The sequence below is a fragment of the Pseudomonas sp. NPDC096950 genome (assembly GCF_044762525.1).
GTDB lineage: Bacteria > Pseudomonadota > Gammaproteobacteria > Pseudomonadales > Pseudomonadaceae > Aquipseudomonas.
Map to the genome: position 1 here is coordinate 8,273 of NZ_JBIWEL010000024.1, position 55,173 is coordinate 63,445.

A 55,173-nucleotide genomic window follows, 5' to 3' on the forward strand; every position below is an offset into this window, starting at 1 on the left:
AGTTACGCACGTGCCCCATGTGTAGCTTGCCGCTGGGGTAAGGGAACATCGACAGGCAGTAGAAAGTCTCCTTGCCTGGCTGTTCACTGACTTCAAAGGACTTTTGCTCGTCCCAGAACGACTGGGCGGCGGCTTCGATTTCACGGGGCTGATATTGTTCGTGCATGGCTACTTTTGAACTGAATAGGGGTGGCCTAATCCTCTTCAATGCAACGCCGGACGATGATCACGCCAAATTGGCGTTTCGGTGTCCAGGCGAGCTGGAAGTGGAGTTACAGGAAGCGCCGTAGCATACATGACCGCACTCTATCGAGGGAAACCCTGATTACAGGCGCAAGGTCCCTCAAAACCCGCCGCGAGGGCCGTTGGTCGCTGGGTTCAGCCGGTTTGTTCATGGAAGCTAAGCTCCTAATTGGGGAGTGAGTCTTATCTTCAATGAGGTGAGGGATGGTTGAGTCACAACGTAAAGTTACAAAACCGGAGCTGTATGAACGACTGATCGATCGTCTGGGGATGGCCCTGGACGCGGCGAAAACCGCTGGTCGGTTGCGTGATGAACGTCCCCTGGAGCTGGAATTGCGTGGCCTGAGCCCCGCAGAGTTTGCACTGGTCAAGGCGTATCTGGATCGCAGTGAACGTGAAACACACGGATGCTTGTCAGAAGCAGTGAAGCAACTCGACGCACCACGTTCGGCCAAGATCATCTGGCTCAAGGACAAAACACCCGGCAGGGACGCGGTAAAGGTCCGGTCTCTGCAATTCAAGTAAGGGCACTTGAAGCCATGACACATGGTTTTTTGAAGCATAGTCCTTCCGTATTAGTTGTCGCATTGCGTCAACCCACTTAGGCTTCGGGCATCTCTGGAGATGCTCGATGCCTTTTCGTTACTTCGTAAAACAACTTCTGTTGCCACCCGGCATTCTTCTGCTGTTGCTGGCGCTTGCCTGGTGGTTGCGCCGCTCACGGCCGCGACTGGCCGGACTGTGCTTTGCACTGGGGCTTGGCGGGTTCTGGCTGATGAGCCTGCCAGTGGTGGTGCAATGGAGCGCCAAGGCGCTGGAGCGAGAGCCGCCGCTGGCTCTGGATGAATGGGCGACCCTGAGCCAGCGCGCGGATGCGATCGTGGTGCTGGGGTCGGGACGTGAGCGGGGCGACTCCGCCTGGGGCGCCGACCAGCCGACCGGCATCGGCCTGGAGCGTCAGCGCTATGCCGCGCGACTGGCCAAGGCCTCCGGATTGCCGATCCTGACCACGGGCGGCCTGCATTACGGCACACCACCATCGGAAGCCAAATTGATGGCAGATTCATTACTCGATGATTTCGGCGTGACTGTGCGTTGGCAGGAAGGGCTTAGCCGCACGACCTGGGAGAATGCGCAGCTCACCGCCAAGGTGTTGCTGCCGGAAGGGATCAAGCGTGTGGTCGTGGTGACTCACGCCTCGCATATGCCGCGGGCAGTCTGGAGTTTCAAGAAGGCGGGGTTTGAAGTGGTGCCCGCACCGGTTGGGTTTCTGGGCGCGGACAATGCCCGGCCGCTGGGCGGCTGGATGCCGGAGTTCAAGTCGATCTGGCAGAGCGGGCAGTTGATGAATGAGGCGGTGGGGCAGATCGGGTATTCGCTGTTCTACCGGGGTGAGGCGGGCGCAGATTGATGCGGTGCCTGTGATGTTGCCTTCGCGAGCAAGCCCGCTCCCACACTGGACCGCATTTCAATGAAAGAACGCGGTCATCTGTGGGAGCGGGCTTGCTCGCGAAGCTTCTAAACGGTTTTCGCCATCCGACTGGCGATCAACGCCCAGCCAAACAACAACACGCACACAATGATCAGCGGCCACGAACGCCATTCCAGATACGGCGTCAGGTTGTGCATCGGCACCACTTCACCATAAAGGATGCCGCGTTCGAACTGCGGAATCTGTGCCGTGATCTGCCCGAACGGGTTGATCAGACCGGTCACGCCATTGTTGGTGGCGCGGATCATCCAGCGGCCAGCCTCAAGCGCGCGCATCTGCGCCATCTGCAAATGTTGCAGCGGGCCGATGGATTTGCCGAACCAGGTGTCGTTGCTGATGGTCAGGAGCAAATCGCTGCGGGCGGCCAGGCTGGCAGCGAATTCCGGGTAGACCACTTCATAGCAAATGAACGGTGCAATCTGATAACCCTTGGCTTGCAGCATGGCCTGATCGGCCGGTCCGCGAGCAAAGTCCGACATCGGCAAATCGAAGAACGCAATCAACCCGCGCAACACGTCCTGCAACGGAACGTACTCGCCGAACGGCACCAGTTTCTGCTTGAGGTAAGTGCCATCGCCTTCACCGACCACGGTGATGCCATTGAAGAAACGCCGCTCATGGCGGACTTCCTGGCGAATCGGCACGCCGGTAATCAGCGCAGTCTTACGCTCGGCGGCGAAGTTTCCCATCATGCTCAGGTAGCCCTCTGCGGACTCCTTGAGCACCGGCACTGCGGTTTCCGGCCAGATCAGCAGATCGACGCGCTTGGAACTCAAGCTCATGTCGCGGTACAGCGCCAGCTGCGCGTTGAGCTGCGCCGGGTCCCACTTCATGCTTTGTTCGATATTGCCCTGGATCGCCGCGACACTCAGGGCCGGGCCGGCCGGACTGGTCCAGGCATGCTCTTTGAGCAACAGGCCCGCCACCCATGGCCCGGCCAACAACACCACGCCGGCCGCAATAAAGCCTTTGCGGCCTGTGCGAATCAGCCGTGGCGCGTTCCAGATCAACGCTGCCGTCAGGGCCAGAACGAAGGAAATCAGCCACATCCCGCCAACCGGCGCGAGCCCGGCCAACGGGCCGTTGAGCTGGCTGTAACCGGAGTAGAGCCACGGGAAACCGGTAAGAAACCAGCCGCGAAACGCTTCCTGGCCGACCCACAACGCCGCAAACGCCAAAGCATCGGCCAGCGGCGCTTCGTTGCGGCGCAACCAGCGCGCCCAGATCCAGGCGGGCAGGGCGAAGAACCAGGCAATCGCGGCGGTGAAGATCAGCATCAGGAAACCGGCCAACAGCACCGAAGCGCCGCCGAAGTTGTGAATGCTGTAGTAGATCCAACTGGTGCCGGCACCAAACAGGCCGAAACCGAAGCACCAGCCACGGCCCAACGCCTGACGAGGGCTCAGTTCGCGCAAACCCGCATAAAAGAAACCGACCGCCAGCAACGCCAGCGGCCAGATATCGTACGGCGCCAACGCCAGGGTGGTGATTGCACCGGCCACCACGGCCAGCAGATTACCGGGCCAGCCGGGGCGGGTCAGACGATGCATTTCAATCCTTAGGAATTACCGGGCAATTGGAGTCAGGCGCAGCAAGTGAATCCGACGGCTGTCGGCATTCAAGATACGGAAACGATACGGGCCGATTTCAGTGATTTCGTTACGTTTTGGCAAGTGCCCGAACGCGCTCATCACCAGGCCACCCACCGTGTCGAACTCGTCGTCGGAGAACTCGCTGTCGAAGAACTCGTTGAAGTTCTCGATCGGCGTCAGCGCCTTGATCAGGAAGTCACCGCTGGGCAGTGGCTTGATGTAGCTGTCTTCTTCAACGTCATGCTCGTCTTCGATGTCGCCGACGATTTGTTCCAGCACGTCTTCGATGGTCACCAGACCGGCCACGCCGCCGTATTCGTCGATGACGATGGCCATGTGGTTGTGGTTGGCGCGGAACTCGCGCAGCAGCACATTCAGGCGCTTGGACTCCGGCACAAAAGTGGCCGGGCGCAGCAGGTCCTTGATGTTGAAGCTGTCGCCGTTCTCCTTGAGGATCAACGGCAGCAAGTCCTTGGCCAGCAACACGCCCATCACGTCATCGTGGCTTTCGCCGATCACCGGGTAGCGTGAGTGGGCCGAGTCGACCACGGCGGGCAGGAACTCGCGGGGTGTCTGGGTCGCCTTGATGCTGACCATTTGCGAGCGCGGGACCATGATGTCCCGTACTTGCAGGTCCGCAACCTGGATGGCGCCTTCGACGATGGCCAGCGCTTCGCTGTCCAACAGTTTGTTCTGGTGTGCGTCGCGCAGCAGCTCCAGCAGCTCCTGGCGGTTCTTCGGCTCGTGGGCAAAAGCCTGGGTGAGCTTACCCAGCCATGACTTCTGCCCGTTGCTCGATCGATCTTCGCTCATAGCGATTACTCTGAATCCTTTGTTGTAACGATGGGGGTTGTGTCTGTTTCGTCGTCCGCATAAGGGTCGGGATAGCCCAACTCGGCAAGCAACGTTCGTTCCAGTGCTTCCATTTCCTCGGCTTCCTCGTCATCTATATGGTCGTAACCAAGCAGATGCAAGCAACCGTGAATGACCAGATGCGCCCAATGGGCCTTTAGTTCCTTGCCTTGTTCCGCGGCTTCGCGCTCGACCACCGCTACGCAGATCACCAGATCGCCCAGCAGGGGAATGTCGAGAAACTCATCGGGGACATCGGCCGGGAACGACAATACGTTGGTGGCGTAGTCTTTCTGCCGCCAGGTGAAGTTCAGTTCGCGGGCTTCTTCTTCATCGACCAAACGAATGGTCATTTCGGAGTCGGCAGTGCGCTGGCGCAGGGCCAGTTCGCACCATTGGCGGAACTCGGCTTCGCTTGGCGCAGGCGCTTCGGTGGCCAGTTGCAGATCAAGCTCAAGCATCGTGGCGTTTATCCTTGGGCGCTTCATCGGCGACGCGATTCTCGAAGCGCTCGTAGGCTTCGACAATGCGTTGCACCAGCGGATGGCGCACGACGTCCTTGGGCATGAAATGGGTGAAGCTGATACCCGGCACGTCCTTGAGCACTTCGATCACATGGTGCAGCCCGGACTTGGTGCCTTTTGGCAGGTCGACCTGGGTGATGTCACCGGTGATGACGGCGGTGGAACCAAAGCCGATCCGGGTCAGGAACATCTTCATCTGTTCGACGGTGGTGTTCTGGCTTTCGTCGAGGATGATGAAGCTGTTGTTCAGCGTGCGACCGCGCATGTAGGCCAGCGGCGCGACTTCGATGACCTGGCGCTCGATCAGCTTGGCCACGTGTTCGAAGCCGAGCATTTCGTAGAGTGCGTCATACAGCGGGCGCAGGTACGGGTCGATCTTTTGCGACAGGTCGCCGGGCAGGAAACCGAGTTTTTCGCCCGCCTCGACCGCCGGGCGCACCAGCAGGATGCGGCGAATCTGTTCGCGTTCCAGTGCGTCTACCGCGCAGGCAACGGCCAGATAGGTCTTGCCGGTACCGGCCGGGCCGATGCCGAAATTGATGTCATTACCGAGGATTTCCTTCACGTAGCGCAGCTGATTCAAGCCGCGAGGGCGAATCATGCCTTTTTTGGTGCGCAGGGCGACGGAAGGTTCGTTGGGAGAGACGTTGTCCAGCTCTTCGACGGCGGATTCCTGCAGGAACAGGTGAACCGTATCCGGCGACAGCTCGGTACCTTTGGTTTCCCGGTACAGACGGCGAATCAGATTTTCCGCGGAAGTGGTGTGCTTGGGTTCGCCGATCAGTTCGAACTGGTTTCCGCGATTGCGGATCTCGATGGTCAGGCGCTGTTCGATCAAGCGCAGATGCTCGTCGAATTGCCCGCACAGATTGGCGAAGCGGCGAGCCTCAAAGGGCTCGAGGATGAAACGATGTGGTTCGATGGGTGCGTTCAAGGTCGTATTTAGCCGCCCTGGGGCAATTAAGATGAAATCAAGGATAACGCCAGAGGGCTGGGTGCGAAAGCTCTTAAATAACCCCAGGCAAAACACCCTCCCTTGTGGGAGCGGGCTTGCTCGCGAAGGCGGTGTGTCAGCGACATTGATGTTGACTGACACGGCCTCTTCGCGAGCAAGCCCGCTCCCACAGGGGGAAGTCGGTGTTATTGGATGAGCGAGCCCCGCAACGAGTGCGGCTGTGCGGCATCGATGTGCACGTCGGCGAACTGGCCAATCAGGGTTGGATTGTCGCAGCGGAAGTTGACGATACGGTTATTCTCGGTCCGGCCTTGCAGCTCGCCAGGGTCCTTTTTCGAATAATCGGTAACCAAAATCCGTTGGGTCGAGCCGACCATTTGTCGGCTGATCTCGAAACCCTGCTGGTTCAGGCGATGTTGCAGCGCGTTCAGGCGTTCTTTTTTCAGCTCTTCCGGCGTTTCGTCGGCGAGGTCGGCGGCCGGAGTCCCCGGGCGCTGGCTATAAACGAACGAGTAGGAGAAGTCGAAACCGACGTCTTCGATCAGCTTCATGGTCTGTTCGAAGTCTTTCTCGGTTTCGCCCGGGAAGCCGACGATAAAGTCCGAGCTGATGCAGATCCCCGGCACGGCAGCCCGCAGCTTGCGCAGTTTGGATTTGTATTCCAGCGCGGTGTGGTTGCGCTTCATCGCCGACAGAATCCGGTCCGAACCCGACTGCACCGGCAAGTGCAGGTGTTTCACCAGCTCCGGCACTTCGGCGTGGGCCTGGATCAGGCTGTCGGAAAACTCCAGCGGGTGCGACGTGGTGTAGCGAATCCGGTCGATGCCATCGACGGCGGCGACCACGCGGATCAGCTCAGCGAGGTCAGCCAGGCGCCCGTCGTGGGTGGTGCCGCGATAACCGTTGACGTTCTGCCCCAGCAGGGTCACTTCGCGCACGCCGTTTTCGGCGAGGTGAATGATCTCGGCGATCACGTCGTCGAACGGACGGCTGACTTCTTCACCGCGGGTATACGGCACCACGCAGAAGGTGCAGTACTTGCTGCAACCTTCCATCACCGACACATAGGCACTCGGCCCGTCGATGCGTGGTTCGGGCAAATGGTCGAATTTTTCGATTTCCGGGAACGATACGTCCACTTGCGGCAGCTTGGTGGCGCGGGCGGCGTCGATCATTTCCGGCAGGCGGTGCAGGGTCTGCGGGCCGAAGACCACGTCCACGTAGGGTGCGCGGTCGCGGATGGCGGCGCCTTCCTGGCTGGCCACGCAACCGCCGACGGCGATCACCATGTCCGGGTTGGCGAGTTTCAGTTCGCGCCAGCGGCCGAGCTGGGAATACACCCGGTCCTGGGCGCGCTCGCGGATGGAGCAGGTGTTGAGCAGGATCACGTCGGCATCTTCAGCGCGAGCGGTGACTTCCAGGGCCTGGTGTTCACCCAGCAGATCGACCATGCGCGAGCTGTCGTACTCGTTCATCTGGCAACCGTGGGTTTCGATGTAAAGCTTCTTGGCCATGGACAGAGTCATCACGTGATTCAAAGAACCGCGCATTATAGGGAACATGTCCCAAGGTTCCTACCGTTGTGCGTCCGGCGGCTATGCTATAGTTCGCGCCCTCATTTTTATCCCCGATGTGTTGCCCGCCCACCATGACCAAACGTGAAGCCCCAATCTATAAGGTGATTTTCCTCAATCAGGGCCAGGTGTACGAAATGTATGCCAAGCAGATCTATCAAAGTGATCTGTGGGGCTTCCTGGAAGTGGAAGAGTTCGTCTTTGGCGAGCGCACGCAAGTGGTCTTCGATCCGAGCGAAGAGAAACTCAAGGCTCAGTTCGAGGGCGTGGTGCGCAGTTTTGTGCCGATGCATTCGATTGTGCGCATCGATGAAGTCGAGCGCCTGGGCACGCCGAAAATCATCGAGGCCCGTGGTGCGGTCGGCAATGTGATGCCGTTTCCGATGCCGATGCCGGATAAGTAAGAAGTAAGACCGAGTGGCCCCATTCGCGAGCAAGCCCGCTCCCACAGTAGACCGAGTCCTTAGGTTGGAACGCGGTTAAAGGTGGGAGCGGGCTTGCTCGCGAAGGGGTCAGTCAGAACAAAACAGAAATCAGGGAAGAGGCGAAAACGGCGTACGCCCATCCGCGCTCTGCAATTCCATCAGGTATTTGCGGAAGATTTGCCCCAGCACCTGGGTAGCGACTTCCAGATCTTCGCGGGGCATTTTCTCGGCGACTTCGTCGGCGGTGTCCAACGCATCTTCTGCGCCGTTGACCGCGGCCATTTTCAGCACGATGTACGCCTGGACGTTATTGGCCGGCACGCCTTCGCCGTGGAAGAACATGGTGCCGAGTTTGAATTGCGCCTGGGCGTGGCCTTGCAGGGAGGCTTTTTCGAAGAAGGCCAAGGCTTTATTGAGGTCGCGAGGCGTGTTTTTGCCGTCGTAGTAGAACTCACCCAACTCGTATTGCGCTTGCGCATCCCCTTCATCCGACGCTTTCTGGCAGGCGGCCAGCGCTTGCGTCAGGTCTTGCGGCTGAGTATTGAGGGTGCAGCGACCCATCGCTGGGATCAACAACGAGTTGCCGCCTGCTTGTGCATACGCGAGCAGGGGCTGAAGGAGCAACAGGCAGCCCAATGCAAGGGTGCGGCCGGTGCGGTTCATGGGAATCGACTTACCTCTGAAGGGCGCGCGGACCCATCGAGGGATCCAATAAGCGCGCATTATGAAATAAGCAGGGCCAACCTTACAAAGTCTTTACTCGTTTTTCTGCTGCGCGGGGAATATATCGCCCACTTTGCGGGAGATTATTGGCGCAAGGGTAGGAAAAGACGCAGGAATGTAGGTAAAAGCTGACGCTGGCAATCGCCAACGTCAGCGGCACAGAGTTATTTCAACGCGGCGAATGCGCGCTCGGCAGCGTCCAGTGTCAGTTTCAACTCGGTTTCGCCGTGGGCGATCGAGGTGAAACCGGCTTCGAAAGCACTCGGCGCCAGGTACACGCCACCTTCCAGCATCAAGTGGAAGAAGCGCTTGAACAGGTTGGCGTCGCTGGACATCACGTCATCGAAGGTCACGATGTCGTCGGCGCCACTGAAGTACAGGCCGAACATACCGCCCGCCTGAGTGGTCACGAATGGAATGCCCGCGGCATCGGCGCGTTGTTGCAGGCCGTCAAGCAGGCGGCTGGTGTAGTCGCTCAGCTCGGCGTGGAAACCCGGACGGCTGATCAGGCGCAGGGTGGTCAGGCCGGCGGCCATGGCCAGCGGGTTACCCGACAAGGTGCCTGCCTGGTACACCGGGCCCAGCGGCGCGATGTGCGACATGATTTCGCGTTTGCCGCCGAAGCAGCCCACTGGCATGCCGCCGCCGATGATTTTGCCGAAGGTGCTCAGGTCCGGCGTTACGCCGAAGTGTGCTTGTGCACCGCCGAGTGCCACGCGGAAACCGGTCATCACTTCGTCGAAGATCAGCACCACGCCATGTTTGTCGCAGAGTGTGCGCAGGCCTTCGAGGAAACCCGGTGCCGGCGGTACGCAGTTCATGTTGCCGGCCACTGGCTCGACGATGATGCACGCCACGTCCTGGCCGACTTCGGCGAGCATGGTTTCCACGGCGTCGATGTCGTTGAACGGCAGGGTCAGGGTGTGTTTGGCGAAGTCAGCCGGGACGCCCGCCGAGCTCGGTACGCCTTGGGTCAGCAAGCCGGAACCGGCCTTGACCAGCAGGCTGTCGGAGTGGCCGTGGTAGCAACCTTCAAACTTGATGATCGCATCGCGGCCGGTGAAACCACGGGCCAGGCGAATCGCGCTCATGGTCGCTTCGGTGCCGGAGCTGACCATGCGCACCATTTCCATCGACGGCACGATCGAGCAGACCAGGTCGGCCATCTCGGTTTCCATGGCGGTCGGGGCGCCGTAGGACAAGCCGTGTTCCAGCTGTTTACGCACGGCGTCCAGCACGTCCGGGTGGCTGTGGCCGAGGATCATCGGGCCCCAGGAACCGACGTAATCGACATAACGCTTGTCGTCTTCGTCGGTGACGTAGGCGCCTTCCGCGTGTTTGAAGAACAGCGGCGTGCCGCCCACGCTCTTGAACGCGCGAACCGGCGAGTTCACGCCACCGGGGATGTGTTTTTGGGCATCGGCAAATAGTGTTTCGGAACGAGACATGATCGGGCTCTCAAATCGGATTTTAAGCTACTTAATAGAAAGCAGTTCGTTGAAGGCGCGGGCGCGGCGGGTGACTTCAGCCGTGCTCTCGGCACCAAACAGGCCATGGACCACCGCGAGCAAATCGACCCCGTGGGCCACCAGCGGCGCGGCGTTTTCCAATGTGATGCCGCCAATCGCGCAGATCGGCAGGTGCAGTTTGCTGCGGGCCTGGTCGAGCAGATCGAGACTGCACGTCGGGGCGCCGGGTTTGGTGTTGGAATTGAAGAAGCGGCCGAAGGCGACGTAACTGGCGCCTTCCTTGGCGGCTTGTTCGGCGAGTTCGAGTTGCGCGTGGCAGGTCGAACCGATGATCGCCTGGCGACCGAGCAAAGCACGGGCCGGAGTCAGCGGGCCATCGGTCTGGCCCAGATGCACGCCGACGTTCAGGCGTGCGGCCAGCTCGGCGTCGTCGTTAATGATCAGTTGAGTCTTGTAGCGATCACACAAATCCCGCAGGGCTTCGGCCTCGCGCAAACGCCGGGCCTCGTCGCTGCTCTTGTCGCGGTATTGCAGCAGCGTGACGCCGCCTTCCAGCGCCGCCTCCACGTACGAAAGAAATTTACCGGCCAGTAACTGGCTATCGGTAATGGCGTACAGGCCACGTAGTTTCATCGGGCAAGCCTCTGCGCTTCACGCATCAAAAGTTACGAACAGAAATCCAGCGGCAGGCGGCGCGGCACGAACTGGCCTTTGCCCAACTGCTCGGCATCACGCAGGGTGCGCCACGTGTAGTTAAGCGCGGTCTGCACGGCACTGGCGAGGTTTTCACCCTGGGCCAGACGACCGGCGAGGGCGCTGGCCAGGGTGCAGCCGGAACCGTGGTAACTGCCGGGCAAGCGCTGGCAGGTGAAGGTTTCGCGGCGACCGTCGCGGCTATACAGGCGATTGTGGATTTCGTGTTCGTCGCCATGGCCGCCGGTGATCAGCAGGTGTTTGACGAAAGGCAGGAGTTTTTCAGCGCACTCGTCCGCGGTGCCGTCGGGCAGTTCGGCGAGGATGCGGGCTTCGGGAAGGTTGGGGGTGGCAATGATCGACAGCGGCAGCAGGCGTTCGCGCATGGCGTAGCCGACTTCGTCCTTGCCCAGGCGTCCGCCGCCACCGGCACGCAGCACCGGGTCGCAGACCACCGGCAAATGCGGGTGCGCCGAGAGCAGTTCGACAACGGTGTCGACCATCTCCAGGGAACCGAGCATGCCCAGTTTGACCGCCGCGACTTCGGAGTCGTTGAGCACGGCGTTAGCCTGGGCCAACACCCACTCACGATCGAGGACGCGGAAGTCAGTGACATTGACCGTGTCTTGCACAGTCAGGGCAGTGACGGCCGGGGCCGCATGACAACCCTGGGCGAGCAGGGCTTCGATATCTGCCTGCAAGCCGGCGCCACCACTTGGGTCGTGGCCGGAGAGACAGAGGACAACGGGGCGAGAGCTGTAGATATTCATGGTGCGCGAGCTTACCACCAAACCTGTTTTTTTCGACCGCAGGAAGATCAAAAGATCGCAGGCTTCGCCAGCTCCTACAGAGACCTCGGCCAGACGCAAAATGGGAGGAGTTGCCGAAGGCCGCGATCTTTTTGTCACAATCTGACCGGGCAAACAGCTCTATCTTAAGGTGCTGCGCTGAAACGCCCGTTCTAGAGCCTCTGTAGGAAAAATTTCAATGGTGCTCAATGGCCATCAACGGCTATGCTAGAGTGGATCCAAACCAATAACAGGTAATACCGGTTTTACGTCTACTCAAAAGGAATGGGGGGCTTCCTGACACGACCGGACAGGCCACGCTGGGGCTTAAATGCGCTATTTGCTGATGTTGCTGTTGTGCTTGCCCCTCCTGGCGAGCGCCGTTGAATTTGACGAATTCACCCAGAGCCTTCCCCTGGGTCGAACCATGCAGGTGTACGAAGACGCGGGCGGCCAGGCGACCATCGCCGATGTCCGCGGGCAAGCCGCCGCCGGCAATTTCAAAACCCACGATAAAGCCACCCTCAACGCCGGTTATTCGCGTTCGGTGTTCTGGCTGAAAATCGACCTGCACTACCGGCCGACCAATCCGCAAGCACAACGGACCTGGTTGCTGGAACTGGCTTATCCGCCCCTCGATCACCTCGACCTGTATTTGCCCGATGCCCGCGGCGACTATCAGCTGATCCGCCGCACCGGTGACGCCCTGCCGTTCGCCAGCCGCGAGATTCGCCAGAACAACTACCTGTTCAATCTGGATTTCAAGCCTGACCAGGCGCAAACCCTGTACTTGCGTCTGCAAAGCCAGGGTTCGATCCAGGCACCGGTGACGTTGTGGTCGAGCACCGCTTACCTCGAAGAACAGCCAGTGCGTCTTTATGTACTGGGCCTGATCTACGGCGTGTTGCTGGGGATGGTGGTCTACAACCTGTTCATCTACCTCAGCGTGCGCGACACCAGTTACCTCTATTACATCTTCTATATCGCCTCGTTCGGCCTGTATCAGTTGTCGGTGAACGGCGCGGCGGTGGAGTATTTCTGGCCGGACAACCCTTGGTGGGCCAACGCCGCGACGCCGTTCTTCATCGGTTGCGCCGGGCTGTTCGGCAGCCAGTTCGCCCGCAGCTTCCTGCAAACCGCGCAACACAGTCGCTGGCTCGATCGCTTGCTGTTGGGGTTGATTGTGTTTGGTGCGGTGGTGGTCGGGTTGTCGCTGATGACCAGTTACGCCCTGGCCCTGCGCCTGGCAACGGCGCTGGCCTTGATTTTCACCGTGGTGATTTTTGCCGCCGGGATCTTCGCCTGGGGGCGCGGCCTGCGGGTGGCGCGTTACTTCATCATCGCTTGGTCGGCGTTTTTGCTCGGTGGCGTCGTCAATACGCTGATGGTGCTGGGTTACCTGCCGAACGTGTTCCTGACCATGTACGCCAGCCAGATCGGCTCGGCGATCGAAGTGGCGCTGCTGTCCCTGGCGCTGGCCGACCGCATCAACGCCATGCGTGAGCAACAGGCGCAAACCCTGTTCGATGCCGGGCAGAAACTTGAAGTGCTCAACCAGCAACTGGCCCGCAGTAACAAGCTCAAGGACGAATTCCTCGCGACCCTGACCCACGAACTGCGCACGCCGATGAACGGGGTGATCGGTTCGCTGGAGTTGATGCAGACCGTCGAGATGGACCCGGAACTGGAGCAATACCAGCAAACCGCCGCCGGTTCGGCGCGGGACATGATGCGCATGGTCAACGGCATCCTCACCCTGACCGAATTGCAGGCCGGCAAGCTCAAGGCTTACCCGGAGTCTTTCAGCCTGCGCGGCGTGCTCGATACCTTGCGTACCCAGTTCGAAGGCAATGCGTTTAGCAAGTCCCTGGACCTCAAGGTCGAAGTGACGCCGGGGCTGCCCGATCGCCTGCTCGGCGACAGCAGCAAACTGGCGCAATGCCTGGAATGCCTGCTGGACAATGCGATCAAGTTCACCCGGGTCGGCGGCGTAGCGCTGCGAGTGACAGGCAAGACCGTGGAAGAGGGACGGCTGGCCCTGTCCTTTGCGGTGATCGACACCGGCATCGGCTTTACCGATCTGGGGGAGGCGACGATGTATCAGCGTTTCTTCCAGCTCGACGGCTCGATGACCCGCGAATATGGCGGCCTGGGCGTTGGCCTGGCGATTTGTCGGCAACTGGTGGAATTGCTCGGCGGGCGCCTGACCCATCGCTCCGAACCGGGGCGCGGCAGTCGTTTCCAGCTGGATGTCGAAGTAGAGTTACCGGTCGTAGAGCCGGTGCCTGCGCCCTCGATGCCTCGGGACGCTTCCCGTCTGCGGCAGCCTCAGGACTGCACCGTGTTGTTGGTCGATGACAACAGCATCAATCAATTGGTGATGCGCGGCATGTTGCTCAAGCTCGGGTTCCGGGTGCGCACGGCGGACAGCGGCGTGACGGCGCTCGATCAATTGCAGCGTGAAGTCTTCGATGCGGTCGTGCTCGATTGTCAGTTGCCGGCCCATGACGGCGCATCCCTGTGCTGCCAGATCCGCGGCTTGCCCGGCTGCGCCGAGTTGCCGGTGTTCATGGTTGCCCTGAACGTTGATCGAGAGCACTGCCCGACGGGCGCGCTGATCGACTTCCTGAGCAAACCGGTGAAATTCGAGGATCTGCAAGCCGCGCTTTATCGCCGAGTACTTTGTTACGAGATAGGGTGAAAGCGCCGACAATTAGGCGCATATGACACTTTGTTCAGCCAAGGGCCGGTGCTTAACTGAGGTCCTGGCTGACCAAAGGAGCCCCGTCATGAACCTGCATCAGTTCGCCGAAACCCACGAAGTCACCAACCAGCCACCGTCGCTGGACGGCACCAATCTTTATCGCATCGACCTGCCGTTGCAGGAGTGGTCGCGACGGTTTGGTGCCGGTTGGGCCGAGTCGCGGATCGACGCCTACGGTGCCCTGGCCGGCGGGCCGCTGATGGAAGCCGGGTTCCTGGCCAATCAGAACAAACCGGTGTTCGTCAGCCATGACCGCTATGGTCATCGCATCGACCTGGTGGAATTTCACCCGGCTTATCACGAACTGATGCGTACCGCAGTCGAGCACGGTTTGACCTCCTCGCCGTGGGCACATCCGCAATCCGGTGCGCATGTCGCCCGGGCCTCCATGTCCTATCTGCACAGCCAGGCCGAGGCCGGCAGCGGTTGCCCGTTGACCATGACCTTCGCCAGCGTCCCGGCGATGCGCCTGCAACCGGATCTGGCCGAAAAATGGCTGCCGAAAATCCTCGCCACCGAATATGACCCGCGCAATGTCGGCATGGCCCACAAGGCTGGCGTCACCATCGGCATGGCCATGACCGAGAAACAGGGCGGCACCGACGTGCGGGCCAACACCACCAAGGCATATCCGGTTGGCGCCAGCGGTCCGGGCCAGGCGTATGAACTGGTAGGGCACAAGTGGTTCTGTTCGGCGCCAATGTGCGATGCGTTCCTGACCCTGGCTCAGACCGACAAGGGTCTGACCTGTTTCCTGCTGCCGCGCCATCGCCCGGACGACACGCGCAATCAGTTCTACATCCAGCGCCTGAAAAACAAACTCGGCAATTGCTCCAACGCCTCCAGCGAAGTGGAGTTCCGTGGCGCGCTGGCGTGGATGATCGGCGAAGAAGGCCGGGGCGTGCCGACCATCATCGAAATGGTCGCCATGACCCGCTTCGATTGCATGGTCGGTTCCAGTGCGCTGATGCGCCAGGCCTTGACCCAGGCCAGCCATCACTGCGCCCATCGCACGGTGGGCGGCAAGTTGCTCAGCGAACAACCGTTGATGCAGAACGTCCTGGCCGACCTGGCCCTGGAAAGCGAAGCCGCCCTGGCGCTGAGCCTGCGCATGGGCAAGGCGCTGGATCATCTGGATGACAGCCATGAAGCCAAATTCGCCCGGCTGGTGACGGCGGTGGGCAAGTACTGGATCTGCAAGCGCGCGCCGGGAATGATCAACGAAGCCGCCGAATGCATGGGCGGCGCCGGTTACGTCGAAGAAAGCATCCTGCCGCGCTTGTACCGTGAGGCGCCGGTGAACTCGACGTGGGAAGGTTCCGGCAACGTGCAATGCCTCGATGTGCTGCGGGCCTTGTCGAAAGAACCCGGCGTGCTGGATGTGCTGTTCAGCGAGTTGGGCGATGGGCATGGCGATAAGCGCCTGGCGGCGCACATCACGCAGTTGCAGGCAGCCTTTAAGGACACCAGCGACATTCAATACCGCGCCCGGCAGTTGACCGAGGATATTGCGCTGGGGCTTCAGGCCAAGTTGTTGCTGGAGGCCGGCAATGCGGCGGTCAGTGATGCATTTATCGCCAGCCGCCTCGGTTCCGCCGGTCGGGTGTATGGCGCGTTGCCGCGAGGGCTCGACGTTGAAGCGCTGGTCGCGCGCTCGACCCCGCAAGTCTGAACGACGCTGAACCCCAGTGGGAGTGGGCTTGCTCGCGAATGCGGTTTAACATTCAACGATGATGTTGGCTGATCCACCGCCTTCGCGAGCAAGCCCGCTCCCACAAGGGATCTGTGGTGATCACGGCATTTGTATCAGCACGCCACTGTTCCCGTGAAGCGACGATGCAGGCAAGATGAAGGTCTGCAAGTCAGAACACAGGAAGCTGATCGTGACCGAAGCGTTTATTGTCGTTCAAACCGCCGAACAAGCCGTAGACCGGCTCGCCGCCCTGCATGAGCAGGCTACTTCTGCGCTGAATCAGGCGCTCAAGCGTTACCTCAAGGATCGAGTCGAACCGGACGCCGAACAGCGTGCGATGTTTCGTTATCCCGAATTGCGCCTGACCTACCTCTGCCAGGGCGAAGTCCCGCAGACTACCCGCGCCTACGCCAAGGTCCAGTTGCCGGGGACGTACAGTGTCACCGTCACCCATCCGGCGGCGTTTCGTAAATACCTGCTGGAACAACTGGTGCCATTGATGCACGACTTCACCGTCACGGTGGAAGTCGGTGTGAGCAAGCAGAACATACCGTATCCGTACGTGGTCGAGCAGGGCGATGAGCTGGCCGGTTCCGGCGTGACCGCCGCCACGCTGGCGCGGGTGTTCCCGAGTACCGACCTGTCCGCCGCCACCGACGGCATTGCCGATGGCTTGTACGACTGGGAAAACACCGATCCGCTGCCTCTGGCCCTGTTCGATGCGGCGCGGGTGGATTTCTCCCTGCGCCGGCTGGTGCATTACACCGGTAGCGACTGGCGCCATGTGCAGCCGTGGATCCTGCTGACCAACTACCATCGTTATGTCGACCAATTCATCGTGCATGGCCTGGAGCAGTTGCGCAGCGACCCGCGTTTTGTGCGCATGGTCTTGCCGGGCAACGTGATCATCGAAAAGAGCATGGACCACGGCGAAGCCTCGGCGATTGCCGCTGGCGTGGTCTGGCACCGTTACCAGATGCCGGCCTATCACCTGATCGCCAGCGATGGCCACGGTGTGACCCTGGTGAACATCGGCGTCGGCCCGTCCAACGCCAAGAACATCACCGACCACCTCGCCGTGCTGCGTCCGCATTGCTGGCTGATGATCGGTCACTGCGGCGGCCTGCGTCAGTCCCAGACCATTGGCGACTACGTATTGGCTCACGCCTACATGCGCCGCGACGGGATTCTCGACCGGGTCGTGCCGCCGAACATTCCGATCCCTGCCCTGGCCGAAGTGCAGATGGCGTTGCAGCAAGCGGCGGCCAATATCACCGGCGAGAAGGGCGACGAACTGAAGAAACGCCTGCGCACTGGCACCGTGCTGACCTACGACGACCGTAACTGGGAATTGCGTTGGGCCCAGGAACGGCCGCTGATCAACCTGTCCCGCGCCGTGGCGGTGGACATGGAAAGCGGCACCATCGCCGCCCAGGGTTATCGCCTACGGGTGCCGTATGGCACGTTGCTGTGTGTTTCCGACAAGCCGTTGCACAGCGAAATCAAGCTGCCGGGTTCGGCCAACGCCTTCTATGAGCGCGCGGTCAGCCAGCACTTGAAGATCGGCATCGAGGCGGTGGATCTGTTGCGCACCGAACTCAACTCGTTGCACTCGCGCAAACTGCGCAGCTTCGACGAGCCGCCGTTCCGTTAACAGTCATGGCCATTTAGCGGTTGGGGCACTAGCATTAGCAGCCCTGACCGTTAGATGTTCTCTTTCCTCATGTCTCGTCCCCAACGTCCCGTTTCTCGCCGCCCTGGCGCGAAACCTGCGCCATCCTCATCAGCTCCGCGCCGTGTTGCCAAAGCTCCACCGGCCGAGCCGAAGCTGATTCTGTTCAATAAACCGTTCGATGTGCTGACGCAATTCAGCGACGGTGAAGGGCGGGCGACGCTCAAGGATTACATAGAGATTCCTGGCATCTATCCGGCCGGACGCCTGGACCGCGACAGCGAAGGCTTGCTGTTGCTGACCAACGACGGACAACTGCAAGCGCGGATCGCCGATCCGAAGCACAAACTGGCCAAGACCTATTGGGTGCAAGTGGAAGGCGAGCCGAGCGCCGAGCAATTGCAGCGCTTGCGCGACGGGGTCGAGTTGAACGACGGCATGACTTTGCCCGCCGAGGCGCGGCAGCTTGAAGAGCCGGAACTGTGGCCGCGCAATCCGCCGGTGCGCTTTCGTAAAAGCGTGCCGACCTCTTGGCTGGAGTTGGTGATTCGCGAAGGTCGCAATCGGCAGGTACGGCGCATGACGGCGGCGGTGGGCTTGCCGACCTTGCGTCTGGTGCGGGTGCGGATCGGCGACTGGTCGATCGAAGGGCTCGATCAGGGCCAGTGGAAGGAAGTGCCGGCGCGGTTATGAATGGTTTTCGATGTACGCGATGACCACGCTTTTGATGATGAACGCGAAGATCCCCAGGCCCAGCACGAAGAACAGAATCATGGTGCCGAACTTGCCAGCCTTGGATTTCTTCGCCAGATCCCAGACGATGAAACCCATGAAAATGATCAGGATGCTGACCAGGCCGGTCATCATCCACTCTTCGAAAACTGCAGGATCCATTGAACATCTCCAGCGCGGGCGGGGCTAAAAGGCGCTGGAGTATACGACATGGGGTATTGGCGAAGTATTGACCTGCGGCAGTGTGTCGCAGCTATTCGTCGCCTGTGCCGGCCCCTTCGCGAGCAAGCCCGCTCCCACAGGGGAAGGCATTCCAATGTGGGAGCGGGCTTGCCCGCGAAGGCGTCTTCAGCCACGCAGATGCGTCAACGGCAGCTCAGTACTGTTCAACACCTGATTCAACACAAAACTCGACCGCACACTGGTAACACCTTCGATCCGGGTCAAATGCCCCAGCAGCAGTTTCTGGTAGTGATCCATGTCCGGCACCACCACCTTCAGCTGATAATCCGCATCCATCCCCGTCACCAGGCTGCATTCCAGCACCTGCGGCAAGGTGCGGATCGCCGCTTCGAAGTTTTCGAAACGCTCGGGTGTGTGGCGGTCCATGCCGATCAACACGTAGGCCGTGAGGCTCAGGCCAAGCATCTTGCGATCCAGCAAAGCCACCTGGCGTGAGATGTAGCCGTCGTCTTCCAGCTGTTTGACGCGGCGCGAGCAAGGAGAAGGCGACAGGCCGATGCGTTCGGCCAGCTCCTGGTTGGAGATGCGCGCGTCACGCTGCAATTCCGCCAAAATGCTCAGATCGTAACGGTCGAGTTTGCTCATCAATCAGTCCTTTGTCGTAACTATTGCGGCGGATTATCTATCCAGGGTTAAAAATTGCGCAAGTGATGTTTATTTGAGCAATCTTCGCAATCCTCTGCCGACGCCCCAGGCCTATTCTTATTACCAGAATCACTGCTCGGACAAACAGTCCACAGCGACTCGCCCAATCAGGCCAGTCGCGGCCGCCACCCCCACCGGGGATGTGCCGGCCCCCGAGCTGCACACTGTCCAGAAGACGGCGTGAGGTGAGCCGACGTCATAAGCGTCGAGCACGGACGAAGTTCTCAAAGGGAGGCCGACGGGTCTCCCTTTTTTATTGCCTGCTAAATAAGTTGCGTGACTGATAACCTGTTGCAGAACCGGCCTGTGCTTTTCCAGTCTTACGTACAGGCCCTAACCCGCAGTGAGGAAAAGCATGAAGTCGCGCATCTGGCGTTTGGCCGGTGTTGGTTTGCTGTGTGTAAGTGTCACTGCGCAATCGCTGGCCGATGAGCCGCAGAACCGGGGTCCCGAAGGCGTACCGCACGGCCGGGATCATGAGCGAAATGATCAGGGTCATGGCGGCAACAACCAGCCGCGCCCGCAGAACAACCCTCAACAGAATAATCAGCCGCGGCCGCAGAACAATCCGCAGCAGAATCAACCGCGCCAGCAGAACAACGAAATCATTCGTGGCGACAACAGTCGCCAGTTCGAGCACAACGGCCAGAATCAAAACGGCCAGTGGCAGAACCGCCAGCCCCGCGATGCCAACACCCAGGTTCGTCCTGCGCCGCCACCGCCGCAACTGCCGGCCAACAGCCTGCCGATCCAGGGTCGGCCCGACACCGTGCGCCAGACCCAGCAGCCTCGATACGGTAACTATCAGGACATCCCGCGACGCAACGATAACAACCAGCACTGGCAGGGCAACAACCAGGGCCCGCGTCCCGATGACCATCGCTGGGAAGGTCGCCCGAATGGGCATGGCAACGGCTGGGGTCCCGGTCCGCAGTACCGTCCGGGGCAAATGGTCGATCGCTTCCCGGACCGTAATTTCCGTGTGCCGTATCGTGGCCAGGATTATTTCTACTCCGGCGGCTACTGGTATCGCCCGCAAGGTCCGCGCTACGTAGTGGTTCAGCCACCACGCGGGATCCGCGTGCACTACATGCCCGATTACGCCCGTGAAGTGTGGATCGGCGGTGCGCTGTTGTTCCTCGCGGCCGGTTCTTACTACGCCTACGAAGAAAGCACCCAGGATTATGTGGTGGTCGAACCGCCAGTCGGCGCTCCACAACCGCAACCGACCAGCAATGGCATTGACGTGACGGCGTATCCCGCCAACGGCCAGTCGCCGGAGCAGGTCGCCCAGGACGGTTACGAGTGCTCGCAATACGCGGTGCAGCAGAGCGGCTTCAATCCGCAAACCGCGACGTACCAGCCAGATCCGTCAGTCGTGCAAGCCTACCGCCAGGCCCAAGGCAATTGCCTGGCCAGTCGCGGTTATCAGGTGACTTTCTGAGCCTTGGCCGCCAACACCACTTCCTGCGGGTCGGCGTGCACCAGCACTTCGGCTCGCGGGTAAGCGGCGTGAATCGCATCGGCGGCCTGATCGCTGATGCCATGGGCGACTGACAGGGTCAGCTCCCCCGGCAATTCCAGGTGCAACTGCACGAACCAATGGTTGCCGGAAATCCGCGTGCGCAAATCATGCGCGCCCAACACTCCCGGCACACCGCACGCCAGTTCCAGCATGTGCTGGCTCACGTCCGGCGGCAGTTCTTCATCCATCAGCACCGCAAAACTTTCCCGGGCGATCTGCACTGCGCTCCAAAGGATGTACGCCGCAATCCCCAGACCGAACCAGGCATCCAGCGAATGCCAGCCGAACCCGGCCAGTATCAGCGCCGCCAGGATGCTGCCGTTGAGCATCATGTCGGAGCGGTAATGCAGGGAATCGGCGCGCACCGCATTCGAGCCGGTTTCCTTGATCACTCGGTGTTGCAGCATCAGCAGCGCCAGGGTCAGCGCGAGGGAGAAAATGATCACCCCGATGCTGATCCACGGCGCACCCACCGGTTCCGGATGCTTCAACCGATCAAACGCCTGAAAGGCAATCAGCACCGCACTGCCACCGATGAACAACGCTTGGGCCATGCCTGACAGCGACTCCGCCTTGCCGTGGCCGTAACGGTGATCGTCATCGGCCGGGCGCAAGGCGTAATGCACCGCCAGCAAGTTGAGCAATGAGGTGATGCCGTCGAGGGCCGAGTCGGTCAGCCCGGCGAGCATGCTCACCGAACCGCTCAGCCACCAGGCGATGGCTTTGGCGATGATCAACGTGCAGGCCACCGCCACGGAGGCGCGGGTCGCCAGCTTCAGCAGGCGAGCGTGTTCGAGGCTGGTGGTCATAGGTGCGGCAATTCCTTTGAGTGCACGGATTTACGCGGCAGGTTGCAGGCCGAACATCGCCAGTTGCTGGCTGCTGCCTTTGTGCTGGATCAGGCGTGGGTCATCCAGCGGGAAGCTGCGGCCCAGTTCGGTTTCCAGAATAGTCTGCAACTTGCGGTTATCGACCTGGCCGTCCGGGCCGATGGCTTGCTTGAGTTTTTCCGGCGCGACTTGGGCGGTCTTGCCCGGCTCGAAATAAATCGCGCCGGTGGCGAAGTCGACGGCAAACGCGATCAGTCCAGGGACGATATAGAACAGCAGGCCCACCGCATCGAGCACTGCAATCGCCGGGTCGATCTTGCCGTCGATCTGGCCGCGACGGTCCGGGTAGAAAATCGAACCGCAGGCGGTCACCTGGGTCAGCAGGGTGGCGACCAGAACACCGCCAATCAGGCGAAAGGGAACACGCATAGAAAATCTCCTGGGTCATTTGAAAACGAATGGGCGTCTATATGAATTAGGACTGTGATTAACGCCAAGCAGTTCGCCGTTATACCCGGCTCGGCATGGCGTGCCCACCGTAAATTAGCGCCGCGCCTCGGCCCTGCGGCATCAGCGTGAAGTTTATCGCTCCCAATGCGAGCACAAGATGACGCTGCACAGATTCGTTCGCTCAAAGCTTGGGTCCTTGAACGCGAGGAAATCGTCGTTGAACGTGCCGAAGGTGCTGCCCGGCCGGTGCTTCATCCCTTGATAAAACTCGTCGATCATCTTGTGGGCAAAATCGGTTTCACGCGGATAGGCCGCGATCACCGATCGCCGTTGTTCGTCGGTGAACTGCTCAAACCCGCGTCCCGCCACGTCCATCCCGGCGCCGGCCTGCAGCAGGGCGATTTCGGGATGCATGTGTTCCGGAATGCCCGGCGTCGTATGCAGGGCGACGGCGTTCCAGACTTTTTCTATATCTCGCTCGCCAATACCGTGACTGCGCAGAAAATCACGCGCGGCATTCGCGCCGTCCACTTCGAAGCGAAGTTGGCTCTGCCCGTACGCCGAGGTCAGGCCGATGTCATGGAACATCGAGGCCACGTAAAGCAGCTCGGGGTCAAACACCAGTCCCCTTTGCCGACCGATCAGGGCGCCCCAGCAATACACCCGGGTCGAGTGGGAAAACAGTAACTCGCTTTCAGTGTCGCGAATGAGCTGCGTCGCCTCGCGCGCTAATGGGCTGTCGGGAATGCTGATGTCGACACGGGGGTTGATGGCCATGATGTTGCGTTTCCTCCGATCTCAATTCGCGTCAGTGCGGGCGCGCACGACCGCCTCACACGGCAGCAGCCGGTGGGACTCGTCGAGCTCCCTGGCATGATGGGTTCCCCATTCGATCAACGAATCCAGAATGGGCCGCAGGCTTTCGCCCAGCGGGGTGAGCAGGTATTCGATGCCCTGGCGATCTTGGGCGCTGGGTTGGCGGCTCACCATGCCGTGTTCCTCAAGCGCTCGCAGTTGCTCGATCAACACTTTCTGTGAAATGCCGGCAACACGGTTTTCCAGGTCACAGGTGCGTTGCGGGCCGTCCAGCAGCACATGCAGGAGGACCGCTTTCCAGCGCCCCGAGAGGATGCCCAGCGTGCGCTCGATCGGCAGGCCCGGCAGTCTATTGATTGTCTTCATATGCACCACTGACCAAACGGTGTGTAGATGGGGTGACGGGCGAAAAGTAGGCTTTCCTTCCGATCCATTCGACCGAAGGAAAACCTATGATAAACCTGTTCGAATCACAACTGGTTGGCGGCACCGTCCTGTTGAAGAACCGTATTGTCATGGCGCCCATGACTCGCACGCGGACCTCCGAAGGCGACATCCCGAATGCGTTGATGGCCACCTATTACGGGCAACGGGCCAGTGCCGGCCTGATCGTGGCCGAGGCCACCGACGTTGCGCCGTCCAGCAACGGCTACGCGTTGACCCCCGGCATCTACACGCCAGCCCAGCGGCAGGGCTGGCGCTTGGTGACGGATGAGGTCCACCGCAAGGGCGGGACGATATTTTTACAGTTATGGCACGTCGGCCGGATGGCCCATCCATCGCTCATGCCGAACGGCGAGGCGCCTTGGGGCGTAACCGCGGAACGGGCCGAGTCGCAGGTGTTTGCCCACGGCCCGGATGGCACCTTGGGACATATCCCCGCCGGCACGCCAAGGCGCCTGAGGACGGAGGAAGTGATGAGGTTGGTCGACACGTTTTCCAAAGACAGCGTCCACGCCCGGGAGGCTGGATTTGACGGTGTCGAAATCCACGGCGCCAACGGTTATCTGTTCGAGCAGTTCATGAACTCGGTGCTCAATACCCGTACCGATTGTTATGGCGGCGCCAGCGTGGAAAGCCGCACCCGGTTCCTGCTGGAAGTCGTTGAAGCGGCGGTGCGTGAGTTGGGCCCGGGACGCGTTGGCGTGCGCCTGTCGCCGTTCGGCAGGTTCAACGGAATTCCGGCGGACCCCCTGACCGAGGAAACCTTGCTGTATGTGGCCGGACAATTGGGTCGTCTCGGGGTTGCCTATCTGCACCTGGTCTATGAGCTGATGCCGGAGGCGAACATGGAAGTTGCCGAGTTCGAATCCCACCACCTCGACCACGGGCTGCTGGCCAAGGTCCGGGCAGCGTTTCCCGGCACCATCATCTGGTGCGGCGGATTCACCGATCGCCAAGGCGCCGAGGATGCGCTCGACACCGGATTGGTGGATCTGATTGCCTTCGGCAGACCCTATATCGCCAACCCGGATCTGGCCGAGCGTCTCAAGTACGACTGGCCGTTGGCCGAAGCGGACCGATCGACGTATTACACCCGACGCGGTGAAGTGGGTTACACGGACTTCCCGGCCTATTCCGATCAGTAATGTGCTCGCGCCGTTATACTGCTCCGTCTGCCCGGGAGCCACCATGAATTCTTTGCCCATCGATGCCGCCCTGCCGGCCCTTCTCCAAGCCTTGAGCGATCGCAACGAGGTGGTTTTGCAAGCACCGCCCGGTGCCGGTAAGACCACCCGCGTTCCATTGGCCGTGCTGCATGAAACGTGGCTGGGCGGGCAGACCATCCTGATGCTGGAACCCCGTCGGCTGGCAGCGCGGGCTGCCGCGGAAAGGCTGGCCAGTGAGTTGGGGGAGAAGGTCGGAGAGACGGTTGGCTATCGGATTCGCCTGGAAAGCCGCGTAGGTCCACGGACGCGCATCGAGGTCGTGACCGAAGGCATTTTGGCGCGTCGACTTCAAGAAGACCCCGCGCTTGAAGGCGTCGGGCTGGTGATTTTTGACGAGTTCCACTCGCGCAATCTGGATGCGGATCTCGCGTTGGCGCTCACGCTCAATGGCCGTGAATTGCTGCGCGACGAGTTGCCCCTGAAAGTGCTGGTGATGTCCGCAACCCTGGAAGGCGATCGTATTTCGCGATTGCTCGACGATGCTCCGGTGGTCACCAGCGAAGGGCGGATGTACCCCGTGTCCACGATTTGGGGGCGGCCATTTCGGCCTGGTGAGTCAGTCGAGCCGCGAGTTGTCCAGGCCTGCCTGGATGCGATCGAGGAGCAAAGCGGCAGCATCCTGGTGTTCCTTCCGGGGCAGATGGAAATCCGCCGCGTCCATCAACAACTGGTCGATGCGCTCGGGGAGAATCCGCAGGTGTTGCTCTGCCCATTGCACGGTGAACTCGACCTGGCGGCACAACGCGCCGCGATTGATCCGGCACCCGCCGGCAAGCGCAAAGTGGTGCTGGCCACCAACATTGCCGAGACCAGCCTGACCATCGAAGGCGTGCGCGTGGTCATCGACGCGGGGCTGGAGCGCGTGCCGTATTTCGATCCGCGCAGCGGCATGACCCGGCTCGATACCCAGCGCATTTCCAAGGCCAGCGCCACCCAGCGCGCGGGCCGGGCCGGACGCCTGGAGCCGGGCGCGTGTTACCGCTTGTGGTCGCAGGATCAGCACGAGCAACTGGCCGCCTACGCCAGCCCGGAAATCCTCTGCGCCGACCTCGCCGGACTGGCCTTGCAACTCGGCCGCTGGGGCGTGACGCCCGGGCAATTGGCCTGGCTCGATGTGCCGCCGGCCGCCGCGTATGCACAGGCACAGGATCTGCTCGAACGCTTGGGCGCGCTGGAAGGCGAGGCGTTGACCCGGCATGGTCAGGCCATGGCTCAATTGCCGGTGCATCCGCGCATCGCGCATTTGCTGTTGCGCGGGCAGGCGCTGGGGCTGGCGGACATGGCGTGCAACGTCGCGGCGCTGCTGGGCGAAAGGGACATTTTGCGCGGCGCCGGCGCCGATCTGCACACTCGATTGGTCCTGTTGTCCGGCGAAGAACGCGCGGCTCGCGGCGCCCAGGGCGGTGTGCAGCGAGCGCGTCAATTGGCGCGGCAGTTTCGCGGCTACTTGCGCGGCAAAGCCTCGGAGCCGGTCAGCGATCCCGATCATCCGCGCTGGCTCGGCGCGCTGCTGGCGTTGGCCTACCCCGATCGGGTCGCGCAACAGCGCCGGGCCGGTGGTGCGGAATATCGTCTGGCCAACGGTCGGGCGGCGTTGTTTACCGAGGCCGACAGTCTGATGAAACAACCCTGGCTAGTGATCGCCGACCTCGGCAGTCGGCAGGGCCAGCGCGAGGAACGGATTTACCTGGCGGCGGATTTCGATCCGGCGCTGTTCGATTCAGTATTGGCCGAACAGGTGCGCAACGTCGATCAACTGGATTGGGACGAGCGCGAAGGCGTGTTGCGAGCGGAACGGCAGCGTAAGGTTGGCGAACTGATCCTCAGCCGCGAACCCTTGACCGGGCTCGACGAAACCGCGCGCAGCCAGGCGCTGGTCAATCTGGTGCGGCGCAAAGGCCTGGAACTGTTGCCGTGGACCCCGGAGCTGCGCCAGTGGCAAGCGCGGGTGGCGTTGTTGCGCCAGTTGGATCTTGCCGCCAAAGGTGAGAGCGAATGGCCCGATGTCAGCGACGCCGCGTTGCTGGAAAGCCTCGAACACTGGTTGATGCCGTACCTGGGCAAAGTCTCGCGGCTCAGTCACTTCGCCAATCTGGACCTGTCGAGCATCGTGCATAACCAGTTGCCGTGGCCATTGCCGCAACGGCTCGATGAACTGGCGCCGCACCATTTGAGCGTGCCGTCGGGCTCATCGATTCGGCTGGACTACAGCGAGCAGCCGCCGATTTTGGCGGTGCGTTTGCAAGAGCTGTTCGGCCTGGCCGAAACCCCGCGTATCGCCGGCGGGCGGCAAGTGGTCAAGCTGCACCTGCTGTCCCCGGCGCGGCGGCCGGTGCAGGTGACTCAGGATCTGGCCAACTTCTGGCGCAGTACTTACGCCGAGGTGAAGAAGGATCTGAAGGGGCGCTACCCCAAGCATTACTGGCCGGATGATCCGTTGGTGGCTGAGGCCACTGCTCGGATCAAACCGCGTAAGTAGTCAGTTGGATTGGCGGTGCGGCATTCGCGAGCAAGCCCGCTCCCACAAGGGATTTCTGTCGTATACAAAATCTGTATCTACTGAAGATCCCATGTGGGAGCGGGCTTGCTCGCGAAGCTTTTGACTTTGACCTACGGCGCAGCCGGCAACAAAAACCGCGCAATCACCGGCAAATGATCGGAAATCCGCAACGTATCGTCCTGCCGCACCGTCGCTTCCACCCGTTTGATCCGTGGGCTGTAAAACAAGTAATCAACCGTCCGGTCCGGCCCGTTCAGGCCGGGATCGTTCGGGTAATGGGTCAGCCACTGTGCGCGATCGACACCGCTGGCTTCGTTATTGATGGGGATCATCGGGTATTTGTCCCACAGCACATGCAGGGCACTGTCGGCGGAGTAGGGCGTGCGTTGTTCGGCGGGCAGGCGTCGGTACTGGCCCAGGGGCAAGAGATTGAAGTCGCCACCGATCAGCCACGGTGTGCCGCGACTCTCGTATTTATCGAGGACCTTGGCCACCGCCGCCACCTGCGCTTGCAGGGTGTCGTCGGGTTGGCGGACGCGGTCCAGATGGGTGTTGAGCACCGCGATCTGCCCGCCATCGCTCAACGGCAGGTACGTCACCAGCAAGGCGTTTTTCGGTTTGAACTGTCGGCTGATGAAGTTGGCGGGTGCCACCGGCAATTGCAGACGCTCGGCGTGCTCGACCTGATAGCGGCTCAGGGTTGCCAGTTGCCGGCCGACGCTGCCGAAGATGTGCGGTTCCGGGACGAAGTCAGCCTTCCAGTCAAAGGCGTGGGCGGTGCAGGGATACAGGTCGGCGACCCTTTCCTGCAACAGTTTGAACTGATTCTGATAATCGCTGGCCTTGGCGCCGTCATCGAGTTCTTGCAGCAACACGATGTCCGGTTGTTCGTCGCGAATCACCCGTGCCACTTCATCCAGGCTGAAGGCCATGTCTTCGAGGGTCGGGCTTTCGTCGTCGCCCTGGGCCAGGTCGTTCCAGAACACATAGCGTTTACCCGCCAGGTACTGGACGTTCCAGGTCATCACCTTCAAGGCTTGACCGGGCATCAGGGTGGGAGCCTTGGCGTTGCAACTGACGGGCAACACTTCCCTGGCTTCGGGCCGCCAGGTAGCGCTGTAGATCAACAGGCCCGCCAGGCCGAGGATAATCAGCAGGCCCAGCAGGGTGTAGCGCAGTAGACGGGTCATTGGCTCGGCTTATAGCGTTACAAGGATGATCCCGAGCATACCCGAGAGCGGCGTCCGCGCCCAAGGGTAGAGCGGTCAGACGGGGTTGTCGGTTTTGTCAGGCGCTTCGCCAATCAACATGAACAAGCGGAACAGCACCACGCTGGTGAACAGTTGCAGGAAACTGTGGGCGCTGTCGATCAGCAGGCCGAGCACCGGGTTTTGTGGCTCCGGGTACATCTCGAGGCTGGCGCCCTTGAGCAACCACAACGGCGCCATCACCGCCAGAATGCACACCAGAATACGCAGGAAATGCCCGCGGGTCAGGCGCAGGCTTTCCTTCATCGCCGCCAACGGCGCCATGCCGCGCAGCACCAGCAGGTACTCGGCGAAGGCCAGGGTCACCATCAGCCAGATGCCCGGCAGGAAATACAGCGACAGGCCCAGCAGAATCAGCAGCGTATTGAGGGCCGTGAGCAGGGCGAAGCGCGGCCACAGGGTGGCGGAAGTGGCGAGCAGGTCTCGGATGCGCGGCGACTCGCCACGGCTGCGGGCATCGAGAAACAGAATCAGCGCTGCGGTGTACAGCGGATACACCAGTAAACCGACGATCACGCTGTAACCGGGGAAACCGTCCGGGCCGGCGGTGTTGTCCACCAATTGTTGCAAGAACGCTTCGAACATCACCAGTGGCAGGCACAGTTGCACGATCTGGCCCAGATTGCGCTTGAAGAAATACAAGGAGTCACGCAGCACATCGAACGGATTCATCAGTCGGTATCGCAGGTTAAAAGCAGTTCCACACTTTAACCGATGAAGCGCTGGGGGGCGCAAACGTAAACGTTCGGTAAAGGTCATTGAAACATCCTGTATCAGCCCCATAACTGTGAGGCACCTTATCCACCGTGGATGAGGGCGACGATATTCCCGGCAATCTACGAGGTCGCCATGAACAGCGAAGAACAAACCCTGATCGATGGACTGTTTTCCCGGCTGCAACAGGCCGAAACGGATTCAGCCCCGCGTGACGCCCAGGCCGAGGCGCGGATCAAGGAACACCTGACTCGCCAGCCCGCCGCGGGCTATTTCATGACCCAGGCGATTCTGGTGCAAGAGGCTGCAATCAAAAGCCTCGACGAACAGAACAAGCAACAGGCGCAGCAGATCCAGCAATTGCAGGCCGAATTGCAACAGGCCAAGGCTTCCGCGCCGGCCCCGAGCAGTGGTGGTTTCCTGTCGAGCATCTTCGGCGGTGGTTCCCGCGATCCGCAGCCTGCGCCGACGCAAAGTGCTCCGCCATCCACTGGCGGCTGGCGTGAACCGGCCCGGCCATCATTCAACTCGCAACCGCCACAGCAGAACTTCGGTGCACCGCAACAGAACTACGGCGCCCCGCAGCAAAACTACGCGCCGCAACAACAGGCGCCGGTCGGTAGTGGCTTCCTCGGTGGCGCGCTGAAAACCGCAGCCGGCGTGGCCGGTGGCGTGATGCTGGCGCAAGGCATCAGCAGCCTGTTCCACAGCAACCAGCAACCGCAGGAAATCGTCGAAGTCATCAAGGAAGAGCCGGCACAGGTCAACGACCATAGCGGCAACGACTGGAACAACGACCAGAACGTGGCCGGTAACGATTCCAGCGACCAAGGCAATTTCACCGACGCCGACTACAGCGATGACAGCTCATCGTTCTTCGGCGGCGATGACGACGACTCCTTCGTCTGACCCACCACTCGTCCGGGGCGCACACGTGCCCCGGGCCGATTATTCGCGGAACAATCCTTCAGGCTGGCATACTGGGCGACTTTTCGGGCCTAGTGCCGGATTCAAGCCTGCGCCTGTGCGCCATGAGGGAAATGCGATGAAGAAAATCGCAGTGTTCGCCGACGTCCAAAACCTCTACTACACCGTGCGTCAGGCCTATGGTTGCCACTTCAACTATGCCGCGCTGTGGGCTGACATCAGCAAACAGGGCGAGATTGTCGAGGCGTATGCCTACGCCATCGATCGCGGCGACAGCAAACAGCAGCAGTTCCAGCAGATCCTGCGCAACCTCGGCTTCATCGTGAAGCTCAAGCCCTACATCCAGCGTAGCGACGGCTCGGCCAAGGGCGACTGGGACGTGGGCATCACCCTCGACATCATGGACGCCGCCGATCACGTCGACGAAGTGGTGCTGGCCTCCGGTGATGGCGATTTCGATATGTTGCTGGAGCGCATCATCAGCAAGCACGGTGTGCAAGCCGTGGCTTACGGCGTGCCGGGTTTGACCGCCAACTCGCTGATCCGCGCCGCCAGTCGCTACGTGCCGATCGAAGGCGCGTTGCTGCTCAAGAATTGATTTTTACGGAGTTGAAACAGGTTTGGAACGCATAGCCGTCATTGACTTTGAAACCACCGGGATCTCCCCGAGCAGCAGCTGCCGGGCCACGGAAATTGCCGTGGTGATCCTCGAACAGGGGCGCATCGTCGAGCGTTACCAGAGCCTGATGAACGCCGGCGTTCGTGTACCGGCCTTCATCGAACAACTCACCGGCATCAGCAACGCCATGCTGCGCACCGCGCCGTCGGCCGAGCAGGTGATGAACGAAGTTAACGAATTCGTCGGCATCACGCCGTTGTTGGCGCACAACGCTGCGTTCGACCAGAAGTTCTGGGATTTTGAACTGGGCCGGATCAAACGTACGCGGTTGCAGAACTTTGCCTGTTCGCTGTTGTTGGCCCGTCGGTTGATGCCGGCGGCGCCGAACCACAAACTCGGCACGCTCACCACGTTCGCCAGTTTGCCCAACACCGGCAAGGCTCACCGGGCGATGGCGGATGCGGAGATGGCCGCCAACCTGACGACGCATTTGGCAGAGCAACTGCGTCAGCAGCATGGGTTGCGGGAGTTGTCCCATGATCTGCTGGTCAGTCTGCAAAAAGTGCCGGCGGCGAAGATCAATGAGCATCTGAAGCGCCATCGCGGGTTCTGACTGACACCCCAACAATCCCCTGATACAACACAAATCCCCTGTGGGAGCGGGCTTGCTCGCGAAGGCGGTGTGTCTGTCACATTGATGTTGGATGTGCCGACGCCTTCGCGAGCAAGCCCGCTCCCACATTGGATCTCCTGCGGCAATCAGATTGGTGTTTAACGACGCCTCCGATTCGATGATCGGTCCTACCGAATAATAGGGATTGTCTGTCTTGCCCCTCCTCTGGGGCATCGATAACCTTTTGTCCGTCGCTGCCAATGCAGCGATCGGGACTGCAAGCCCACCGATAGTTTGTTAGGTGCATACAAGCACACCTATAATCGCGTCGCTTTATCTGGCGACCATCGATTTATGGTAGCTGTGTGCGGGAGGCCTTCGGGTCTGCCGAGGTCCTAACAACTCGGTCTTGCAGACCTGCGCACAGCTGCCACCCATCATCTGCAAGTGATGACGGTAGCTCCAACTTTTGTTAGGACATTCGAATGGTCAAAATTACCCCCAATCCCCCAGATCTCTTCATCCCCCAAACCTTCATCCGCCATCACATTCAACTGCGAGCACTTTTGCTGCACGCAGAAGGGTGGTTCTGTGCCCGGGATATCGGCCGGTTAATGGGCGTGGAGATCAACGGCAGACACGCCCTCAAGCTCGATGCCGATCAACGCCGGATGATGTGTTTGTCTGGCAGCGACGAACCCCAGGAAACCCTGATGCTGAGCGAGTCCGGCGTGTACGCGATGCTGGTCTATCACTACTGCCCGGAGAACCGGAACCTGCGGCGTTGGCTGACCCACCATGTGATGCCGATGCTGCGCGACGGTGCCGGGGCTGTTTCGCATCAAGCACCGAGTTTGCGGTTGATGGAGTGGGCGGGTGGAACGTTAAGCTTGCTGCATTGGCGGACAGAGCCTTGGGTTCGGCTGAAAGATATGCCGTGTTTGCTGGGCGCCGGCTATAGCGGCGTTCGCGGATTCTAAAGACACCAAAAATCCCCTGTGGGAGCGGGCTTGCTCGCGAAAGCGTCGGCACATCCAACATTGATGTAACTGGCAGACCGCTTTCGCGAGCAAGCCCGCTCCCACATTTGGATGTGTTGCGGTCGTCAAATTGGCTTCGCTTCCAACTGCCCCAACGGCACGCGCTTTTCTATCGCGCTGGACAACACAATCGACGTCTTGCTGAACCCAAACTTCGCCACGCGGTTGATCAACTCTTCCAACTCCGGCATCGACCCCACCGCCGCTTGCATGATCACGCACGGATCTCCGGTCACCCGATGGCACTCGGTCAAATGCGGGATTTTGATCAGGTCGTCGTAGGTTTTCTGGTTGCCGTGCTGGTTCAAGCGCAGTTCGATGACGCACTGGATCGGCAGGCCAATCTTGGACATGTCGACCTTCGCCTGGTAACCGGTAATCACCCCGGATGCCTCAAGCTTGGCCACGCGCTCGGCCACGGCCGGGGCGGAGAGGTTCACTTTGCGCGCCAGTTCGGCGTAGGACGCCCGACCGTTTTCCAACAGGGCGCTGAGGAGCATGCGGTCGTACTTGTCCATCTTGGATTCCTGAAAATGACATGACTTTCGAAACCACGCTTTATCGCGCTGATCTCCGTGCTTTGAAAAGTGTACCGGCGCTATAAACAGGTTTTGTAACTTATTTTTGCCGCCCGGCCTTTCTAGAATATCCGATCTCATTGTCTTGCCTGTCGAGCTGCCCATGCCTGGCTTACGTCGCTTCCCCTTGCCGTTGATCGCCGCATTTTTCGCGTTGTACGTGATTTGGGGCTCGACTTATCTGGTCATTCGCATCGGCGTGCAGTACTGGCCGCCATTGATGCTCGGCGGGATTCGCTTTGTGATTGCCGGGACGCTGATGTACGCGTTCCTGCGCTGGCGTGGGGCGCCGGCACCGACCTGGGCGCAATGGAAAGCGGCGGGGATCATCGGGATTTTGCTGCTCAGTTTCGGTAACGGCGCGGTGAGCGTGGCGGAGCACACCGGGGTCGCGTCTGGCGTGGCTGCGTTGGCGGTGGCGACGGTGCCGTTGTTTACCTTGCTCTGTGGATATTTCTGGGGCGCGCGTAATACCCGTCTCGAATGGGCCGGGATTGTGCTCGGGCTGATCGGCATCGCCATGCTCAACCTCGGCTCCAACCTGCAATCGAGCCCGTTGGGCGCGGCGTTGCTGGTGTTTGCTGCCGCGACCTGGGCCTTCGGCTCGGTGTGGAGCAAACACTTGCCGCTGCCCCAAGGCGCGATGGCCAGTGCCGTGGAAATGCTGGTGGGTGGCGTGGTGTTGCTGATCGGCAGCACCGTCAGCGGCGAACACCTGGACAGTCTGCCGCCGATGGAAGGCTGGGCCGCGTTGGCTTACCTGATCGGCTTCGGTTCGATCATTGCCTTCAACGCCTACATGTACCTGTTGAAAAACGTGCGTCCGGCGGCGGCCACCAGTTATGCCTACGTCAACCCGGCGGTGGCGGTGTTGCTGGGAATCGTGTTTGTCGGCGAGACCATCGGCATCGAGGAAGCGATTGCGATGGCGGTGATCATCAGCGCCGTGGTGTTGATCGGCTTGCCGCAGTGGCGACGGGCTCCGGTGCGACCTGCGGCGGTGGCGCCGACAGAATCCCGTGTGAATTAGGGTAAACTGCGCGCCATCGCATATCCGCTCTGATTTTTCCTACGGTAATCCCATGACTTTCGCCTCCCTTGGCCTGATCGAACCTTTGCTGCGCTCTCTTGAGACGCTCGGCTACCAGACGCCTACGCCGGTCCAGGCGCAAGCCATTCCGGCGGTGCTGGCCGGTCGCGACCTGATGGCCGCGGCCCAGACCGGCACCGGCAAGACCGCCGGTTTTGCGCTGCCGCTGCTGCAGTTGCTGGCCATGGAAGGGCCGAAAGTCGCCTCCAACTCGGTGCGCGCGCTGATCCTGGTGCCGACCCGCGAACTGGCCGAACAGGTTCACGAAGCCGTGCGTCAGTACGCCGAGAACCTGCCGCTCAGCACTTACGCGGTGTACGGCGGCGTCAGCATCAACCCGCAGATGATGAAGCTGCGCAAAGGTGTCGACGTGCTGGTGGCGACCCCGGGTCGTTTGCTCGACCTGTATCGCCAGAAGGCCCTCAAGTTCAATCAGCTGCAAACCCTGATCCTCGACGAAGCCGATCGCATGCTCGATCTGGGCTTCTCCGAGGAACTGGGGAATATTTACCGCGTGTTACCGAAACAGCGTCAGACGCTGTTGTTCTCCGCGACCTTCTCCGACGCGATCCGCTTGCTGGCCGGGCAAATGCTCAACGACCCGCTGAGCATCGAAGTCAGCCCGCGTAACGTCGCCGCCAACACCGTCAAGCAATGGGTTGTGGTGGTGGACAAGAAGCGCAAGCCGGAGCTGTTCATTCATTTGCTGCGCAAGGGCAAGTGGAAACAGGTGCTGGTGTTCGCCAAGACCCGCAACGGTGTGGACGCGCTGGTGGAAAAACTCCAGGGCCTGGGCATCAACGCCGACGGCATCCATGGGGACAAACCGCAAGCGACCCGTCAGCGGGCACTGGATCGTTTCAAGGCCAGTGAAATTCAGATTCTGGTGGCTACCGACGTTGCGGCCCGTGGTCTGGATATTGAAGACCTGCCGTTGGTGGTCAACTTCGACCTGCCGATCGTGGCCGAAGATTATATCCACCGCATCGGTCGTACCGGTCGGGCGGGCGCAACGGGTGAGGCTATTTCCCTGGTGTGTGCGGATGAAGTGAATCAGCTGTCAGCCATCGAGATGTTGACCCGTCAGACATTGACCCGCCAGACGGAACAGGATTTCGAGCCTGAGCATCGGGTGCCGGATACCGATTCCAGTGGTCAGGTAGTCAAGAAACCGAAGAAACCGAAGAAGCCAAAGGCCTCCGGTGGCGGTAAGCGCAATTTGGGTAAGTGGGTTGAGAGCGGGGACGCTTCGGCAGTGGAGCCTTCGATCAAGCCTGTGCGAAAAGTGCCGGTGTTTAACACTGGGCCGCGTAAGAAAAAGCCTTGATCCAGCGATGATCGTTCCCACGCTCCGCGTGGGAATGCCTCAATGGACGCTCTGCGTCCGCTGTTGGGACGCTGAGCGTCCCGGGCTGCATTCCCACGCGGAGCGTAGGAACGATCAATAAGTTGCGGCGTTTGTTAGGTCGCCTTCGCGAGCAAGCCCGCTCCCACACTGGATCTGCATACGACACAGATCAAATGTGGGAGCGGGCTTGCTCGCGAAGGGCGCACCGCGGTCTTCAGCCCTTGCGCTGTAGCCACTCCACCATCCCAAGCCCAGCCGCGCGCCCACTGGCAAAACACCCCGTCAGCAGATAGCCCCCCGTCGGCGCTTCCCAGTCCAGCATTTCCCCCGCGCAAAACACACTCGGCAGTTGCTTGAGCATCATGCGCTCATCCATCGACTCAAACGTCACGCCACCCGCACTGCTAATGGCTTCGTCCAATGGACGGGTTTTCACCAGCGTCAGTGGCAATGCCTTGATCGCTTTGGCCAGCAATGCCGGATCGGCAAAGCATTCAGCCCCCGTCAGCTCTCTCAGCAGCGCCGCTTTCACACCATCGATTCCAAGCTGACTGTGCAAGTGCTTGGACATGGATCGCGAGCCGCGCGGCTTATTCAGTGCAGCCTCAACTTTATCCACAGGCCGGCCCGGCAACAGGTCGATGTGAATGGTGGCCGAGTCATGCAGATTGATGGCTTCACGGATCGGCGCTGACAACGCGTAGATCAAACTGCCCTCAATTCCCGTGGCGGTAATTACACATTCCCCGAGGCGCGGAATGTCGTCATTCAGGCCAATGGCGATATTTTTCAGCGGCGCACCAGCGAATTTGCTGACCATCAATTCGCTCCAGGCCTGCACCTCGAAACCGCAATTGCTCGGTTGCAACGGCGCCAGTCCTACGCCGCGCTGTTCCAGTGGCAGCATCCATGCGCCGTCCGAACCCAGGCGCGACCAACTGCCGCCGCCGAGGGCGAGCAGGGTAGCGTCGGGTTTGACGATGATTTCGCCGTCGGGACTCGCGATGCGCAAATCACCGTGCTCATTCCAGCCGAGCCAGCGATGGCGGGTGTGGATAACCACACCGGCGTCGCGCAGGCGTTTGAGCCAGGCGCGAAGTAGGGGGGCGGCTTTCATGTCCGTAGGAAAAACCCGGCCGGAGCTGCCGACAAAGGTTTCGATGCCCAGGTCATGAATCCACTGGCACAGGGCCTCGGCGCCGAAGGCCCGCAGCAACGGTGCGATATGCGGTGCCCGTTCGGCGTAGCGCGAGAGGAACGCCGGGTAGGCTTCGGAGTGGGTGATGTTCATGCCGCCGACCCCGGCCAGCAGGAATTTTCGCCCCACGGAGGGCATGCCGTCGTACAGATCGACTTTGATTCCGGCCTGGCTCAGGACCTCAGCGGCCATCAGGCCGGCGGGGCCGCCGCCGATGATGGCGACGTGCGGGGGGAGGGAAGTCGAGGGCTGGGTCATGGCGTGCGCTGCGGTATGGCTGGATAAGCGGCGCATTCTATCAGCACAAGTCAGGGTGGGAGCGGGCATGCTCGCGATGGCGGAGTGTCAGTCGACATCTGCGTTGCTTGATACAACGCCTTCGTGAGCAAGCCCGCTCCCACAGGGGATCACGGGTGTAGTCAAAAGAGTGGTCAAAAAACAACCAGCGCTCTACACGCTATACACAGCTTGGGCTGCAGGCCCTTTCACTCAGGTTATCCACAGGCAGTTCCACAGGCATTGTGGGTAAAGATTCATACATCAATGACAACCTGATGACTGCCACACCCGTTGTGCGCTGTGGTGGAGGATGCCGTGACGACGGGCCAGGGCCTGGCGGTCCTTGCTGTAGCCGCCGCCGATTACTCCGACCACCGGGATGTCCCGGCCCAGGCAATGGCGCATCACGCTTTCATCCCGGGCGGCGACGCCTGCGTCGGTCAACTTCAGGTAACCCAGCGCGTCATCCTTATGCACATCGACCCCGGCGTCATACAGCACCAGGTCCGGTTGATAGAGCGGCAGTAAATAGTTGAGCGCGTCGTCCACCACCTTCAAATAATCCGCGTCGCCCATGCCCTTGGGCAACGGAATGTCCCAGTCACTTTCCGCCTTGCGTGCGGGAAAATTCTTTTCGCAGTGCAGGGAAACGGTCACCGCGTCCGGGGTGTTGTGCAGGATCCGAGCAGTCCCGTCGCCCTGGTGCACGTCGCAATCGAAAATCAGCACCCGATTCACCCGACCACTTTCCAGCAGGTAATGGCTGATCACCGCCAGGTCATTGAAGATGCAGAACCCGGCCGGGTAGTCGTAGTGGGCGTGGTGGGTGCCGCCGGCCAAGTGACAGGCCAGCCCATGCTCCAGCGCCTGCTCGGCCGCGAGCAATGATCCGCCGACCGCCCGCACCGTGCGCCGGGCCAGGGCTTCGTTCCACGGCAGGCCGAGGCGCCGCTGGTCTTCGCGGGACAACTCGCCGCTCATGTAGCGTTCGATATACGCAGGGTCATGTGCGAGGGCGAGAATCTCTGCCGGACACAGCTCCGGGCGCAGCAGGTCGGCGTCCCGGACCAGGCCACTGTCCACCAGGTGATCGCGCAGCAGGCGAAACTTGTCCATGGGGAAGCGGTGCTCCGCCGGGAACTCGGGGCTGTAGTCTTCGTGGTAGATCAAGGGCAGAGGCATGGCTGTTTTGTGTAGGAATGCAGGTAGGAGGAGTGAAGGATCCTACCAGCGATGTAGACTCGAAGTATGGAATTGGAGGGGTACGATGGAGCCGATACTGGAACTCGAAAGCGCACGCTTGCTGTTGCGGCAATGGAGTGACGAGGATTTGCCGGCGTTTGCGGCGATGTGTGCCGATCCGCAGGTGATGCGTTATTTTCCCGAGGCCTTGAGCCGATTGGAAAGTGCTTCGCTGATCGGGCGGATTCGCGGGCATTTTGCCGAGCACGGTTTCGGCCTCTGGGCATTGGAGCGCAAGGACACCGGCGCCTTTATCGGGTTTACCGGGTTGGGTGTGGTCGGTTTCGACGCGCCTTTCACCCCGGCCACGGAAATCGGCTGGCGCCTGGCCCGCGAGCATTGGGGGCTGGGTTACGCCAGTGAAGCAGCTTGGACCGCTCTGCGCTGCGGCTTTGACCGGTTGGCGCTGAACGAGATCGTCGCGTTCACCACGCAGGCCAATCTGCCGTCGGAGAAAGTCATGCAGGCCATCGGCATGCAGCATGATTCAGCCGATGACTTCGACCACCCGAAGCTCGCGCCTGACCATCCGCTGCGTCACCATGTCCTGTACCGCATCACCCGTGAACAATGGCTGCAAACCTTGCATGGATAAGCAGGCACGGACGTTTACAATGGTCGCCATGTTGGCCTGGGCCATTAACTGAATCGACCGCCGCAGCCAAGACTGCGCGGCATTGCTTTGTGTGAGGAGAGCCTGAATGAGCCAAGTATTGGAAGATCTGGTAGACCTGCTGACCCTGGAACCGATTGAAGAAAACCTGTTCCGTGGCCGCAGCCAGGACTTGGGTTTCCGTCAGTTGTTCGGCGGCCAGGTGCTCGGCCAGTCCCTGTCGGCGGCCAGTCAGACCGTTGAAGAGGCGCGCCACGTGCACTCGATGCACGGTTATTTCCTGCGTCCGGGCGATGCCAAGTTGCCGGTGGTGTATCAGGTGGATCGGGTGCGCGATGGCGGCAGTTTCAGCACTCGCCGGGTGACAGCGATCCAGAAGGGCAACCCCATTTTCACCTGCAGCGCATCCTTCCAGTACGACGAAGAAGGCTTCCAGCACCAGACCGAAATGCCGCAAGTGGTCGGCCCGGAAAACCTGCCTTCGGAGCTGGAACTGACCCAGCAGCGCGCGCATTTGATCCCGGAACACATGCGCGAAAAACTGCTCTGCCCGAAACCGATCGAAGTCCGCCCGGTGACCGAGAAAGATCCCTACAACCCGCAAGCCGCCGACCCGATCAAGTACGTCTGGTTTCGCGCCGACGGTGCCTTGGCCGACTCGCCGGCGCTGCACAAATACCTGTTGGCCTACGCCTCGGACTTCGGGCTGTTGACCACTTCGCTGCTGCCCCACGGCAAGTCGGTGTGGCAGAAAGACATGCAGGTCGCCAGCCTCGATCACGCCTTATGGTTCCACTCCGACCTGCGCGCCGATGACTGGTTGCTCTACGCGATGGACAGTCCGTGGGCCGGCAACTCCCGTGGTTTCTCCCGTGGCAGCGTGTTCAACCGTGCCGGGCAACTGGTGGCCTCGGTCACCCAGGAAGGCCTGATTCGCCATCGCAAGGATTGGGCATGAGCCTGGCCGAAGTGCGGCACTGGGTGTTCGACATGGACGGCACCCTGACGGTGGCCGTGCACGACTTCGCCGCGATCCGCGTGGCGCTGGCGATCCCGGCCGAAGACGACATCCTGACCCACCTCGCCGCGTTGCCCGCCGAAGAAGCGGCGGCCAAACATGCGTGGTTGCTGGAGCATGAGCGGGACCTGGCGCTGGGCTCGAAACCGGCACCCGGCGCGGTAGAGCTGGTGCGTGAACTGGCCGGGCGCGGTTATCGCCTCGGCATCCTTACTCGCAATGCGCGGGAACTGGCGCATGTGACGCTGGAGGCCATCGGCCTGGCGGACTGCTTTGCGGTGGAGGATGTGTTGGGTCGCGACGAAGCACCGCCCAAGCCGCATCCCGGCGGTTTGCTGAAACTGGCCGAAGCCTGGAACGTGCCGGCGAGCGAGATGGTGATGGTCGGTGATTACCGCTTTGATCTGGATTGCGGTCGGGCGGCGGGCGCGCGGACGGTGCTGGTGAATTTGCCGGATAACCCTTGGCCGGAGTTGGCGGATTGGCATGCGGCGGATTGTGTTGAGTTGCGGCGGATGCTTTTCGCTTGAGTGATTTGTTGCCTGTCTAGCCGCCTTCGCGAGCAAGCCCGCTCCCACAGGGGAATGCATTCCAAATGTGGGAGCGGGCTTGCTCGCGAAGAGGCCCTGTCAGGCAACGCAAAACTCACTGACTGAACAACACTTTCTGCCCTTCAGGCGACGTAAACATCCCATCCCCGTTATGCCCGACCCCGGGCACTTCGACCAGGCGCTGGTTCACCCCTTGTGGATTGCGCCGCAGCAGATAATCAAAAAAATTATGTCCGCGAACCAGGCGATAAGCCCCTTGGGCCTCCGCTTCGCAACCCTTGTCCAGCGCCGGATGCTGCGGGTCGGTGTCCTGCTGACCCAGCAGATAAGTCACCTCACGCTTGATGTAAACGGCTTCAATCTGCTGAGCCGTTTGCCCACCGGCATAAATGGGCAGGTCTGTCAGACCATACTTCCAGCGATTGAAACCGGTGCACCGTGCGTGATCGAACACCACCGGCCGCTGTTCATTGAAGTAGGCGTAGGACGACGGATTTGCCACTACATAGCGGATTTTCACCCCGGCCGCCGTGAGCGCCGGTTGATCGTGGGCCAGCAATGCGTAGCGCTGCACCACCTGGCCGCCGCCGGAATGACCGGCGATGACGATTTGTTTCACGTCCGGAAATTGCCGGCGGTCGCTGAGCCTGTCGATGATCTGGTCGAGGGCCGCGAACGAGCTCAGGGCAAACGGCGCGGTGGATAACCCACCGGCCATCCAGTCATTGCCGTGCCAGCGCAATACACTGTCCGCCACCGGGTGGCGCGTGACGTCGGTTTCATTGAGAAACTGCGGGGCGATCACCAGTGTGTTGGCGCTTTGCCCGGCCGCTTCAGCCGCTTTCTCGGCGCTGCGACGGTAGGTCTCGGCGTTGCGCAATCGACCATGGATGATGATCAGCACCCGTTCGATTTTCGCCGGCGCCGGGCCCATGCCCACCGCCATCTCACCTTCTTTCAACAATAGGCGCCCGGGGCTGATCTCTTTGACCCCGTGCTCGTCCGCCTGGGCACTTGCGCAGGCAATCAACAACACCAACAACCATTTATGCATTTACAGATTTTTCGCCGCAAAGGTATCGCACTGGCCGACCTGGCCCTGAGCGAAACCGGTTTTGAACCAGCGCACCCTTTGCGCTGACGTGCCATGGGTAAAGGAATCCGGTACTACGCGGCCCTGACCTTGCTGCTGCAAGCGGTCGTCGCCAATCGCATTGGCAGCGTTCAGGGCTTCCTCGATGTCACCGGGTTCCAGCCAGTTCAGGCGCTTCTGCGCATTGTTGGCCCAGACCCCGGCCAGGCAATCGGCCTGGAGTTCCTGACGCACCAGTAAACCACCATCGCCTTCCATCTGCCGACCTTGCTGGCGAGCGGTCTGAATTTTCGCGGAAACACCAAGCAAGGTCTGAACATGGTGTCCGACTTCGTGAGCGATCACGTAGGCCTGGGCGAAGTCGCCAGCGGCGGAAAAGCGTTGCGACATTTCCTGGAAGAACGCCATGTCCAGGTAGACCTTCTGGTCGGCCGGGCAGTAGAACGGGCCGGTCGCTGAAGTGGCCAGACCGCACGCCGAGTTCACCCGGTTGCTGAACAGCACCAGGGTCGGGTTCTTATATTGCTTCCCGGCCTGCTGGAAAATCTGGCCCCAGGTGTCTTCGGTATCACCGAGGATCGAGCGCACGAATTCGGCCTGTTCATCATTGGCCGGTGGCGCCTTGCGGGTCTGGTTCGTGGCCGGTGCCGATTGCTCGGTCATTTGCCCGGTCAGTTGTCCGAGGATCTGCATCGGGTCCTGGCCGGTGATCCAGCCGATCCCGACAATCAACAGGATCGCCGTCAGGCTCAGGCCCTTGCCGCCGCCGAAGCGCATCCCGCCGCCGCCACCGCCAACATCATCACCCCGGGCATCGACCACGTTGTCGCTGCGTCGGCCTTTTTTCCATAGCATGTGGGAATCCTCGATGTGTACGTGGTGATGAGTGTTGTTGGTGTGTAGGCGCCGCGCCAGTCCGGTCGTCCATATTCCAACGTTAACCAGAAAACTACAGCGTTGTATTGAACGTGAATCGTCCGGCAAATTCCGTTGGGCGCCGGGTATTTGTCCCGGGGACGCAAGCAGGGCGTTGTTCGCACACTTTTTCCGTTCGCCTGTGTAAGAATCTGGAACCAGGTTCTAAATTGTTGGAATTAAAATTCCAAAGGATTTCCATGACCATCAGCACCCCCCTGTCCGGTGTAAACAAACCCTTCAAAGGGATATTGCTGATCGTTGCCGCGACGTTCCTGTTCTCCAGCCATGACGCGCTGTCCAAATACCTCTCCGGTTTCTACCCGATCATCATGGTGGTCTGGGCCCGATATCTGGTGCACACCTTGTTGATGGCCGGGATTTTTCTGCCGCAATCCGGGTTGCGTGTCCTACGTACCAAGCGACCTTTGCTGCAGCTGGCGCGGGCGTTGTGCCTGCTGGGCACCAGTCTGTTTTTCACCACCGGTTTGTTGTACATCCCCTTGGCCGAAGCCACGGCGGTCAACTTTCTTGCGCCGGTGCTGGTCACCGCGCTGTCGGTGCCGCTGCTGAAAGAGCACGTCACCCGCGGCCAATGGATCGCGGTGATTTGCGGCTTTATCGGTGTGCTGATCATCGTCCACCCCGGCGGCGAACTGTTTACCCCGGCGATTCTGCTGCCGTTCTGTTCGGCGATGTTTTTCTGCTTCTATCAGTTGCTCACCCGCAAGCTCAGCCAGATCGACAGCCCGACCACCAGTAATTTCTTCGCGGGGTTGTGCAACACCCTTGTGATGAGCGCGCTGGTGCCGTTCTTCTGGCAGGTACCGAGCCTTGGTCATGGGTTGTTGATGCTGGCGCTGGGGAGCTGCGGGATGACCGCGCATTTGTTCCTGACCCAGGCGTTCCGCTACGCCGCCCCGGCGCTGCTGGCGCCGTTTGGTTATTGTCAGATCGTGTTTGCCGGGTTGCTCGGCTGGCTGCTGTTTTCCCACACGCCGACCCTGACCACGGTGGTCGGGATCGCGGTGATTTGTTGCAGCGGGTTGGCGGCGGCTTGGCAGCAGAGCCGCCGATAGAAAACGTGCGCTGAACGAACTGTGGGAGCGAGCCTGCTCGCGAAGGCGTTGTGTCAGTCGACATTTACTTTGACTGATCTATAGCTTTCGCGAGCAAGCCCGCTCCCACAGGGGGATGGTGTGTTTTAGTCAGTGACGGTAGGAATCTTGCGCGGTGCCATGAAGTACATCCAGATCAGCGCGATGAAGTACATCGCCGGGATCATGGTGAACAGTACGGTGTAGTTGTTGTTGGTGGCCGTCAGAATGTGCCCGACCAGTTGGGTCATGAACATCCCGCCAATCGCCGCACACATCCCGCCGAAACCAAACACGGTGCTCATCATGTGTTTAGGCGTGTAGTCCATCACCAGGCTCCAGATGTTCGCAGTCCAGGCCTGGTGCGCACCGATGGCCAGGGAGATGGCGGCCACCGCGACCCACAGATTGCTCGATCCGGCCGCCATGATCACGCCGATGATGCAGCAGGCGAACAGGAACATGGACATCAGCCGCGCCTTGATCGGGTTGATCCCGCGACCGATCAGGAACGAGGACAGGATCCCCCCGCCGACACTGCCGAAGTCCGCCGTCAGGTAAATGATGATCAGCGGGATGCCCATCTGAGTCACGTTGATACCCAGGTTGTATTGCTGATTGAGGAACGGTGGCAGCCAGTAAAGGTAGAACCAGAACACCGGCGCGGTCATCGAATAAGCCAGGGCGAACGCCCAAGTGCCACGCATGCGCAGGATGGTGGAGAAGGACACGCGGGATTGTTCCGGCTCGACTTCCTTCTGGATGTAGTCCAGTTCCGACTGTTTGACGCTCGGGTGATCTTCCGGGTTGAAGTACTTCAAGCCCCAGCACACCAGCCAGATCCCACCCAGTGCCGACATGCACAGGAACGCTGCCTGCCAGCCCCATGCGTGGAGGATCAGCGGCAACAGCATTGGCGTGAACATCGCGCCGACGTTGGTGCCGGCGTTGAAGATGCCGGTGGCCACCGCGCGCTCACCGGCCGGGAACCACAACCGGGTGGTTTTCACACAGGCCGGGTAGTTCGCGGCTTCGGTCAAACCGAGAATAAACCTACAGACCATGAAGCCTGCGGCCGACGTGGCCAGGCCATGAGCGCCGGTGGCCAGGCTCCACAGCAGCACCGCGCAGAAGAACACACGCTTGACGCCGATCCGGTCGATCAACCGGCCTTGCAGCACGAAACCGATGGCGTAGCCGACCTGGAACCAGAAGTTGATGTTGGCGTAGTCCATCGCCGTCCAGCTCATTTCCTTGGCCAGGATCGGCTGCATGACGCCGAGTGCGGCGCGGTCGATGTAGTTCAGGGTGGTGGCGAAAAACACCAGCGCCAGCATGCCCCAACGGGTTTTGCCGACCGCCATGGCACCGCGGATCTTGTCACCAATGCCGCCGGTGGCAGGAGTCATGGAGGAACGCTCCATGGGAGAGCTTCGAGAAGGAATCATGTAGGCCACCGATTATTTTTATGTGGTGTTCTGGGTCTTGGTTAACCGAGCCTCGGCGGTTCATGACCGGACTCAATGTGCAGCCGATGTTGGGCAGTGGACGAAAAATCGTCAATTCGCCAAGGGGCATTGTGTTCGATAATCGCACATAAAACTAACTGGCTAGTACACTTTGAATTGCTGTGTGGCAGCTTGGAGCCAATAATTTACCCCAAGAAAAACGCGATCCTCGTAGGAGCGGTCGAGTGAAACGAGGCTGCGATCTTTTGATCTTAAAAGCCAACGTTAAAAGATCGCAGCCTCGTTTCACTCGACAGCTCCTACAGAGTGATTGCGCAACCACCGGGAGTCGAAATATGCAGCGTTCCATTGCCACCGTTTCCTTGAGCGGTACCCTGCCGGAAAAACTCGAAGCCATCGCCGCCGCCGGGTTCGACGGGGTGGAGATTTTCGAGAATGACCTGCTTTATTACGACGGCAGCCCCCGGGAAATTAAACAGATGTGCGCCGATCTCGGGATCGCCATCACGCTGTTTCAACCCTTCCGCGATTTCGAAGGCTGCCGCCGCGATCGCCTGCCGCGCAACCTGGAACGGGCCGAGCGCAAGTTCGACTTGATGCAGGAACTCGGCACGGATCTGGTGCTGGTGTGCAGCAACGCGTCAGCCGATTCCCTCGGTGATGAACGAATCCTGATCGATGATCTGCACCTGCTGGCCGAACGCGCCAGCATTCGCGGTTTGCGCATTGGTTACGAAGCGCTGGCATGGGGTCGTCACGTCAATACTTATCAACAGGTGTGGAACATCGTGCGCCAGGCGGATCATCCGAGTCTCGGTGTGCTGCTCGACAGTTTTCACACGCTGTCGCTCAAGGGCGATCCGAGTGCTATCGCCGAGATTCCCGGCGACAAGATCTTCTTCGTGCAAATGGCCGATGCGCCAATCCTGGCCATGGATGTGCTGGAGTGGAGTCGGCATTTCCGCTGCTTCCCGGGCCAGGGTGAATTCGATCTGGCGGGGTTCCTCGCGCCGATCATCACGAGCGGTTACACCGGGCCACTGTCGCTGGAGATCTTCAACGACGGCTTCCGCGCCGCGCCGCCACGGGCCAATGCCGCCGACGGTTTGCGTTCGTTGCTGTACCTGGAGGAGAAAACCCGCCAGCGCCTGGCGCAGGAAGCCAAGCCTGTGGCCAATGTCGACATCCTGTTCGAAACCCCCAAGGCCAGCGAGTACAACGGCATCGAGTTTCTTGAATTTGCCGTGGATGAAAGCCTCGGCGCCAAGCTCTCGCACTGGCTGGAGCGGCTGGGTTTCGTCAAGGCCGGGCAACATCGCTCCAAGAGCGTCAGCCTGCTGCGCCAGGGCGATATCAACCTGATCCTCAACTCCGAACCGTACTCCTTCGCCCACAGTTTTTTCGAAGCCCACGGCCCATCGCTGTGCGCCACCGCCGTGCGGGTCAACGACAGCGCCAGTGCGCTCGCGCGGGCCGTGGCCTACAAGGGCCAGCCTTATCGCGGACTGGTCGGCCCCAACGAACTGGAGCTGGCCGCCGTGCGTGCGCCGGACGGCAGCCTGATTTACCTGGTGGACCAGCACGCTGATGTCTACGGCACCGATTTCAACCTGCAACCGGCGGCGACCGCCAGCGGCGGCCTCAAGCGCATCGACCACATGGCCATGGCGCTGCCGGCGGACAGCCTCGATAGCTGCGTGCTGTTCTATAAAAGCCTGCTGGATTTCGAGGCGGACGACGAAGTGGTGCTGCCCGATCCGTACGGTCTGGTGAAGAGCCGGGCGCTGCGCAGCCGTGACAGTTCGATCCGCTTGCCGCTGAACATTTCCGAGAACAGAAACACCGCGATCTCACACGCGCTGTCGAGTTATCGCGGCTCCGGGGTGCATCACATCGCTTTCGATTGCGACGACATCTTTGCCGAGGTCAGCCGCGCGAAAGAGGCGGGCGTGCCGCTGCTGGATATCCCGCTCAACTATTACGATGACCTCGCCGCGCGGTTTGATTTCGATGACGAGTTCCTCAGCGAACTGGCGTATTTCAACGTGCTCTACGACCGCGATGCACAGGGTGGCGAGTTGTTCCACGTGTACACCGAGCCATTCGAAGGGCGGTTCTTCTTTGAAATCATCCAGCGTAAAAATGGCTACGCCGGTTACGGTGCGGCCAACGTCGCGGTGCGCCTGGCAGCCATGGCCAAGTCCCGAAGTGGTGCCGTACGTCAGGCAAAGTTGTAGGAAAATCGTAAACACGGGGTTAAACCACGGCCGCGCGGCTTCCTTCACTGTGCAGCGCGGCCCATAATCGCCAGCCTGTGCAGTGATGGCCGTGAGCCCGCAATGACAATAACTTCAGAACTCCCCGTAGCCTCCGACGAACCGCTTGTGGAGCCTCGCAAGAGTCGCAAGAACAATCCGGAAAAGACCCGCGAAAACATCCTGCAAGAGGCGATTGTCGAGTTCGTCCAGCAAGGGCTTTCCGGCGCCCGCGTCGATGCGATCGCCGAGCGCATCCACACCTCCAAACGCATGATCTATTACTACTTCGGCAGTAAGGAACAGCTGTACGTCGAGGTGCTGGAGAAACTCTACGGCGATATCCGCAGCACCGAAAACCGCCTGCACCTGGCCGAGCTGGCGCCGGTGGACGCGATTCGGCGGCTGGTGGAATTCACCTTCGATCACCATGACCGCAATGTCGATTTCGTGCGCATCGTCTGCATCGAGAACATTCACAACGCCGAGTTTGTGAAGCGCTCCGATGCGATCAAGGCGATGAACAACACCATCCTCGATTCTCTGAATGAGATCCTGCGTCGCGGGGCTGAAGAGGGTGTGTTCCGGGCCGGCCTGGACCCGCTGGATGTGCATTTGTTGATCAGTTCGTTCTGCTTCTATCGCGTGTCGAACCGCCATACCTTCAGTGAGATATTTCAGATCGACTTGCCGGACGAAGCCGTCAAGCAACGTCATCGGGCGATGATTTGCGAGTCGGTTTTGCGTTATTTGCAGGCCTGACCTGTGGCGAGGGGGCTTGCTGTGGCGAGGGAGCTTGCTCCCGCTGGGCTGCGAAGCAGCCCCCCTCAATCATTCAACCATTCAAACTCTGAAAATGCGCCAACATCCGTTGCGCATCCGGCACCACCCCACTGAACAATTCAAACGCCTTCACCGCCTGAAACACCGCCATCGTGCCGCCATCCAGCGTCCGGCAACCCAAGGCCCGGGCGCTGCGCAGCAGTTCGGTTTCCAGCGGGAAGTAAACAATCTCCGCCACCCACAATTCCTTCCTCAACAACTCCACCGGCACGGGCATGCCCGGCAGTTTTTTCATGCCCATGGGCGTGGTGTTCACCAGTCCATCAGCCACCGCCAAGGTACTCGCCAGATCATGCCCGGCCACGGCTCGGCCGGCACCGAAATGCTGATTGAGGTTGTTCGCCAGCACCTGCGCCCGGCCGTCATCCACATCGAAAATGCTGAGTTGCCGGACGCCTTCGCTGAGCAACGCGTGGGCCACTGCCGCACCGGCGCCACCCGCGCCCATTTGGACCACACGCTCACGGGAAACGTCCTTCAAACCCCGGCGAAACCCTTCGGCAAAACCCAGGCAATCGGTGTTGTGGCCGATGCGCTTGCCATCCTTCAGCACCACCGTATTCACCGCGCCGATACCCCGGGCCTCGGGGGACAATTCGTCGAGCAGCGGGAGGATGGCCTGCTTGCACGGGAAAGTGATGTTCAACCCGGTGAAGTTCATGCGCTCGGCAGCCATCAGCAGATCGGGCAGGGCATTGATGTCGAGTTGCAACTGGTCGAGGTCGATCAAGCGATAGAGGTAGCGCAGGCCCTGGGCATCGCCCTCGTGCTCGTGCAGCGTTGGCGTGCGCGAGGCCTGGATGCCGGCGCCGATCAGCCCGGCGAGTACCACGGTGTCGTGTGTCATGGCGCTCATCCTTTCAAACGTTGGCTGAAATGCTCCAGCGCCAGACGATAGCCGTGGCTGCCGAAACCGGCCATCACGGCGGTGGCGATGGCCGAGACAAACGAGTGGTGGCGGAACGGTTCGCGGGCGTGGACGTTGGACAAGTGGACTTCGATCACTGGCAATTCGCTGGCGACCAACGCATCGCGAATGGCCACGGAGGTGTGGGTCCAGGCGGCCGGGTTGATCACGATCCCGGCGCAGCGGCCACGGGCGGCGTGAATCCAGTCGAGCAGTTCGCCTTCATGGTTGGTCTGGCGAAACTCCACCGTCAGGCCGAATTCCTCGGCGGCGCGACCGCACAACGCGGAAATGTCGGCCAGGGTTTCGTGGCCATAGGTCGCCGGTTCACGGGTGCCGAGCAGGTTCAGGTTCGGGCCGTTAAGCACCAGAACGATAGGGGGCATCGGGGTCTCTCCACTTATTATTTTTGGCATTGGCTGTTGATTTCAGCCTGTGGAGATAAATTGTACTAGCTGGTTACTTTGGTCAATTGAAGAGGTGGCGTTGCGGGTTTTTGTGTGCGGTGATCGGACATAAGAAAAAAATCGCAGCCTTCGACAGCTCCTACAGGTCTACGCGAAACCGGTGTAGGAGCTGCCGAAGGCTGCGATCTTTTAACGAGGCAAATGCTCAACCAGAAAATCAATGAAAGCCCGCAACCGCAATGGCACATGCCGACTCTGTGGATAGAGCAGGGTGAAGGGCCGCGAACGCCCACCATAGGGCTTGAGCACTTCCACCAGCGAGCCATCGGCCAACTCGTTTTCGACGATAAAACGATAGGTCTGAAACAACCCCGCACCATGTTTCGCCAGGGTCACGCCGCCCAACACGTCGTCGGAGCAACTGAGGTTGCCCTCGGCAAGAATCTCCCGAGGCTCGCCGTTGTCGTTGAACAGCCAGGCAATCCGCCGGCCGCTGCTGGGCAATTCGTACTGAATGCATTCGTGCTGCGGGAGATCATCCAGGGTCTGCGGCACCCCGGCGCGCTGCAGGTAATCGGGGCTGGCAATCATCACCAGTGCCGCGTCTTCCAGCGGCCTGGCGATCAAACCGGAATCCGGAATCGCCCGCACGCGGATCGCCATGTCATAGCCTTCGCCAACGAAATCGATGTTGCGATTGCTGATGTGCGTCTCGACCTTCACCGCCGGAAACCGCGCTCGAAACGCCGGCAGTAACGGCAAGATCCGGTGATGGGCATAGGTCGTAGGAATACTGATACGCAAGGTGCCGGACGGTTCCTGCTGCTGGCCCATGACCTCCCTCTGCGCTTCAACCAATTGCGCCAGCGCCTGACGGCATTCCTCGTAATAACGCCGACCACTGTCAGTCAGCTTGACGCTGCGGGTAGTGCGCGCGAACAACCGCACCGCCAGGCGTTCCTCCATGCGCGACACCGAACGGCTCACGGCGGCAGGCGTCACCCCGGCGACCAGCGCGGCGGCGGTAAAGCTACCGGCCTCGGCGGCCAGGCAAAACAGTTCGATGCTGCCGAGCTGAAGATCGTCGAAGTGTCGCTGCATGATTGATTACACCGGGGATCAAATGAAGGCTCGAGCTCTGTATTTATCAAATGCCCGCGCATTAATACAGCCTGTTACTACGAAAGGATTGCTTACCATTTTCCGGCGTAGCGGGCAGGGCATTCGTTGTCTCGAAAGCTAGGCTCAGTTCAGGTGGCTGATTTGGGGAAGTCAGCGCCAGTTATCGGATTTCCAGGGAATGTCGAGTCTTACGACTCATTAACCTAACGGATGGGTTAGCATGAGATTGTTCAGCTACAAAGGATTTTCAATGGTGATCATGTTGCGCGATGAACACTGCCCGCCACACGCCCATGTGGACGGCGGAACCTGGAGCGCGCGCTTCAAATTCAGCTTCTGGCACAACGCTGTCGAGCTTTGGGATGTGGTGCCGCATTCGCGTCGCCCGCCAGTGGCGGTGCTGGAAGGATTGCGCCATGCCCTCAGGCAACCGGCCCACCTGCGCAGGGCGCGGGGCATCTGGTGGGACAAGTTGCACAGCGCTTGCCTCGACAATCAGTTGTGGGATTGGGAGAGCAATGAAGTGGTGGTGGTGAAGCGGCTCGCCAGCACGACCTACATGATTGGCTCCGCGTGTTACGAGCCTGAGGACAACAAAACCCTGCTGGCGCTGATAGGCGCACAGGAGGGCGTGGAGATCGAATTATGAAAACCATATCGGCAAAGCTGCAGTTGGATCGGCCCGTGACTGAATCAGTACTGGACGAAGCCATTGAGCGGGGGCGACTGCGCCACAAAAGTGGTGTGCAGGCGACGGCGGTAACGTTTCAGGAGGCGTGCCTGACAATCCGCTTCGAGGACGGCACTGGCGTGTTGTTACCGGTGAAGCTCTTCCCGGAGTTCGATAGTTTCGAAGACGAGGATTATGCCGATCTGAAAGTAGGCCTCTCCGGCACTGCACTTTGTCATGAGGCGAAAGACCTGCACGTCTCCATCGCGGGGATGATTTCCGCCAGCAAGCCCCTGATGAATTTGGCGGCCTCGGTTGTTTCCTCGCGCAATGGTCGCCAAAGCAGCGCTGCCAAGGCTGAAGCGGCCCGGGCTAACGGTAAAAAGGGCGGTCGCCCGCGCAAGGTCGAAGTCACCCAATAAGCACCCACAAAAAAGCCGTCATCGAGACGGCTGATTTGTATCGGGCACCTGCAATCAGCGCCGGGTCAGCAATACCCCGGATTCCATGTGATGGGTCCACGGGAACTGGTCGAACATCGCGCATTGGCTGATGCGGTGGGTGTCGTGCAGTTGGGCGATGTTGGCCGCCAGGGTTTCCGGGTTGCAAGAGATGTAGAGGATGTTGTCGAAGCGTCGGGTCAGTTCGCAGGTGTCCGGGTCCATGCCGGCGCGCGGCGGGTCGACGAACACACTGCCGAACTCGTAGCTCTTGAGGTCGATGCCCTGCAGGCGGCGGAAAGGTCTAACTTCGTTCAAGGCTTCGGTCAGTTCCTCGGCGGACAGGCGCACCAGGGTGACGTTATCCACAGCGTTTTCGCTCAGGTTGCTCAACGCCGCGTTGACCGAGCTCTTGCTGATTTCGGTGGCCAGCGCTTTGCGTGTGCGGGTGGCGAGGGGCAAGGTGAAGTTGCCGTTGCCGCAATACAGCTCCAGCAAGTCGTCGGAACGATCGCCCAGGGCATCGTAAGCCCAGTTCAGCATCTTCTGGTTCACGGTGCCGTTAGGCTGGGTGAACGCGCCTTCCGGTTGACGGTAGCTGAAGGTGCGGCCGCCGACTTCGAATTGCTCGACCACGTAATCCTGGCCGATGACTTCGCGCTTGCCCTTGGAGCGACCGATGATGCTGACGTTCAGGTCCGCCGCCAGTTTCGACGCGGCGGTGTGCCAGTGCTCGTCCAGCGGACGGTGATAGCACAGGGTGATCATCGCATCGCCGGCCAGGGTGGTCAGAAACTCCACCTGGAACAGCTTGTGGCTCAGGGCTGCGCTGGCTTGCCACGCAGCCTTGAGCTGCGGCATCAGTTCATTGATGCGCAGGCTGGCGATCGGGAATTCTTCGATCAGGATCGGCGTGCGTTTGTCGTCTTGGGCAAACATCGCGTAGTGACGGTCGCCACCTTCGCGCCACAGGCGAAACTCTGCGCGCAGGCGGAAGTTTTGCAGCGGTGAGTCGAACACGACGGGTTCTGGCGCACCGAATGGGGCCAGCAGGTCACGCAAGCGCGTGACCTTTTCTTCGAGCTGTACGGCGTAAGCCTGGGAATCAAAAGTCATGCGTTGAACCAACCCAACTTGATCACGAACAGAATCGACAGAATCACCAGCGCCGGGTTCAGCTCACGGGCGCGGCCCGACAGCAACTTGATCACGGTCCAGGAAATGAACCCGAAGGCGATGCCGTTGGCGATGGAATAGGTGAACGGCATGGCCAGGGCGGTGACCACGACCGGTGCGGCCACGGTGATGTCGTCCCAGTCTATTTCGGCCAGGCCGGATGTCATCAATACCGCGACGAACAGCAGTGCCGGTGCGGTGGCGAAGGCTGGAACGCTGGCGGCCAGTGGCGAGAAGAACAGCGCCAGCAGGAACAGAATCGCTACCACGATGGCGGTCAGGCCGGTGCGGCCACCGGCACTCACGCCGGCGGCGGATTCGATGTAGCTGGTGGTGGTCGAGGTGCCCAGCAGCGAACCGGCCATGGCCGCGGTGCTGTCAGCGATCAACGCACGGCCCATTTTCGGCATATGGCCGTCCTTGCCCATCAGGCCGGCGCGCTTGGCGACGCCGATCAGGGTCCCGGAGTTGTCGAACAGGTCGACGAACAGGAAGGCGAAGATCACGCTGACCAGACCGATGTCCAGTGCGCCCTTGATGTCCAGTTGCAGGAAGGTCGGGGCCAGGGACGGCGGCATCGACATCACGCCGCCGAACGGGGTGAAGCCCATCACGATCGAGACAATGGTCACCGCCAGGATGCCGATCAGCACTGCGCCGCGAACCTTCAGGGCTTCGAGGGCGACGATCAGGGCAAAGCCCAGGGTCGCAAGGATCGGTGCCGGTTGTTTCAGGTCGCCGATGCCGACCATGGTCGCCGGGTTGCTGACCACGATGCCGGCGTTGTGCAGGGCGATCAGCGCCAGGAACAGGCCGATACCGGCGGCAATCGCCGAGCGCAGGGGCAGCGGGATGCTGTTGATGATCCATTCGCGGATACGGAAGATCGACAGCAGAAAGAAGCACACCGCCGATATGAACACCGCACCCAGCGCCACTTGCCAGGTATGGCCCATGTGCAGGACCACGGTGTAGGTGAAGAAGGCGTTCAGGCCCATGCCCGGCGCGAGGGCGATCGGGTAGTTGGCGATCAGGCCCATGACCGTCGAGCCGAAGGCCGCGGCCAGGCACGTGGCGACAAACACCGCGCCCTTGTCCATGCCGGTCTCGCCGAGGATGCTCGGGTTGACGAACAGAATGTAGGCCATGGCCAGGAAGGTCGTGACGCCCGCAAGAATCTCGGTCCGCACGTTGGTGTTGTGTGCCTTGAGTTGAAACAGCCTTTCCAGCATGTCTGCTCCCCGTGGCGCGCAGTGCGCCGTGAATGTATCGACCTCAACAGCAAAGCACAGACTGCCCAGGGCACCCGGAATTTTCTGTGGGTCGGAAAAAGCCGCGCATCATACCAGCCGCGTGGGGTAATGGCTGCGATCGTCGGCGATGTTTTGCCGTTCACTGAACTGAGCCATACTGCGCGCCTGATTTGGGGGAGTCGTCATCGTGGGCATCAAGCGCAACATCGTTCGGTCGTGGGGTTTGTTTTTCGCCGGTCTGGCCGGTGTGCCCGCCGTTATGGCGGCGTCTGCACCGCCGTTGACCAGCGTGCAGGTACTCAAGGTCCAGTCCGCCACCTGCGGCATTGAAAATATTTCTGCCGGGCAAGAACGCACGACCTGCGATCATGGCGGGGCAAACATCAAGGTCTACGTGCTGGAGATGGGTTACGGGCGCGGACCGCATGCGTCCCTCGACGGTTTTAGCGTCGCCGGCGGGCAGACCAACGTCTGCGCCTACGACAACGGCAACCCGACGCAATGCACCAGCACTCAGACGCGGATCGTCGGCAAGCTCTACATCTATGATCTGGGCGACAAGCAGGAAGGGACGTTCACCTTCAGCAACACCTCGATTAACGCGCCGGGCAACACGGTTTCGACGCAGCTTTACATCAAGTAACGGCAGGCGCGAACAAGGGACACTAAAGCTGACTACGCTTTAAGGATCATCCCGTGGACCGTGCCCATGACCTTTAGAGCTCTGATTACCCTCGCCGAGGGCATCGATGACCTGCAATGCGTAACCCTGGTCGATGTGCTGCGCCGCGCTCAAGTAGAAGTGGTGGTGGCCAGCATCGAAGGCCGGCGCATGCTCACCTGCGCCCGCGGCACCCGCCTGACCGCCGACGCGATGCTGGTGGACCTGTTGGCCCAGCCGTTCGACCTGATTGCCCTGCCCGGCGGCGCCGTTGGCGCGCAACATCTGGCGGCCCATCAACCCCTGCAACAACTGATCAAGGACCAGGCCGCGGCTGGACGCCTGTTCGCCGGCATCGCCGAGGCCCCGGCGCTGGCGCTGCAAGCCTTTGGCGTGTTGCGTCAACGGCGCATGACCTGCCTGCCCACGGTCAGCAATCAACTGTCGGGTTGCACCTTCGTCGATCAACCGGTGGTGGTCGATGGCAACTGCATCACCGCCCAAGGTTCGAGTGCTGCACTGCCATTCGCACTGGCACTGGTGGAACAACTCTGCGGTAAAGCCACTCGCGCGGCGGTGGCGGGGGAGTTGTTGGTTTAGCGCTAAACCTGTGGCGAGGGAGCTTGCTCCCGCTGGCCTGCGAAGCAGGCCCAAACTCTCGCGCCACAGATCAATTCCTTTGAACGCTCATCCAACCCCCGAAGTCGTACCCCTTATGACGGCGGTTTGCCAAAACGCCGCGAATGTACGACTAACCGTGAGGTGTTTATGAGTGCGACCACTCCCGAGGCGGTGCAGCCGTCCTTCGCCCGTCATCCGTTACGCCTGACCCTTAATGGCCAGGCTCGTCAGTTGGAAGTCTTGCCCTGGACCACGCTGCTGGATCTGCTGCGCGAG

Annotated in this window: 55 protein-coding genes and 1 pseudogene (1 of these 56 running past the window's edge); 27 read left to right on the forward strand and 29 right to left on the reverse strand. The window is 60.7% G+C overall.

Features of this window, described 5'->3' with window-relative positions; genetic code table 11:
- Window positions 1–166, reverse strand: a pseudogene (locus ACIQY3_RS27460) (hypothetical protein); the annotation flags it as partial.
- Between the two features lie 281 nt (window positions 167–447).
- Here ACIQY3_RS27460 and ACIQY3_RS27465 point away from each other — a divergent pair.
- Together ACIQY3_RS27465 and ACIQY3_RS27470 are read left to right on the forward strand one after the other, a co-directional pair.
- The gene (locus ACIQY3_RS27465) at window positions 448–768 is read left to right on the forward strand and encodes a hypothetical protein (protein WP_201198146.1); all 321 of its coding nucleotides are present in this window, start codon (window positions 448–450) and stop codon (window positions 766–768) included.
- Between the two features lie 106 nt (window positions 769–874).
- Window positions 875–1,654, forward strand: a complete 780-nt coding sequence (locus tag ACIQY3_RS27470) for a YdcF family protein (RefSeq protein WP_403026048.1) — start codon at window positions 875–877, stop codon at window positions 1,652–1,654.
- 107 nt (window positions 1,655–1,761) lie between these two features.
- On the opposite strand, the gene lnt is transcribed toward ACIQY3_RS27470, so the two are convergent.
- The 5 genes from lnt to miaB form a co-directional block, all read right to left on the reverse strand.
- On the reverse strand, window positions 1,762–3,285 hold the full coding sequence (lnt, locus tag ACIQY3_RS27475) for an apolipoprotein N-acyltransferase (protein WP_403026050.1): 1,524 nt from the start codon (window positions 3,283–3,285) through the stop codon (window positions 1,762–1,764).
- 15 nt (window positions 3,286–3,300) lie between these two features.
- On the reverse strand, window positions 3,301–4,140 hold the full coding sequence (locus ACIQY3_RS27480; RefSeq protein ID WP_027924283.1) for an HlyC/CorC family transporter: 840 nt from the start codon (window positions 4,138–4,140) through the stop codon (window positions 3,301–3,303).
- A 5-nt stretch (window positions 4,141–4,145) separates the two neighbouring features.
- A complete protein-coding gene (ybeY, locus tag ACIQY3_RS27485) occupies window positions 4,146–4,640 on the reverse strand; it encodes an rRNA maturation RNase YbeY (RefSeq protein ID WP_403026052.1) in 495 nt (164 codons plus the stop codon).
- Entirely contained in the window at window positions 4,633–5,637 is a 1,005-nt protein-coding gene (locus ACIQY3_RS27490) for a PhoH family protein (protein WP_403026054.1), read from the reverse strand. The genes ybeY and ACIQY3_RS27490 overlap by 8 nt, the downstream gene beginning before the upstream one ends.
- Window positions 5,638–5,843: 206 nt before the next feature.
- Window positions 5,844–7,172, reverse strand: a complete 1,329-nt coding sequence (gene miaB, locus ACIQY3_RS27495) for a tRNA (N6-isopentenyl adenosine(37)-C2)-methylthiotransferase MiaB (RefSeq protein ID WP_163911539.1) — start codon at window positions 7,170–7,172, stop codon at window positions 5,844–5,846.
- Window positions 7,173–7,306: 134 nt separating this feature from the next.
- Between miaB and ACIQY3_RS27500 the strand changes: the two genes are divergently transcribed.
- The gene (locus ACIQY3_RS27500) at window positions 7,307–7,636 is read left to right on the forward strand and encodes a DUF1820 family protein (protein ID WP_403026055.1); all 330 of its coding nucleotides are present in this window, start codon (window positions 7,307–7,309) and stop codon (window positions 7,634–7,636) included.
- A 129-nt stretch (window positions 7,637–7,765) separates the two neighbouring features.
- On the opposite strand, the gene ACIQY3_RS27505 is transcribed toward ACIQY3_RS27500, so the two are convergent.
- The 4 genes from ACIQY3_RS27505 to ACIQY3_RS27520 form a co-directional block, all read right to left on the reverse strand.
- Complete coding sequence (locus ACIQY3_RS27505) at window positions 7,766–8,320, reverse strand: tetratricopeptide repeat protein (RefSeq protein ID WP_403026057.1); 555 nt, start codon at window positions 8,318–8,320, stop codon at window positions 7,766–7,768.
- A gap of 224 nt (window positions 8,321–8,544) precedes the next feature.
- Window positions 8,545–9,828, reverse strand: a complete 1,284-nt coding sequence (hemL, locus tag ACIQY3_RS27510; RefSeq protein ID WP_403026059.1) for a glutamate-1-semialdehyde 2,1-aminomutase — start codon at window positions 9,826–9,828, stop codon at window positions 8,545–8,547.
- Window positions 9,829–9,855: 27 nt separating this feature from the next.
- Window positions 9,856–10,482, reverse strand: coding sequence for a thiamine phosphate synthase (thiE, locus tag ACIQY3_RS27515; RefSeq protein ID WP_054052461.1), 627 nt, complete (start codon window positions 10,480–10,482; stop codon window positions 9,856–9,858).
- Between the two features lie 32 nt (window positions 10,483–10,514).
- Entirely contained in the window at window positions 10,515–11,312 is a 798-nt protein-coding gene (locus tag ACIQY3_RS27520) for a hydroxymethylpyrimidine/phosphomethylpyrimidine kinase (protein WP_054052463.1), read from the reverse strand.
- A 349-nt stretch (window positions 11,313–11,661) separates the two neighbouring features.
- Here ACIQY3_RS27520 and ACIQY3_RS27525 point away from each other — a divergent pair, with 349 nt between their 5' ends.
- The 4 genes from ACIQY3_RS27525 to ACIQY3_RS27540 all read left to right on the forward strand — a co-directional run bounded on the left by ACIQY3_RS27525 (window position 11,662) and on the right by ACIQY3_RS27540 (window position 18,152).
- Entirely contained in the window at window positions 11,662–14,031 is a 2,370-nt protein-coding gene (locus ACIQY3_RS27525; RefSeq protein WP_403026061.1) for a 7TM diverse intracellular signaling domain-containing protein, read from the forward strand.
- An 88-nt stretch (window positions 14,032–14,119) separates the two neighbouring features.
- The gene (locus ACIQY3_RS27530; RefSeq protein WP_403026063.1) at window positions 14,120–15,766 is read left to right on the forward strand and encodes an acyl-CoA dehydrogenase family protein; all 1,647 of its coding nucleotides are present in this window, start codon (window positions 14,120–14,122) and stop codon (window positions 15,764–15,766) included.
- Window positions 15,767–15,941: 175 nt separating this feature from the next.
- Window positions 15,942–17,441, forward strand: a complete 1,500-nt coding sequence (gene amn, locus ACIQY3_RS27535; RefSeq protein WP_177332738.1) for an AMP nucleosidase — start codon at window positions 15,942–15,944, stop codon at window positions 17,439–17,441.
- Window positions 17,442–17,510: 69 nt separating this feature from the next.
- On the forward strand, window positions 17,511–18,152 hold the full coding sequence (locus ACIQY3_RS27540) for a pseudouridine synthase (protein ID WP_403026066.1): 642 nt from the start codon (window positions 17,511–17,513) through the stop codon (window positions 18,150–18,152).
- On the opposite strand, the gene ACIQY3_RS27545 is transcribed toward ACIQY3_RS27540, so the two are convergent.
- Entirely contained in the window at window positions 18,147–18,353 is a 207-nt protein-coding gene (locus ACIQY3_RS27545) for a DUF2788 domain-containing protein (protein WP_054052468.1), read from the reverse strand. The genes ACIQY3_RS27540 and ACIQY3_RS27545 overlap by 6 nt on opposite strands.
- 186 nt (window positions 18,354–18,539) lie before the next feature.
- On the reverse strand, window positions 18,540–19,019 hold the full coding sequence (locus ACIQY3_RS27550) for an Lrp/AsnC family transcriptional regulator (RefSeq protein WP_054052470.1): 480 nt from the start codon (window positions 19,017–19,019) through the stop codon (window positions 18,540–18,542).
- 415 nt (window positions 19,020–19,434) lie between these two features.
- On the opposite strand from ACIQY3_RS27550, the gene ACIQY3_RS27555 reads away from it, so the two are divergent.
- Window positions 19,435–20,523, forward strand: coding sequence for a DUF6515 family protein (locus tag ACIQY3_RS27555; protein ID WP_403026068.1), 1,089 nt, complete (start codon window positions 19,435–19,437; stop codon window positions 20,521–20,523).
- Here ACIQY3_RS27555 and ACIQY3_RS27560 read toward each other — a convergent pair.
- The 4 genes from ACIQY3_RS27560 to ACIQY3_RS27575 form a co-directional block, all read right to left on the reverse strand.
- Window positions 20,508–21,413: a cation diffusion facilitator family transporter gene (locus tag ACIQY3_RS27560; protein ID WP_403026070.1), complete on the reverse strand. Its 906-nt coding sequence runs from the start codon at window positions 21,411–21,413 to the stop codon at window positions 20,508–20,510. The two genes, ACIQY3_RS27555 and ACIQY3_RS27560, sit on opposite strands and share 16 nt — an antisense overlap.
- Before the next feature lie 30 nt (window positions 21,414–21,443).
- Window positions 21,444–21,863 carry a polyribonucleotide nucleotidyltransferase gene (locus ACIQY3_RS27565; protein WP_403026071.1) on the reverse strand — a complete coding sequence of 140 codons (420 nt, stop codon included), beginning with the start codon at window positions 21,861–21,863 and terminating at the stop codon, window positions 21,444–21,446.
- Window positions 21,864–22,016: 153 nt separating this feature from the next.
- Window positions 22,017–22,661 (reverse strand): HD domain-containing protein, encoded by a 645-nt coding sequence (locus tag ACIQY3_RS27570; protein ID WP_403026073.1) that lies wholly within the window; start codon window positions 22,659–22,661, stop codon window positions 22,017–22,019.
- A gap of 21 nt (window positions 22,662–22,682) precedes the next feature.
- Window positions 22,683–23,066, reverse strand: a complete 384-nt coding sequence (locus ACIQY3_RS27575; RefSeq protein ID WP_403026075.1) for a winged helix-turn-helix transcriptional regulator — start codon at window positions 23,064–23,066, stop codon at window positions 22,683–22,685.
- A gap of 86 nt (window positions 23,067–23,152) precedes the next feature.
- Between ACIQY3_RS27575 and ACIQY3_RS27580 the strand changes: the two genes are divergently transcribed.
- Window positions 23,153–24,289, forward strand: coding sequence for an alkene reductase (locus tag ACIQY3_RS27580; protein ID WP_403026076.1), 1,137 nt, complete (start codon window positions 23,153–23,155; stop codon window positions 24,287–24,289).
- Between the two features lie 43 nt (window positions 24,290–24,332).
- The gene (hrpB, locus tag ACIQY3_RS27585; protein ID WP_403026078.1) at window positions 24,333–26,849 is read left to right on the forward strand and encodes an ATP-dependent helicase HrpB; all 2,517 of its coding nucleotides are present in this window, start codon (window positions 24,333–24,335) and stop codon (window positions 26,847–26,849) included.
- 131 nt (window positions 26,850–26,980) lie between these two features.
- Here hrpB and ACIQY3_RS27590 read toward each other — a convergent pair whose 3' ends face one another.
- The gene (locus ACIQY3_RS27590; protein WP_403026080.1) at window positions 26,981–28,060 is read right to left on the reverse strand and encodes an endonuclease/exonuclease/phosphatase family protein; all 1,080 of its coding nucleotides are present in this window, start codon (window positions 28,058–28,060) and stop codon (window positions 26,981–26,983) included.
- Window positions 28,061–28,135: 75 nt separating this feature from the next.
- On the reverse strand, window positions 28,136–28,810 hold the full coding sequence (locus ACIQY3_RS27595; RefSeq protein ID WP_403026082.1) for a YciC family protein: 675 nt from the start codon (window positions 28,808–28,810) through the stop codon (window positions 28,136–28,138).
- A gap of 177 nt (window positions 28,811–28,987) precedes the next feature.
- Here ACIQY3_RS27595 and ACIQY3_RS27600 point away from each other — a divergent pair, with 177 nt between their 5' ends.
- The 4 genes from ACIQY3_RS27600 to ACIQY3_RS27615 all read left to right on the forward strand — a co-directional run bounded on the left by ACIQY3_RS27600 (window position 28,988) and on the right by ACIQY3_RS27615 (window position 31,991).
- Window positions 28,988–29,761, forward strand: a complete 774-nt coding sequence (locus ACIQY3_RS27600) for a DUF2076 domain-containing protein (RefSeq protein ID WP_054052623.1) — start codon at window positions 28,988–28,990, stop codon at window positions 29,759–29,761.
- A gap of 136 nt (window positions 29,762–29,897) precedes the next feature.
- Entirely contained in the window at window positions 29,898–30,377 is a 480-nt protein-coding gene (locus ACIQY3_RS27605; protein WP_054052625.1) for an NYN domain-containing protein, read from the forward strand.
- A gap of 22 nt (window positions 30,378–30,399) precedes the next feature.
- Complete coding sequence (locus ACIQY3_RS27610; protein WP_054052626.1) at window positions 30,400–31,011, forward strand: PolC-type DNA polymerase III; 612 nt, start codon at window positions 30,400–30,402, stop codon at window positions 31,009–31,011.
- Between the two features lie 485 nt (window positions 31,012–31,496).
- Entirely contained in the window at window positions 31,497–31,991 is a 495-nt protein-coding gene (locus ACIQY3_RS27615) for a Bro-N domain-containing protein (protein WP_403026085.1), read from the forward strand.
- A gap of 125 nt (window positions 31,992–32,116) precedes the next feature.
- Here ACIQY3_RS27615 and ACIQY3_RS27620 read toward each other — a convergent pair whose 3' ends face one another.
- Entirely contained in the window at window positions 32,117–32,569 is a 453-nt protein-coding gene (locus ACIQY3_RS27620; RefSeq protein WP_403026087.1) for an Lrp/AsnC family transcriptional regulator, read from the reverse strand.
- A 163-nt stretch (window positions 32,570–32,732) separates the two neighbouring features.
- Between ACIQY3_RS27620 and yedA the strand changes: the two genes are divergently transcribed.
- Entirely contained in the window at window positions 32,733–33,659 is a 927-nt protein-coding gene (yedA, locus tag ACIQY3_RS27625) for a drug/metabolite exporter YedA (protein WP_403026089.1), read from the forward strand.
- A 52-nt stretch (window positions 33,660–33,711) separates the two neighbouring features.
- A complete protein-coding gene (locus tag ACIQY3_RS27630) occupies window positions 33,712–35,046 on the forward strand; it encodes a DEAD/DEAH box helicase (protein WP_403026091.1) in 1,335 nt (444 codons plus the stop codon).
- 235 nt (window positions 35,047–35,281) lie between these two features.
- Here the strand turns inward: ACIQY3_RS27630 and ACIQY3_RS27635 are convergent, their stop codons facing one another.
- Both ACIQY3_RS27635 and ACIQY3_RS27640 read right to left on the reverse strand, forming a co-directional pair.
- Window positions 35,282–36,523 (reverse strand): TIGR03862 family flavoprotein, encoded by a 1,242-nt coding sequence (locus ACIQY3_RS27635; protein ID WP_403026093.1) that lies wholly within the window; start codon window positions 36,521–36,523, stop codon window positions 35,282–35,284.
- Between the two features lie 282 nt (window positions 36,524–36,805).
- Window positions 36,806–37,726, reverse strand: a complete 921-nt coding sequence (locus ACIQY3_RS27640; protein WP_403026095.1) for a histone deacetylase — start codon at window positions 37,724–37,726, stop codon at window positions 36,806–36,808.
- An 85-nt stretch (window positions 37,727–37,811) separates the two neighbouring features.
- On the opposite strand from ACIQY3_RS27640, the gene ACIQY3_RS27645 reads away from it, so the two are divergent.
- The 3 genes from ACIQY3_RS27645 to ACIQY3_RS27655 all read left to right on the forward strand — a co-directional run bounded on the left by ACIQY3_RS27645 (window position 37,812) and on the right by ACIQY3_RS27655 (window position 39,947).
- Window positions 37,812–38,381, forward strand: a complete 570-nt coding sequence (locus tag ACIQY3_RS27645; RefSeq protein ID WP_403026097.1) for a GNAT family N-acetyltransferase — start codon at window positions 37,812–37,814, stop codon at window positions 38,379–38,381.
- 106 nt (window positions 38,382–38,487) lie between these two features.
- Window positions 38,488–39,357, forward strand: a complete 870-nt coding sequence (gene tesB, locus ACIQY3_RS27650) for an acyl-CoA thioesterase II (protein ID WP_054052641.1) — start codon at window positions 38,488–38,490, stop codon at window positions 39,355–39,357.
- Complete coding sequence (locus ACIQY3_RS27655) at window positions 39,354–39,947, forward strand: HAD family hydrolase (RefSeq protein ID WP_054052643.1); 594 nt, start codon at window positions 39,354–39,356, stop codon at window positions 39,945–39,947. Before tesB ends, ACIQY3_RS27655 begins: the two co-directional genes overlap by 4 nt.
- A 115-nt stretch (window positions 39,948–40,062) precedes the next feature.
- On the opposite strand, the gene ACIQY3_RS27660 is transcribed toward ACIQY3_RS27655, so the two are convergent.
- Together ACIQY3_RS27660 and ACIQY3_RS27665 are read right to left on the reverse strand one after the other, a co-directional pair.
- Complete coding sequence (locus ACIQY3_RS27660; RefSeq protein WP_403026100.1) at window positions 40,063–41,022, reverse strand: alpha/beta fold hydrolase; 960 nt, start codon at window positions 41,020–41,022, stop codon at window positions 40,063–40,065.
- A complete protein-coding gene (locus tag ACIQY3_RS27665; RefSeq protein WP_403026102.1) occupies window positions 41,023–41,916 on the reverse strand; it encodes a neutral zinc metallopeptidase in 894 nt (297 codons plus the stop codon). It abuts the gene before it with no gap.
- A 260-nt stretch (window positions 41,917–42,176) separates the two neighbouring features.
- Here ACIQY3_RS27665 and ACIQY3_RS27670 point away from each other — a divergent pair, with 260 nt between their 5' ends.
- A complete protein-coding gene (locus ACIQY3_RS27670; protein WP_403026104.1) occupies window positions 42,177–43,055 on the forward strand; it encodes a DMT family transporter in 879 nt (292 codons plus the stop codon).
- A gap of 125 nt (window positions 43,056–43,180) precedes the next feature.
- On the opposite strand, the gene ACIQY3_RS27675 is transcribed toward ACIQY3_RS27670, so the two are convergent.
- Window positions 43,181–44,497 carry an MFS transporter gene (locus ACIQY3_RS27675; RefSeq protein WP_403026106.1) on the reverse strand — a complete coding sequence of 439 codons (1,317 nt, stop codon included), beginning with the start codon at window positions 44,495–44,497 and terminating at the stop codon, window positions 43,181–43,183.
- Between the two features lie 380 nt (window positions 44,498–44,877).
- On the opposite strand from ACIQY3_RS27675, the gene quiC reads away from it, so the two are divergent.
- Complete coding sequence (gene quiC / locus ACIQY3_RS27680; RefSeq protein ID WP_403026108.1) at window positions 44,878–46,779, forward strand: 3-dehydroshikimate dehydratase QuiC; 1,902 nt, start codon at window positions 44,878–44,880, stop codon at window positions 46,777–46,779.
- 102 nt (window positions 46,780–46,881) lie between these two features.
- Window positions 46,882–47,559 (forward strand): TetR/AcrR family transcriptional regulator, encoded by a 678-nt coding sequence (locus ACIQY3_RS27685; protein ID WP_403026110.1) that lies wholly within the window; start codon window positions 46,882–46,884, stop codon window positions 47,557–47,559.
- A 73-nt stretch (window positions 47,560–47,632) separates the two neighbouring features.
- On the opposite strand, the gene ACIQY3_RS27690 is transcribed toward ACIQY3_RS27685, so the two are convergent.
- The 3 genes from ACIQY3_RS27690 to ACIQY3_RS27700 all read right to left on the reverse strand — a co-directional run bounded on the left by ACIQY3_RS27690 (window position 47,633) and on the right by ACIQY3_RS27700 (window position 50,055).
- On the reverse strand, window positions 47,633–48,487 hold the full coding sequence (locus ACIQY3_RS27690; RefSeq protein WP_403026112.1) for a shikimate dehydrogenase: 855 nt from the start codon (window positions 48,485–48,487) through the stop codon (window positions 47,633–47,635).
- A 5-nt stretch (window positions 48,488–48,492) separates the two neighbouring features.
- On the reverse strand, window positions 48,493–48,933 hold the full coding sequence (gene aroQ, locus ACIQY3_RS27695) for a type II 3-dehydroquinate dehydratase (RefSeq protein ID WP_213940627.1): 441 nt from the start codon (window positions 48,931–48,933) through the stop codon (window positions 48,493–48,495).
- A 210-nt stretch (window positions 48,934–49,143) separates the two neighbouring features.
- Entirely contained in the window at window positions 49,144–50,055 is a 912-nt protein-coding gene (locus tag ACIQY3_RS27700; protein ID WP_403026114.1) for a LysR family transcriptional regulator, read from the reverse strand.
- A 241-nt stretch (window positions 50,056–50,296) separates the two neighbouring features.
- Between ACIQY3_RS27700 and ACIQY3_RS27705 the strand changes: the two genes are divergently transcribed.
- Both ACIQY3_RS27705 and ACIQY3_RS27710 read left to right on the forward strand, forming a co-directional pair.
- Window positions 50,297–50,725: a DUF4160 domain-containing protein gene (locus ACIQY3_RS27705; RefSeq protein WP_403026116.1), complete on the forward strand. Its 429-nt coding sequence runs from the start codon at window positions 50,297–50,299 to the stop codon at window positions 50,723–50,725.
- A complete protein-coding gene (locus ACIQY3_RS27710; protein ID WP_403026118.1) occupies window positions 50,722–51,168 on the forward strand; it encodes a DUF2442 domain-containing protein in 447 nt (148 codons plus the stop codon). Before ACIQY3_RS27705 ends, ACIQY3_RS27710 begins: the two co-directional genes overlap by 4 nt.
- Before the next feature lie 54 nt (window positions 51,169–51,222).
- On the opposite strand, the gene trmA is transcribed toward ACIQY3_RS27710, so the two are convergent.
- On the reverse strand, window positions 51,223–52,302 hold the full coding sequence (gene trmA, locus ACIQY3_RS27715; RefSeq protein WP_403026120.1) for a tRNA (uridine(54)-C5)-methyltransferase TrmA: 1,080 nt from the start codon (window positions 52,300–52,302) through the stop codon (window positions 51,223–51,225).
- Window positions 52,299–53,594 (reverse strand): NCS2 family permease, encoded by a 1,296-nt coding sequence (locus tag ACIQY3_RS27720; protein WP_403026122.1) that lies wholly within the window; start codon window positions 53,592–53,594, stop codon window positions 52,299–52,301. Before ACIQY3_RS27720 ends, trmA begins: the two co-directional genes overlap by 4 nt.
- A 280-nt stretch (window positions 53,595–53,874) precedes the next feature.
- On the opposite strand from ACIQY3_RS27720, the gene ACIQY3_RS27725 reads away from it, so the two are divergent.
- From ACIQY3_RS27725 to ACIQY3_RS27735, 3 genes are all read left to right on the forward strand, one after another.
- Window positions 53,875–54,258 carry a DUF4879 domain-containing protein gene (locus tag ACIQY3_RS27725; protein ID WP_403026212.1) on the forward strand — a complete coding sequence of 128 codons (384 nt, stop codon included), beginning with the start codon at window positions 53,875–53,877 and terminating at the stop codon, window positions 54,256–54,258.
- 66 nt (window positions 54,259–54,324) lie between these two features.
- A complete protein-coding gene (locus ACIQY3_RS27730; protein WP_403026125.1) occupies window positions 54,325–54,876 on the forward strand; it encodes a DJ-1 family glyoxalase III in 552 nt (183 codons plus the stop codon).
- A gap of 168 nt (window positions 54,877–55,044) precedes the next feature.
- Window positions 55,045–55,173, forward strand: partial view of a (2Fe-2S)-binding protein gene (locus ACIQY3_RS27735; protein WP_403026127.1) — the start only. The gene runs 393 nt beyond the window's last position; 129 of the gene's 522 nt are visible here — the first part of the coding sequence; its start codon is at window positions 55,045–55,047; its stop codon lies off the right edge, out of view.

Excerpts from the sequence above, each read along its gene's own strand:
- ACIQY3_RS27465 (WP_201198146.1), top strand. The coding sequence starts at position 448 with ATGGTTGAGTCACAACGTAAAGTTACAAAACCGGAGCTGTATGAACGA.
- ACIQY3_RS27470 (WP_403026048.1), top strand. The coding sequence starts at position 875 with ATGCCTTTTCGTTACTTCGTAAAACAACTTCTGTTGCCACCCGGCATT.
- lnt (WP_403026050.1), bottom strand. The coding sequence starts at position 3,285 with ATGCATCGTCTGACCCGCCCCGGCTGGCCCGGTAATCTGCTGGCCGTG.
- ACIQY3_RS27480 (WP_027924283.1), bottom strand. The coding sequence starts at position 4,140 with ATGAGCGAAGATCGATCGAGCAACGGGCAGAAGTCATGGCTGGGTAAG.
- ybeY (WP_403026052.1), bottom strand. The coding sequence starts at position 4,640 with ATGCTTGAGCTTGATCTGCAACTGGCCACCGAAGCGCCTGCGCCAAGC.
- miaB (WP_163911539.1), bottom strand. The coding sequence starts at position 7,172 with ATGGCCAAGAAGCTTTACATCGAAACCCACGGTTGCCAGATGAACGAG.
- ACIQY3_RS27500 (WP_403026055.1), top strand. The coding sequence starts at position 7,307 with ATGACCAAACGTGAAGCCCCAATCTATAAGGTGATTTTCCTCAATCAG.
- ACIQY3_RS27505 (WP_403026057.1), bottom strand. The coding sequence starts at position 8,320 with ATGAACCGCACCGGCCGCACCCTTGCATTGGGCTGCCTGTTGCTCCTT.
- hemL (WP_403026059.1), bottom strand. The coding sequence starts at position 9,828 with ATGTCTCGTTCCGAAACACTATTTGCCGATGCCCAAAAACACATCCCC.
- thiE (WP_054052461.1), bottom strand. The coding sequence starts at position 10,482 with ATGAAACTACGTGGCCTGTACGCCATTACCGATAGCCAGTTACTGGCC.
- ACIQY3_RS27520 (WP_054052463.1), bottom strand. The coding sequence starts at position 11,312 with ATGAATATCTACAGCTCTCGCCCCGTTGTCCTCTGTCTCTCCGGCCAC.
- ACIQY3_RS27525 (WP_403026061.1), top strand. The coding sequence starts at position 11,662 with ATGCGCTATTTGCTGATGTTGCTGTTGTGCTTGCCCCTCCTGGCGAGC.
- ACIQY3_RS27530 (WP_403026063.1), top strand. The coding sequence starts at position 14,120 with ATGAACCTGCATCAGTTCGCCGAAACCCACGAAGTCACCAACCAGCCA.
- amn (WP_177332738.1), top strand. The coding sequence starts at position 15,942 with ATGAAGGTCTGCAAGTCAGAACACAGGAAGCTGATCGTGACCGAAGCG.
- ACIQY3_RS27540 (WP_403026066.1), top strand. The coding sequence starts at position 17,511 with ATGTCTCGTCCCCAACGTCCCGTTTCTCGCCGCCCTGGCGCGAAACCT.
- ACIQY3_RS27545 (WP_054052468.1), bottom strand. The coding sequence starts at position 18,353 with ATGGATCCTGCAGTTTTCGAAGAGTGGATGATGACCGGCCTGGTCAGC.
- ACIQY3_RS27550 (WP_054052470.1), bottom strand. The coding sequence starts at position 19,019 with ATGAGCAAACTCGACCGTTACGATCTGAGCATTTTGGCGGAATTGCAG.
- ACIQY3_RS27555 (WP_403026068.1), top strand. The coding sequence starts at position 19,435 with ATGAAGTCGCGCATCTGGCGTTTGGCCGGTGTTGGTTTGCTGTGTGTA.
- ACIQY3_RS27560 (WP_403026070.1), bottom strand. The coding sequence starts at position 21,413 with ATGACCACCAGCCTCGAACACGCTCGCCTGCTGAAGCTGGCGACCCGC.
- ACIQY3_RS27565 (WP_403026071.1), bottom strand. The coding sequence starts at position 21,863 with ATGCGTGTTCCCTTTCGCCTGATTGGCGGTGTTCTGGTCGCCACCCTG.
- ACIQY3_RS27570 (WP_403026073.1), bottom strand. The coding sequence starts at position 22,661 with ATGGCCATCAACCCCCGTGTCGACATCAGCATTCCCGACAGCCCATTA.
- ACIQY3_RS27575 (WP_403026075.1), bottom strand. The coding sequence starts at position 23,066 with ATGAAGACAATCAATAGACTGCCGGGCCTGCCGATCGAGCGCACGCTG.
- ACIQY3_RS27580 (WP_403026076.1), top strand. The coding sequence starts at position 23,153 with ATGATAAACCTGTTCGAATCACAACTGGTTGGCGGCACCGTCCTGTTG.
- hrpB (WP_403026078.1), top strand. The coding sequence starts at position 24,333 with ATGAATTCTTTGCCCATCGATGCCGCCCTGCCGGCCCTTCTCCAAGCC.
- ACIQY3_RS27590 (WP_403026080.1), bottom strand. The coding sequence starts at position 28,060 with ATGACCCGTCTACTGCGCTACACCCTGCTGGGCCTGCTGATTATCCTC.
- ACIQY3_RS27595 (WP_403026082.1), bottom strand. The coding sequence starts at position 28,810 with ATGAATCCGTTCGATGTGCTGCGTGACTCCTTGTATTTCTTCAAGCGC.
- ACIQY3_RS27600 (WP_054052623.1), top strand. The coding sequence starts at position 28,988 with ATGAACAGCGAAGAACAAACCCTGATCGATGGACTGTTTTCCCGGCTG.
- ACIQY3_RS27605 (WP_054052625.1), top strand. The coding sequence starts at position 29,898 with ATGAAGAAAATCGCAGTGTTCGCCGACGTCCAAAACCTCTACTACACC.
- ACIQY3_RS27615 (WP_403026085.1), top strand. The coding sequence starts at position 31,497 with ATGGTCAAAATTACCCCCAATCCCCCAGATCTCTTCATCCCCCAAACC.
- ACIQY3_RS27620 (WP_403026087.1), bottom strand. The coding sequence starts at position 32,569 with ATGGACAAGTACGACCGCATGCTCCTCAGCGCCCTGTTGGAAAACGGT.
- yedA (WP_403026089.1), top strand. The coding sequence starts at position 32,733 with ATGCCTGGCTTACGTCGCTTCCCCTTGCCGTTGATCGCCGCATTTTTC.
- ACIQY3_RS27630 (WP_403026091.1), top strand. The coding sequence starts at position 33,712 with ATGACTTTCGCCTCCCTTGGCCTGATCGAACCTTTGCTGCGCTCTCTT.
- ACIQY3_RS27635 (WP_403026093.1), bottom strand. The coding sequence starts at position 36,523 with ATGACCCAGCCCTCGACTTCCCTCCCCCCGCACGTCGCCATCATCGGC.
- ACIQY3_RS27640 (WP_403026095.1), bottom strand. The coding sequence starts at position 37,726 with ATGCCTCTGCCCTTGATCTACCACGAAGACTACAGCCCCGAGTTCCCG.
- ACIQY3_RS27645 (WP_403026097.1), top strand. The coding sequence starts at position 37,812 with ATGGAGCCGATACTGGAACTCGAAAGCGCACGCTTGCTGTTGCGGCAA.
- tesB (WP_054052641.1), top strand. The coding sequence starts at position 38,488 with ATGAGCCAAGTATTGGAAGATCTGGTAGACCTGCTGACCCTGGAACCG.
- ACIQY3_RS27655 (WP_054052643.1), top strand. The coding sequence starts at position 39,354 with ATGAGCCTGGCCGAAGTGCGGCACTGGGTGTTCGACATGGACGGCACC.
- ACIQY3_RS27660 (WP_403026100.1), bottom strand. The coding sequence starts at position 41,022 with ATGCATAAATGGTTGTTGGTGTTGTTGATTGCCTGCGCAAGTGCCCAG.
- ACIQY3_RS27665 (WP_403026102.1), bottom strand. The coding sequence starts at position 41,916 with ATGCTATGGAAAAAAGGCCGACGCAGCGACAACGTGGTCGATGCCCGG.
- ACIQY3_RS27670 (WP_403026104.1), top strand. The coding sequence starts at position 42,177 with ATGACCATCAGCACCCCCCTGTCCGGTGTAAACAAACCCTTCAAAGGG.
- ACIQY3_RS27675 (WP_403026106.1), bottom strand. The coding sequence starts at position 44,497 with ATGGAGCGTTCCTCCATGACTCCTGCCACCGGCGGCATTGGTGACAAG.
- quiC (WP_403026108.1), top strand. The coding sequence starts at position 44,878 with ATGCAGCGTTCCATTGCCACCGTTTCCTTGAGCGGTACCCTGCCGGAA.
- ACIQY3_RS27685 (WP_403026110.1), top strand. The coding sequence starts at position 46,882 with ATGACAATAACTTCAGAACTCCCCGTAGCCTCCGACGAACCGCTTGTG.
- ACIQY3_RS27690 (WP_403026112.1), bottom strand. The coding sequence starts at position 48,487 with ATGACACACGACACCGTGGTACTCGCCGGGCTGATCGGCGCCGGCATC.
- aroQ (WP_213940627.1), bottom strand. The coding sequence starts at position 48,933 with ATGCCCCCTATCGTTCTGGTGCTTAACGGCCCGAACCTGAACCTGCTC.
- ACIQY3_RS27700 (WP_403026114.1), bottom strand. The coding sequence starts at position 50,055 with ATGCAGCGACACTTCGACGATCTTCAGCTCGGCAGCATCGAACTGTTT.
- ACIQY3_RS27705 (WP_403026116.1), top strand. The coding sequence starts at position 50,297 with ATGAGATTGTTCAGCTACAAAGGATTTTCAATGGTGATCATGTTGCGC.
- ACIQY3_RS27710 (WP_403026118.1), top strand. The coding sequence starts at position 50,722 with ATGAAAACCATATCGGCAAAGCTGCAGTTGGATCGGCCCGTGACTGAA.
- trmA (WP_403026120.1), bottom strand. The coding sequence starts at position 52,302 with ATGACTTTTGATTCCCAGGCTTACGCCGTACAGCTCGAAGAAAAGGTC.
- ACIQY3_RS27720 (WP_403026122.1), bottom strand. The coding sequence starts at position 53,594 with ATGCTGGAAAGGCTGTTTCAACTCAAGGCACACAACACCAACGTGCGG.
- ACIQY3_RS27725 (WP_403026212.1), top strand. The coding sequence starts at position 53,875 with ATGGCGGCGTCTGCACCGCCGTTGACCAGCGTGCAGGTACTCAAGGTC.
- ACIQY3_RS27730 (WP_403026125.1), top strand. The coding sequence starts at position 54,325 with ATGACCTTTAGAGCTCTGATTACCCTCGCCGAGGGCATCGATGACCTG.